This is a genomic window from Planotetraspora sp. GP83 (assembly GCF_041262585.1).
Lineage (GTDB): Bacteria > Actinomycetota > Actinomycetes > Streptosporangiales > Streptosporangiaceae > JAOEGB01.
On record NZ_JBGCBZ010000011.1, the window covers coordinates 169055 to 226725 of the forward strand.

The following is a 57671-nucleotide window of genomic DNA, read 5'->3' on the forward strand; positions in this document are numbered from 1 at the left end:
AAGGAGGAGAAGGCCGCCGTCCAGGCTCGCCTGCGGAAATGAAAGGCCGCTGATGCCGAGCGGGCGTCACGGACCAGCGGACCAGACGCCCGATGCGCCCGGCGGGCTCGTGATCCTGAATGACGCGGACGGCCACACCATCCTGCCCCGTTGAACGGCGCAGGACGGCGTGGCCACGCGCTTCTCAGACGCGGCTGTCAGACGCGGTCACCATTAGTGAGCGCCGTGGCCGTCGCCCGGCCGGCCCCAGGGACCCGTGATCGCGAGCACGTAGCCCGGCGTCTGGATGTTGGCGAACAGGATCTTGCCGTCCCCGTTGAAGGTCGGACCGGTGAACTCGCTGTCGTTGAGCTCGTTGCGGGCCATCGGGTAGGCCGTGCCGTGCTTTGTGACGCCGACCAGGTGGGACAGGCCCTCGCCGTCCTCGGCCAGGATGATCCCGCCGTACGGTGAGACCGTGATGTTGTCCGGCCCGTCGTAGTTGGTGTCCTGCTCGGGGTCCGGGTTGACTCCGAAAATCGTCTTCAGGGTGATGGTCTCCGACTTCGGGTCGTAGAACCACACCTGACCGTCGTGCTCGTTGACGCTGCCGTCGCTGGTGCGGGCGTAGCTGGACACGAAGTAGGCGCCGCCGTCGGCCCACCAGGCGCCCTCCAGCTTGCGGGCCCGGGTCACCTGGTCGTTGGTGAGCTGGTTGCGCACGGAGACGGTCGCGGCGCCGCGGTCCGGCACGTCGACCCACGTCACCTTGTACTTCGTGCCTGCCTGGGTGGCCTCCGACAGGTCGGCGATGTGCCGGGTGCCCTTGGAGCAGCTCATGGCCTGCAGGGTGCCGGCGGTGTCGCCCCCCTGGCTGAGCGCGAGCGCGCGCAGCGCCCCCTTGCAGCCCCGGAAGTTCTTCGGCGGGGTCCAGCGGAAGTAGAGCCCGTGCGGGGCGCTGGCGTCCTCGGTCTCGTAGATGGCCGAGGTGCGCGGGTCGACCGCGACGGCCTCGTGGGAGAACCGGCCGAGGAACTTCAGCGGGACCGGGTCGATGTTGGCCTTGCGGTCGAACGGGTCCACCTCGAAGACGTACCCGTGGTTCTTCTGGAAGGCGCCGCCGGCCCGCTGCTCGGTCTCCTCGCAGGTCAGCCACGTGCCCCACGGCGTGATGCCACCGGCGCAGTTGTTGTGGGTGCCCGCCACGCTGACGTACTCGCGGATGCGGTTCCCGTGCCTGTCCACGTCGATGGTGGTGGTTCCGCCGTGCGCGCCCGGGTCGTAGGTCAGGCCGGGCAGGGCTGGCACGCCGTAGGGCTCGCCGCCGCCGATCTCGTGGTTGTTGACCAGGGCGAAGCCGTCGCGGCTCTGGAAGAAGCCGGTGCCGTCGGCGTCGCTCGGAGTCGGCTCCCCGGTCTCCAGCAGCGTCTTGCCGGCCTGAGCAACGATCTTGTAGGAGAAGCCCTTGGGGAGGGCGAGCAGGCCGGCCGGGTCCGAGACGAGCGGGCCGTACCCCACGGCCTTGAGACCGGCCTGCGCGGTCTGAGCAGCGGCGGGGCCGGCGATCGCGTCGATGCTGCCGATGATGGCGATGCCCAAGCCGCCCGCTGCACCGGAACGCAGGAGGTCACGGCGAGAGATGGAGGAAGTCACAGGAGTACCTTTTCGCTATATATCGGAAGGTATGACTGGACCCAAGCCGCCCGCTGTGAACGGCTCCTCTCCCGATGCGATCACATTAGTGAACGCCCGGCAAACGATCCGCGTCAGCTCCGCGAATGCTGAAGGTAAGCCGCACGCGGCGGCCTAATGCCGGTGAGTCGCGTCGGGATGCCGGGGGTCGGCGGGGTGCTCGAAGCCGGGCATGAGCCGTACGAGAGCGGCGTGCCGCCGGCCCAGCCACGCGCTGAACTCGCGATCCACCGCCGCCTCGCGCAGCTCGGCCTCGATCAGGCCGCCGACCTGTTCGTACGGCTCGACATAGAGATCGCGGTTGCGCTCGTGATAGGCCCGGCATTCCTCCACCGGCACGACGATCTCCTGCCCGATCCGGCGGCGCAGGGCGCGGGCGACCGGCATCGACGCGAGCACGGCCGCCGCGACCCCGCCCATCCGCAACGCCACAGGCAACGTGAGACCCTGCCTGCCTCCGTTTTCCTGCTCCGCCGACACCCCCAGGGCGGCCGCCTCCGTTTCGATCACCGCTTCGTGGGTCATCACCTGCACGACCCACCGCCGCAGGTTCCGCCCGTCAGCGGTTCCCGGCTGCGGGAGCCGCCCCGCGAGCGGCCCTCGCCGTAACGCGTCCACGCGCGCCTCGACGTCCTCGACCAGGATCGGCCGCTCCCCCACATAGGCGGCGGCCGCGGACGGCCCCGCACCGCCGTTCCCCCGATGTTCGTGACCGTTACCGCGATCCGAGCCCATGGTTGAACCGTACGACCTGCGGCCCGGTCAGGAGGCCGGGGGCCGAAGACTCCGACAGCAATCATCCAATCACTTGCCTTCAAGCGCCGCTGTGAGAAACGGTTCTGTCAGCGAGAAACCCGCCTCCAGCCAGCGAGGCGCGGCGCGAGCAGCCCCGCCGCGAGGGCAGCCATGGATCGTACGGCCCGCAGGGACCCGCGCGGACCGCTCCACGGATGGAATGACACATTCCCGCAGATGAACCGGACCATACGGCACCGTGCCGGCTCACCGGCCCGCATGCCCGGCCGCGTCAACTTGCTAGCCGAACTCTCTTGACTTTCGCTAGTAACGGATGGTCTGCTGCTTGATTAAGAAACTTAACTAAAGGTTTCTCACCCCCCACCGCAAGGAGAAATCATGGGATCTCTCTCCCATCCGGCGCGATTGTGCGCGGGCGCGCTCATGGCGGCGCTGCCCCTCGCCACGCTGGTCGCACTCCCCGCGTCGGCCGACCCGGTCGACGGCACCGGCTGGACGTCGTACTCCCCCACCTTCTCCGTCCAGGAGAGAGGGTGTGGCGACGTCAGCGACCTCACCTTCACACTCACCTGCTCCACCTCCAGCGGCGACCAGCGGGCCGAGCGGCGGTACGAGACGTACTCGAGCGGCTCGCGCCAGTTCGAGGGGTACTTCCGCATCACGAGCATGGGCGGCAGCCGGATCAGCCTGAAGCAGACGTTCGCCGGGGGCCCGTTCTTCCTGCTCGGCGTCGAGAAGGGCGGCCGGCTCTACGCCGTGGAGGGGGGCACCACGATCGCGAGCGGCGCGACGGTCGGCACCACGGTCCGCGTCAACACGGTGCACGTGGTCGGCAAGACTCTCCGCGTCTTCATCAACGGGTCGCTGAAGTACAGCAGGTCCAGCCCCAGCGGCAGCTTCTACGACAAGTTCGGGGCCTACCGTACGGCCAGCGGCAAGGGGCCGATCACGGTCCAGTGGAGCAACGTCCAGTTCTGGCGTAAGTAGCCTCGCAGGAGGCACCACCTCTGCGACCGTCCCGGCCGGATTCACCGGCCCGCCGGGGCGGTCGCGTCCCCCTACGCGAGGCTGACATTGAGTGCGAAAGTTCCATCCCTGACGTTGTCGCTTCTCCTGGCCGGGCTGGTCGGCTGCTCCACCGCACCGCCGGAGAAGGCCATGCCGCCGACGGAGGCCCCCGCGTCAGCGGGGAAGGTCACCGCGCCAACGCCGATCCGGCTCACGGCCACGCTCGTCTCGCCGGTCGACATCACCCTGGCCTGGCAGGGGGACGACCCCGAGGCCGTCGGACGCACCGTCGAGTTCGCGACCGAGCCACAGGGCCAATGGACGATCATCGAGTTCTTACAGGCCCGGCAGACGACGTTCACCCACCCGGATCTGATCCCGCAGACGCCCTTCTACTACCGCCTCCGATCGGTCTACGGCCCGGCGTCCCAGGCGATTCAGGTGACCATGCCGAAGGGCGCCCTGACCAAGAAGATCCAGAAGAAGGACCACAGCTGGATGGCTCCCCGGACGGTTCCCGGGGGACCAGTGGCGAAGCAGTCGATCCGGAACACCGGCACCACCGCGGCCGGGGCCCCCACGGACCTGAAGGCCACGGTCATGCACGCCAACGGCGTCAAGTTCACCTGGACGGATCACGCGAGCGACGAGGAGGGATACCTCATCGAGGTCAAGGCGGCGGGTAGCCCGGACTTCCGGGTGGCCGCGGTCCTCGACCCGGACGTCAACTCCTTCGGCCTGATCACGCTGCCGGAGGAGAAGCACGCCTCCTTCCGCGTCCGGGCCTTCTACTACGGGCCGCCGTCCAACGTCGCGCACCAGACGACCGGCGCGGATCCGTCGTCGGACGGCTGAGGATCCCCCGCGGCCCGGCCGTCGTCACGCTCCTCAGTTCTCGCTCGACACGGTCCGGACGCAGTCGAGCGCGAGGAACAGCCGCCGGAGCACGGCACGGACCATGCGGGCCTGGGACGGTTGCAGCACTTCGGCCAGATTGTCCACCTCCAGACCGGCGAGCACCGCGAGGACCAGGCGCGCGTCGGTGTTGGGGCTCTGCGAGCCCAGGCTGGCGAGGACCCGTCTGAGCTGGGTGCGGAGCGAGTTCTGCCAGGCGCTCGAGGTCCGTGCCAGCTCCGGCCTCCGGCTGGATTCGACGAGGAAGGAGTACTCCGCCAGCAGTTGCTCGCGGGCGTCTCCCAACCCCTCGATGACGAAGTCGGCCAGCCTGTCGGCGAGATGCTCCGACGGCAGCCCCTCGCGGAGGTCAGTGATCGTCTTGACGACCCGATCCGTCTCACGCTGGGTGTGCCGGTGGAACGCCTCGGCGATCAGCTCCTGCTTGCCCCGGAAGTAGTAACCCATCGCGCCCAGCGGCATCTGCGCCTCGGCGGCGAGCGCCCGCATCGACAGGCCACCCAGCCCGTCACGGCCGATGATGCGGAGGGCGGCGTCGAGGATCTCGGTCTTGCGGGTGATCCCCCGCTCGCTGGGCGGCATCGTGCCGAGCTCATCGGGCAGGTCGTTGACGGGGGACGTCATGGCCGCTCTCCCTGTTCCGCCCGGAAACCCTTGATCCAGGACCACAGGTTATCGCCCAGGGCGGTCACTGAGTATCCTCCCTCCAGCAGCGCCACAGTAGGCAGTCCGAGGCCCGCGACATGCCGTCCGATCCGGCGATAGTCCGCCGTCGTGAGCGCCGCGTCTCCTGAGACGTCCCCGTCGTAGGTGTCGAACCCGAGGGACACCACGACCGCCTCGAAGCCGCCGTCGAGCACGCGATCGGTGGCCGTTTCCAGCAGATCGAGATAGTCGTCCACTCCCACGCGGGGTGGCAGCGGAAGGTTGACCGTGTACCCCGAGCCTTCACCGGCGCCGGTCTCGTCAGGCCAGCCGGTGAAATAGGGATAGTGACGCGCCGGGTCGCCGTGCAGGCTGGCGTACAGCACATCGGCGCGGTCGTAGAACAGCGCCTGGGTGCCGTTGCCGTGGTGGAAGTCGAGATCGAGGACGGCCACGCGGGACACTCCACCATCGCGGAGCGACTGTGCGGCGATTCCGGCGTTGTTGAGGTAGCACCCTCCGCCGAACAAATCGGGACCGACATGGTGGCCGGGCGGGCGGCACAGTCCCACCGCCAGCGGAGCGCCCCGCCGGGCCAGCTCCGCCGCGGTCAGCGCGGTGTCGGCCGAGGCGGCGGCGGCCGTCCACGTGGACGGCCCGACGCCGGTGATCGTGTCGAAGCAGTAGCGGCCGAGTGCGCCACCGCCGGCGTGGGTCAGCGGCCCCATCCCCTGGCGTAGCCGATCGTGGAGGAAGGTGTCCGCGAAGATCAGATCGATGCCGTCGCCGGGCGGCTCCGCCGACGCCCATGCCGTACGGAGGAACTCGATGAGGCCGAACCCGTGCACGCGCCGGATGGGCTCCAGGCCGTATGAACCCGGCGCTGTCAGCGTGATCTCGGGCCGTCCCGCGAGCGCGGCGAGTATGGCCTCGACGCGGGCGGTGGTGTCGAACGCCGGGATCGCGCGGCCGCACTGGACCTCGACGGACGGGGCATGGCCGGCGTGTGAGGGGCAGGCCACAACCGGGGTCGGGGCGGCCGTGACGGCCTGCGTATCAGGGGTCGTCATGAGGTGGGCTCCAGGGCTGCGAGGTCGACGGTGAACACCCACGGCATCTGGTGCCGCCAGCCGGTCAGGCCGGCCTTGGCCGCGATGGTGTCACGCACGTCCGCGATGTTGATCCAGCACAGGGAGTTCTGGTACTCCCGCGCCGCCTTCGTGTAGAGCTCCTGGGACTCGGCGCGGTCGACCGTCACCCGAGCGGCGTCGGCGAGCTTGTCGGCGGCCGGGACCGAGCATCCGAGGAAGTTCACCGGAGCCTTCGTCGCCTGATAGATCGACATCCACGTGTCGACGTGTGCCGCGTCGGGGTTCATCGCCGCGACGAGGATGTCGGGACGCTGCTTGGGCTCGGCCGGAAGGGCGAACACCTGGGCCGGGCCGTACGGGCGGACGGTCGCGGTCAGTCCGGCCTGCTGGAGCTGGATCTGGAGCATGTTCGCGAGTTGCTGTAGCGAGTTGTCGCCGTAGTAGCCGATCGTGACGCTCTTGCCCTTATTTCCGGACAAGGTGGTGAGTGCCTGAGGGTTGGCCTGCCACATGTCGGGAGCCGCGCCCTTCGGCAGCATGCCTTCCGGGTAGACCTCGGTGGAGGCGGTCGCCCTGTCCCCGTAGATCTGCTTCGTCAGCGCCACCGTGTCGAGCGAGTCCCGGAGCGCCTGCCGGGCGGCGAGCGGGCCGAACACGGCCGAGTCCGGGTTCACCCAGAGCTGCGTCTTGAACAGGGTAGGGAGATACCGCACCTGGAAGCCGGGGTTCTGTTTGATCGCCGCGTAGTCCCGGGTGTTCAGACCGTGCAGCACCATGTCGAGCTGGCCGCCCTGGAGCTCGATGGACTGTGTGGAGAAGTCCGGGACGACGGCGAAGTCGACCTCGGCGAAACGCGGCTTGACGCCCCAGTAGTGAGGGTTGGCGGTGAGCACGTAGCGGGTGGTCTTGACGACACTGGAAAGCTGGTACGGGCCCGTGCCCGCCGTGTGCGCGCCCAGCCATCCCGCCCCGTGGTCGTCGCCCGTGGCGTGGGCCTTCGCCGCCGCCGGGCTGACCGCGACCGGTCCGTACGGCGAGGCGAGGTAGTCCAGGAACGGCGCCACCGGCCTCTTGAGACGGACGACGAAGGTCGCGGGATCCGGGGCGTCCGTGGACTCGACCTCGGCCAGCGTGTAGGCGGGACCACCGGCGAGCGCGACGCGCCGCTCGAAGCTCGCCTTCATCGCGGCGGCGTCGAAGGCCGTGCCGTCGCTGAACTTGACGTCCGTCCGCAGGGCGAAGGTGTAGGTCTTCCCGTCGGAGGACACCTTCCAGCTCTTGGCGAGCAGGCCGGTGATCTCCGCCGAGTCCGGCTTGTACGTCAGCAGGCCCTGGTAGGCCGCGGTGGTGATCTGCAGGCCCTCGGCCTCGTAGTAGGTGTCCGGATCGAGTGGCGCCGGGTCGGCGCTCAGCGCCAGGCGCAGCGTGGTGGAGGTGGAGGTCGATGGGGCCGACGGGCTGTTCCCGGAGCAGGCCGTCAGGCCTGCGCCGAGAGTGAGCGTCAGGACGAGTACCGAGGTGACCGTGCGCATGGTCGTGACCTTTGATGGGGGATTAGCGGGCGAGTCGTGGGTCGAGGACGGCTTGGGTGATGTCGACGGCGGTGTTCACCGCGACGTACGCGACGGCGAGCAGCAGTGTGGTGCCCGCGATGGCGGGGAAGTCGGAGGTGGGGATGCTCTGGGAGATGTACAGCCCGAGCCCCGGCCAGGCGAAGACGGTCTCGACGACCACGAGGCTCGCGAAGACGCTGCCGAGTTGGAGCCCCGCCATCGACAGCGGGGTGGTCGCCGAGTTGCGCAGCCCGTGGTGCAGCAGGATCGCCCGTCGCGAGAGACCCTTGGCCTTCGCGGTGCGGATGTGGTCGGACTCCAGTGCCGCCGTGAGGCTGGAGCGCAGCGTACGACCGACCGCGATCGCGGGCAGCAGTGCCACGCAGACCGCGGGCATGACCAGGTGGCGGAGGGCGTCGAGCGTGACGTCGGGGCGGCCGGTGAGCAGCCCGTCGACGGTCAGCAGTCCCGTCGGACCGCCGGGAAGATCGGCGATCGACGTGCGCCCGGTGGGGGGCAGCCAGCCCAGGTTCCGGTAGAACACCATGATGCCGAGCAGCGTCAGCAGGAAGGCGGGCGCGGAGGCGATCGCCAGGAGCACGGTGTTCAGCGGGGCCGCGCCACGCCAGCGGCCGGCCGTACCGATCCCGAGCACGAGGGCCAGGACGGCGGCGATCAGGCAGGAGAACAGGGCCAGTTCGAGGCTCGCGGGAAGGAACTGCGCGATGTCGGTCGCCACGGGCCTGTGGGTGCGCAGCGACGTCTGGAGGTCCCCCGTGGCGGCGCCCGTCACGTAGCCCCACCACTGCGCGTACAGCGGGAGGTCATAGCCCAACTGGTGGCGCACGGCCTCGACCTGCGCCGTGGAGGCCGACGGGCCGACCAGCACGCGCACGGGATCGGTCGCCGACAGATGCTGGAGGACGAAGAGAACGACCGTCAAGCCGAGGCAGATGGCGACCGCCCCGGCGAGCCTGCGACCGGCCAGTGCGAGCATCAGATCCTCCCTGACTGGGCTTGCAGCCGGTCACCGGACAGGTTGGCCGCGAGGGTGAGGACGGCCACGCCGATTCCCGGAAAGACGGGAATCCACCATGCCGTGAGGATCGAGGACAGGCCCTGGGTCGCCATGGCCCCCAGCTCCGGCGCGGGCGGCGGCGCTCCGAGTCCGAGGAAGGACAGGCCCGCGAGTGTGAGCACCACATATCCGAGGTCGAGGCTCGCCGCAACCACGAGCGAGGACCAGGTGCCCGGCAGGACATGGTGCGTGGCGACCCTGAGCCGCCCGATCCCGCTGAGCCGCGCGGCCTCGACGTGCGGCCGCGAACGGATGGCGCGCACCTCGCCGCGGACGATCCTCGCGTAGTAGGGCCACCACACGACGCTGACTCCGATGAGCGTGTGTTCGAGCGACGGCCCGATCGCGGCGACCACGGCGATCGCGACGAGGGCGCCGGGCATGGCCAGGAACCCGTCGGTGATCCGCATCAGCAGCTCGTCGAGCCAGCGCGGCCCGAGGCCCGCGAGGACGCCGGCGACCAGGCCGATCAGCATGCCGACGACGACCACGGCGAGAGCCGACAGCCAGCTCAGGCGCAGGCCGTACAGCACGCGGGAGAACACGTCGTGGCCCACGTCGTCGGTGCCGAACAGCGCCGAAGCGCCCGGCGGGGTGAACGGAACCCCCGCCGCCTCGGTGGCGGTGTGCGGCGCGACGAGGGGGCCGAGCACGGCCAGCAGCGTGATGACCGCCACGGCGACGAGCCCGCCGTTCAGCCTGGACAGCCTGGACAGCCTGCCCGCGAGCCGGCTGGATGCGCGTCTGGGGGTGAGGATGGCGCTCATGACGCGGCCGACCCGGCGGTGGCGCGCTCCTCGTACAGGAGGCAGTCGACCAGATGGCCCGCGTCGAGCCGGACCGGCGCGGGCGCGCGCGACGCGCACTCGGCGCGGACGGCCGGGCAGCGGGTGCGGAACCGGCAGCCGCTGGGCGGCCGCAGCGGGTCCGGCGCCTCCCCCGCCGGGGCCGCGATGGCCCGCCCCGGTTCGGGAATCGCCGAGACCAGGGCCTGGGTGTAGGGGTGCGCGGGTGATCCCACGACGACGTCCGCCGGCCCGATCTCGACGACGCGACCGAGGTACATGACCGCGATCCGGTCGGCGACGACACGGGCCGCGCCCAGATCATGGGTGACGAAGAGGACGGTCATGCCCAGCTCGCGGCGCAACTCGCCGATCTGGTTGAGCACCCCCGCCGCGCGGGACGCGTCCAGCGCGCTGGTGGGCTCGTCGCACAGCAGGAGCTCGGGGGGATCGATGATGGCTCGTGCCATCGCCACCCGCTGCCGCTGGCCGCCGGACAGGGCGCCCGGCTTGGCGTGCAGCACGTCGTCACCCAGCCCGACCAGTGTCAGCGTGCGAGCGATGCGCCGTCGTGTCTCCGCCTTCGACAGACGCAGCCGGGAGAGGCGCTCGCCGAGCAGCGTCGCGACGGACAGCCACGGTGTCAGCGACGCGCCCGCGTCCTGGAACACGATCTGCGGCCGCGCGTCGCCGTCGAGGTCGATCGCTCCGGAGCTGACCGGGGTGAGCCCGGCGACCGCGCGAAGCAGTGTCGACTTGCCGGAGCCGCTCTCCCCGACGATCGCGACGCTCTCTCCCGCCTCCACCGTGAGATCCACTCCGCTGAGGGCCGAGAGGCGTACGTGGCGGCCCTGCCCGCGGACCCGGAAACGCTGGTGAACGTTTCTAAGAGTCAGCAGCGGACCTCGTCCCGACACCGCGTTGGGCGGCCACGACGCCGAGCCGGGTGCGGCGGGACGATCGGCCAGTTCGTCGAGGCGCAGGCACGCGCTGAGGCGTCCGGGCTCGCCGGGAACCGGCCGCGGCTCGGGCGGCGCCTTCTCACAGTCGTCCGTCCGCAGATCGCAGCGGGGGGCGAAGGCACACCCGGGCAGCGGCCGGGTCGGCCGGGGCGGCTCCCCCGGCATGGTGGGCAGCGGCCGGGCCACGTCGGAGGTGAGGCTGATCCGGCTTCTCAGCAGGCTCGCGGTGTAGGGGTGGCGGGGCTCGGACAGCATCAGCGCGGTCGGGCCGGTCTCCGCGAGCCGGCCTCCGTACAGGACGACCAGGCGGTCGCACACCTGCGACGCGACACCGAGGTCATGGGTGATCAGCAGGACGGAGCAGCCGAAGTCGTCGCGCAGCCGCCGCAGGAGCCGCAGGATCTGGGCCTGCACGGTCACGTCGAGCGCCGTGGTCGGCTCGTCGGCGACGATCAGCGCCGGATTGCCGGCCACCGCCATCGCGATCATGACGCGCTGCCTGAGCCCGCCGGACAGCTCGTGCGGATAGACGCGCATCCGGCTTTCCGCGTCCGGGATGCCGGCCGCGGTGAGCAGCCGCACCGCTTCCTCGACCGACCCGGCGGCCTCGACGACCTGCCTGCCGACACGCATGGTCGGATCGAGGGAGCTCATCGGGTCCTGGAAGACGGATCCGAGATCCAGCCTGCGCACGGCCCGGCGGCGCGTCTCAGGGCTGGTGAGCATGTCGGCGCCCTTGACGAGAACTCTGCCGGTGACGGCCGGCGCCGGATGCTCGGGCAGCAGACCCAGCACGCAGGAGGCGAGCACGCTCTTGCCGGATCCCGACTCGCCGACGAGCCCGACGATCTCGCCGCGCCCGATCGTGAGGTCGACCCCTCGCAGCGCGTACGCGTCAGGCCGTCTCGGGCAGCGGAAGGTCACGTGGAGGTCCTGAACGGTCAGGATCGCGGAATCGGGGCCGGTCGACGGCGACCGTGCGGGGTCACGGCGGTCCTCTGGGGGCAATGCGGACGCCTCCTAGGTGCAACTCCAGCGTATTAGGTCGAACGTTCAACTCTTCGGATGCGTCCGAATGAGGTGCGAGGCAATGACGGTGACATACCTCTAGGTCAGACTGCAAGAGGTTGACAGGAGTGCCCTGGAGGACGGTATAGATGAGCTCCGAGTGGGACGAACGTTCAACTTGTCTGGAGCGCGATTGATGACCGAACGGAAACAATCCGGTAATCCCGGGGGCCTACCCTCCGGTCTCCTGGCGCAACTGGAGGCGGAGTCCTACATTGGGCCGGCGACCTTCGGCAAGCAGTTGTTCCTTACCGAGCCCGAGCAGCTGGACCAGTGGTCGCCGGACGTCGCGGTCGTCGGGGCTCCGTGGGACGCGAGCACGACCTACCGGCCGGGAGCCCGCTTCGGGCCTCGTGCGCTCCGCGCGCTGACCCACGTCAACGGGAGCTACCACCTGGACCTGGGCATCGAGATCTTCGACTACCTGCGGGTCGTGGACTACGGCGACGCCCTGATCAGGCACGGGCTCTGGGAGCCGTCGGCGGCGGCCATCAGGGAGCGGGTCGGGGAGATCGCCTCCCGAGGCATCATGCCGGTCGTGCTCGGCGGCGATCACTCGATCACGTGGCCCTCCGCCACGGCGGTCGCTGACGCCCGCGGGCACGGCTCGTTCGGCGTCATCCACTTCGACGCGCACGCCGACACCGCCGACGAGATCGACGGCAACCTGGCGAGCCACGGCACACCCATGCGACGACTGATCGAGTCAGGCGCCGTGCGCGGATCGAACTTCGTCCAGGTCGGCCTGCGCGGATACTGGCCCCCCGCGGAGACGGTCCAGTGGATGCGTGAGCAGGGAATGCGCACCCACTTCATGCACGAGATCTGGGAACGCGGCGCGAACGCCGTGCTCGACGACGTCATCGCCGAGGCGCTCGACGGGCCGGACGCCGTCTACCTCTCGGTGGACATCGACGTGCTCGACCCCGGATTCGCGCCGGGCACGGGAACCCCTGAACCCGGCGGCCTGGCTCCCGTGGACCTGCTGCGGATGGTCAGGCGCATCGCGATGGAGACCAACGTGATCGCGATGGACGTCGTCGAGGTGAGCCCGCCGTACGACGTCTCGGATCTGACCGTCAACAACGCCCACCGCCTGGTCTGGGAAGTCCTCGCCGGCCTCGCCCACAAGCGGCGTGCCACAGGCGGGGGACCCGAAGGAGAGACAACGACATGATCGACCGTAGCAATCTCAGGGCGCTCATGGAGCGCGAGCAGGCGGAGTTCACCGCGCGGAACCCGGCCTCGCGGCGGGCCTTCGAGCAAGCCGAGCACCTGTTCGGCCGGGTGCCGATGACCTGGATGAACAAACGGGCCGGCGCCTTCCCCCTGTACCTCGCGACCGCGCACGGCGCGCGGGTCACCGACATCGACGGGCACGACTACGTCGACCTCGCGCTCGGCGACACCGCGGCCATGGCGGGCCACTCGCCCAGGGCGACCGTCGAGGCGGTGTCGCGCCGGTTCCGCGATCTGGGCGGCGCGAGCGCGATGATGCCGACCGAGGACGCCGAATGGGTCGGGGCCGAGCTGAGCAGGCGGTTCGGCCTGGCCAAGTGGAGTTACTCGCTGACCGCCACCGACGCCAACCGCTGGGCCATCAGGATCGTCCGCGCGATCACCGGGCGGCCGAAGATCCTTTTCAACAGCTACTGCTACCACGGCAGCGTGGACGAGGCGCTCATCGTGACCGGACCCGACGGGGAAGGCGTCAGCCGCGAGGGCAACGTCGGCGCGCCCGTCGACGTCACGATGACCAGCCGGGTCGCGGAGTACAACGACCTGGAGGGGCTGGAGCGCCAGCTCGCCCATGGCGACGTGGCCGCCGTGCTCATGGAACCGGCGCTGACGAACATCGGCATCGTCCTGCCCCAGCCGGGATACCTGGAGCGGGTGCGCGAGCTGACCCGCGCGTACGGAACTCTGCTGATCAACGACGAGACCCACACGTTCTCCGCCGGGCCCGGAGGATGCACCGCCCTCTGGGGCCTGGAACCGGACATGCTCACCATCGGCAAGGCGATCGGCGGCGGCATCCCCGCGGGCGCCTACGGCATGTCGGCCGAATTCGCCGAACAGGTGCTCTCCCGCACCGATCTGGACCTGGTCGACATGGGCGGCGTCGGCGGCACGCTCGCGGGCAACGCCCTGTCGGTCGCGGCGATGCGCGCCACCCTGGAGCACGTGCTCACCGACACCGCGTTCGCGGGTATGACCGCGCTTTCCGAACGGTTCACCGCCGACGTGAACGCGGTCATCTCCGAGTTCGGCCTGCCCTGGAGCATCCAGCAGTTCGGGGCGCGGGCCGAGTACCGGTTCGCCTCCCCCGCTCCGGTGAACGGAACGGAGTCGCGGGCGGCCCTCGACCTTGAGCTCGACGACTACCTGCACCTCTACCTGGCCAACCGGGGGATCCTGCTCACGCCGTTCCACAACATGGCGCTCATGTGCCCGGACACGACGATCGAGGACGTGGCGCTCCACGGCAGGCTGTTCCGCGACGCGGTCAAGGAGCTGGTGGGCCGATGACGAACTCTCACGGGGTCGCCATCTCTCACGGGGTCGCCATCGTGACCGGCGCCGGCAGCGCCGACGGCATCGGATTCGCGTGCGCGCGGCGGCTCGCCTCCGACGGGATGCGGGTGGTGCTCTCCTCCACGACCGACCGCATCCAGGAGCGCGTGGCGCGGCTGCGGGAGGAGGGCGCCGACGCGGTGGGCGTCGCGGCGGACCTCACCGATCCGGCCGCGGCGGAGGAACTCGTCCGCGTCGCCATGGAGCGGTTCGGCCGGTTGGACGTGCTGGTCAACAACGCCGGCATGACCTCCGTCAGCGACCCCGACGACCCCGACGACCCCGCCGACATCGGCCGGCTCTCCGACGACCAGTGGAGACGGTCGATCGCCCGCAACCTCGACACCGTGTTCTTCATGACCCGGGCGGCTCTGGACCCCATGCTCGCCGCCGGCTACGGCCGCATCGTCAACATGGCGTCGGTGTCCGGCGCGGTCCTCGCCTACCGGGGCGACAGCGCCTACCACGCCGCCAAGGCCGGGATCGTCGGCCTCACCCGGGCCGTGGCGATCGAGGTCGCGCACCGGGGGGTGACCGTCAACTCGGTGGCTCCTGGCTGGATCGCGACGGGTTCCTCAACGGAACGAGAGCGGGCTATGGGGGCGGCCACACCAGTGGGCCGGCCGGGGACCGCCGACGAGGTTGCCGGCCTCGTCGCCTTCCTCGCGTCGCCGAGTTCGAGCTACGTGACCGGCCAGGTCCTCGTCGTCGACGGCGGGAACTCCATCCAGGAGGAGGGGGGCGTCCTGCTTCCCACCGCAGGTCAGCGGTAGGGACGTGCGGGCAGTAAACGATCCGGACGCACGCTCTTCACGCGGCATTGGTTGTCCCAACGCGGGCCGTACACCCAGGATATCGGCCATGAGCGAGGCCGAATCGGATCACGACCACCAGCACCAGCACGGACACCTCAGAGGCATCGCCGAGCGGATCAGCGAGCATCACGAGCGCGCCGTCCAGCGGCGCGAGGAGGACGAGCTGGTCAGCGCGGCCAATCAGGCCGGCTTCGACCTCGGCGCCGACATCGGCCACCCGACCGTGCGGCACACCGCGACCACCTACGACGTCGAGACCGACATCGGGTTCGAGAACGAGCCGCCGGAGCTGCGCGACTAGACAAGACCACCAGACGACGCCACCGCCGTACCGGTCCCGGAAACACGGGAGCCGATACGGCGGGGCGGTCGCGAGCGCGGGGTCAGTCTGCGGTTGACGTGCCCGTTGACCTCCAGCCGGCGGTGCTCGCCCTGGAAGAACAGGGCCCAGAACAGGCCCAGAACAGGCTCAGAACACCTGCCGGCCGCGCCGCCAGACCCTGGCGACCAGGGGGACGCCGGGGCGGTAGGCGAGATGGACATGCGAGGGCGCGTCCAGCAGGACCAGGTCGGCCCGCGCCCCCTCGGAGATCCGCCCCACGTCGGTGCGGCGCAGCGCCCGCGCGCCGCCGAGCGTGGCCGACCAGACCGCCTCGTCGGGGGTCATCCCCATCTCCCGCACCGCCACGGCGACGCAGAACGGCATGCTGGTGGTGAAGCTCGACCCCGGGTTGCAGTCGGTGGACAGCGCCACCGTGACCCCCGCGTCCAGCAGGCGGCGGGCGTCCGGGTAGGGCGCCCTGGTGGAGAACTCGGCCCCCGGCAGCAGCGTGGCCACGGTGGTCCCGGAGGCCAGCGCGTCCACGTCGGCGTCCGTGAGATGCGTGCAGTGGTCGGCGGAGGCGGCGCCCAGCTCGACCGCGAGCTGGACGCCCGGCCCGTGGCCGAGCTGGTTGGCGTGGATCCGGGGAGCCAGGCCGCGGTTGACGCCGCTCTCCAGCACGGCCCGCGCCTGGTCGCCGTCGAACGCTCCCCGCTCGCAGAAGACGTCCACCCAGCGGGCGTACGGCGCGCAGGCGTCGAGCATCGCCCCGGTCACCAGCTCCACGTACGCCTCGGGGGTGTGCTCGTCCGGGACGACGTGCGCGCCGAGGTAGGTCACCTCGTCGGTGTGCGCGGCGGCGATGCGGAGCGCGCGGGCCTCGTCCTCGACCGTGAGCCCGTAGCCGGACTTGCACTCGATGACCGTGGTGCCCTGCCGCAGCGCCTCGGCCACCAGGCGGGCCACGCCCGCCGACAGCTCCTCGTCGCTCGCCGCCCGGGTGGCCGCCACCGTCGTGCGGATCCCGCCCGCCGTGTACGGCAGGCCGGACATGCGCGCGTTGAACTCGGCCGTCCGGTCGCCCGCGAAGACGAGATGGGCGTGGGAGTCGACGAAGCCGGGGATCACGGCCCGGCCACCGGCGTCGTACGCGTCGTCGGCGGCCGGGGCGCGCGACGCCGGTCCGGCCCAGGCGACCTCCTCGCCCGAGACGACGACGGCGGCGTCCCTCACGATGCCGAGCGGGCCTTCCCCGAGCGACGGGTCGTTGGTGACCAGGCTCCCGATGCCCGTGATCAACAGCGAGGCCATCATGCCCCCAGCCCCGCGATGGCCTCCCGGAGCGCGCGGGGCACGTCCGGAACGAGCTGGTGGACGCCGTGCCGTACGATCACGCGGCCTCCGGCGACGACGTCGGTGACATCGGCGGCGGTGGCGGCGAAGACCGCGGTCTCCAAGCCGTGCGACAGGCCGTGCGACAGGCCGTGTGACAGGGCCTGCGACGGACCGGCGGTGCGGACGGAGTCGAGCGACACGGTGACGAGGTCCGCGAGCGCGCCGACCTCCAGCCTGCCCGCCTCCGGCCAGCCGAGCGACGCGTGACCGTCGGTGGTGGCCGCCCGCAGTAGGGCGGCTGCGGTCCAGTGGCCCCGGCGGCGGGTGCGCAACCGTTCGTCCAGCTCCATCGCGCGGGCCTCCTCGAACAGGTCGATGACGGCCTGGCTGTCGCTGCCGAGGGAGAGCGGCGACCCGGCCTCCTGGACCTCGCGAGCGGGCCCGATCCCGTCGGCGAGGTCCCGCTCGGTGGTGGGGCACATGCACACGGTCGTGGCGGAGCCTCCGAGCAGCGCGACGTCCTCGGTGGTGAGGTGGGTCGCGTGCACGGCTGTGGCGCGCGGGCCCAGCACCCCATGGTCGGCCAGAAGGCGGGTGGGCGTCACGCCGTACGCCGCGAGGCAGCCCTCGTTCTCGGCGGGCTGCTCCGACACGTGCGCGTGGATCGGAGCCTGCCGCTCCCCGGCCCACCGGGCGACGACGCCGAGGCCGGCGGCGGGCACGGCGCGGACCGAGTGCACCGCCGCGCCGATTCGGGCGTGGTCCCGGTCCTTCAGCGCGGAGACCCGCTCCGCCCACGCGTCCGCGGAGCCGTCACTGAACCTGAGCTGGGTCTCGTCGGGCGGGAGGCCGAACCCCGACGACAGGTAGCACGCGTCGAGGAGGGTGATCCTGATCCCGGCCTGGGCGGCCGCCTCGATCAGCGCCTCGCCCATCGCGTTCGGGTCGTCGTAGGCCGCGCCACCCGGAGCGTGGTGGAGGTAGTGGAACTCGCCGACGCAGGTGATCCCCGCCAGAGCCATCTCGGCGTAGACGGCCCGCGCGAGCCGGAGATAGCTCTCGGGCGTGAGGGCCGCCGCCACGCGGTACATGATCTCCCGCCAGGTCCAGAACGTGCCGCCGCCGGACTGGGTGGCCCCGCGCAGCGCCCGGTGGAAGGCGTGGGAGTGGGCGTTGGCGAGCCCCGGGAGGACCAGGCCGTCCAGGATGACGGCGTCGCCGGGAGCGGCCGACGCCCGGATCTCACTGATCCTCCCGTCGGAGACCTCGATGAGGACGTCGCTGAGGACGTCGCTGGGGACATCGTTGGGGACATCGTTGGGGACATCGTTGGGGACATCGCGTTCCAGCGTGCCGGTCCAGGCATGCCTGGCCCAGAAACGGCCGTTCACGCGGTCTCCCGCAGCAGGTCTTCGAGGACGTGGGCCAGCGCGGCGACCCCGGCGAGGCAGTCGGCCTCCTCGGCGTGCTCGTCCGGGCAGTGGGACGCGCCGGTCGGGTTGCGCACGAACAGCATGGCGGTCGGGACGGCCGAGGCGAGGATGCCGGCGTCGTGCCCCGCGCCCGTCGGCAGCACGGGAGCCCCACCTGACAAACCGCCGAGCAGCCCGGCCAGGCGATCCCTGAGCTTCCCGTCGAACTCGACGAGCGGCGTGTAGGACTCGCAGGTCACCGTCGCCCCGGCCTCGTGGGTGAGCTCCTTCACGAGCATGTCGAGCGTGCCGGACTCGGGGGCGCGGGAGTCGAGCCACGCGGTGACCCGGGAGGGGATGGCGTTCGTGCCGTTGGGTTCGACGGAGATTTTGCCGAACGTGGCGAGGGCCCCGGCGCGCTCCGCCCCCGCACGGGCGTGGAGAACGGCGGCGGCGAAGGCCAGCATCGGATCGCGGCGGTCCTCCAGGCGGGTGGTCCCCGCGTGGTTGGCCTCACCCCCGAAGTCGAACCGCCACCGGCCGTGCGGCCAGATCGCCGACGCCACCCCGACCGGGGCCTCGCCCAGGTTCCTGCCCTGCTCGACGTGAAGCTCGACGAAGGCGGCGACCCTCGCGAGCCGCTCGTCGTCGCGGCCGATCGCGCCCGGGTCGTAACCTGCCCGCTCCATGGCGGCGGCGAGCGTCACGCCGTCGTCGTCCCGGAGGTCCCGCGCGTGGGCGGGGTCGAGGACACCGGTCATGAGCCGCGACCCGACGCACGCCACGCCGAACCTCGCGCCCTCCTCGTCGCCGAAGTTGACGATCGCGAGCGGGCGGCCTCCCCGCACGCCGCGCTCCCTCAGCGCGTCCCGTTCCCTCAGCGCGTCCCGTTCCCTCAGCGCGTCGAGGGCGGCGAAGGCCGAGACGACGCCGAGCGGCCCGTCGTACGCCCCGCCGTCGGGCACCGAGTCGAGGTGGGAGCCGGTGACGACGGCGTCGCCCCCCGTCGGGTCGCCCCACCAGGCCCACTGGTTGCCGTTCCGGTCGATCTCGTAGGCCAGGCCACGCCGCAGCGCCTGCTCCTCGAACCACGCGCGGCATTCGGCGTCGGCGGACGTCCACGCGTGCCGGCGGTAGCCGCCCGTCGAGCCGTGCCGGCCCACCGGCAGGAGCTCGCGCCACATCACGCGGAAGCCGTCCTCGACCTGCCCGGCCTCCACCTGCCCGGCCTCCACCTGCCCGGCCGCCGCTTGTCCGGGGTCGATCACGCCTCCTCGCCCTCGCGCATCGGGATCCGCACGCCGCGCTCCTCGGCGACCTCGGCCGCGTGGTCATAGCCCGCGTCGACGTGCCGGATGACGCCCATGCCCGGGTCGTTGGTCAGCACGCGGCGGATCTTCTCGCCCGCGAGAGCCGTGCCGTCCGCGACGGTGACCTGGCCCGCGTGGATGGAGCGGCCGATGCCGACGCCGCCGCCGTGGTGGATCGAGACCCACGACGCGCCGGAGGCGACGTTCACCATCGCGTTGAGCAGCGGCCAGTCGGCGATCGCGTCGGAGCCGTCGAGCATCGCCTCGGTCTCCCGGTACGGCGAGGCCACGGACCCGGCGTCGAGGTGGTCGCGGCCGATGACAATGGGAGCCTGGAGCTCGCCCGAGGCCACCATGTCGTTGAACCGCTCCCCGGCCTTGTCGCGCTCGCCGTACCCGAGCCAGCAGATCCGCGCGGGCAGGCCCTGGAAGTGGACGCGCTCCCCGGCCATCCGGATCCAGCGGGCCAGCGACTCGTTCTCCGGGAACAGCTCCAGGATCGCCCGGTCGGTGGCGGCGATGTCCTTCGGGTCGCCCGACAGCGCGGCCCAGCGGAACGGGCCCTTGCCCTCGCAGAACAGCGGCCGGATGTAGGCGGGCACGAAGCCGGGGAAGTCGAACGCCCTGCCGTACCCGGCGAGCTGGGCCTCGCCACGGATCGAGTTGCCGTAGTCGAAGACCTCGGCCCCGGCGTCCTGGAAGCCCACCATGGCCTCGACGTGCCTGGCCATCGACTCGCGCGCCCTGGTCGTGAAGCCCTCGGGATCCTTGGCCGCCTCGGCGGCCATGTCGTCGAACGCCACCCCGATCGGCAGGTAGGCCAGCGGATCGTGCGCCGACGTCTGGTCGGTGACGATGTCGATCTCCGCACCCCGCGCGAGCAGGTCGGGCACGGCTTCCGCCGCGTTGGCCTCGACGCCGATCGAGAGCGGCCTGCGCTGGTCGCGGGCCTCGTAGGCGAGGCGGAGGGCCTCGTCGAGGTCGGCGGCCCGCACGTCGAGGTAGCGGTGCTCGATGCGCCGGTCGATCGACCGGGGGTCGCAGTCGATGCAGATCGCCACACCGTCGTTCATGGTGACGGCGAGCGGCTGGGCGCCGCCCATGCCGCCCAGGCCGGCCGTCAAGGTGATCGTCCCGGCCAGCGACCCGCCGAACTTCTTGGCCGCCACGGCGGCGAAGGTCTCGTAGGTGCCCTGGAGGATGCCCTGGGTGCCGATGTAGATCCACGACCCGGCGGTCATCTGGCCGTACATCGTGAGGCCGAGTTGCTCCAGCCGGCGGAACTCCGGCCAGGTGGCCCAGTCGCCCACCAGGTTGGAGTTGGCCAGGAGCACGCGGGGCGCCCACTCGTGCGTCGTCATCACGCCCACCGGGCGGCCGGACTGCACGAGCAGCGTCTCGTCGGCCTTGAGCGTGGCCAGCGTGCGGGTGATCGCGTCGAAGGAGCGCCAGTCGCGCGCGGCCTTGCCGGTGCCTCCGTAGACGACCAGCTTGTCGGGATGCTCGGCCACCTCGGGGTCGAGGTTGTTCATCAGCATGCGAAGGGCGGCCTCCTGCTGCCAGCCCCGCGTGTTCAGCGTCGTGCCGCGCGGCGCCCGGACTGGACGCGGACCGCTGCTCTGCATGTTGGACCTCCCCGCCGGCCACTGCCGGACCAGTCTAAGACATTCATTCACATCTAAGGAGAATGAATAGATTCAGTCAATAGCAGGCCGCGGCTAATCGGTGAAGAGACCCCGGGCCGCGGCCGAGTGCTCGAACGCCTCCAGCCGGGCCTCGGCCCCCGGGATCTCGTCGACCATCGACTCCAGCAGCACCCGGCCGAGCATCATGGGCGCGCAGGCGGTGTCGAAGACGAGCTGGGTGCCCACCGCCGCCGGCAGCAGGACGTCCGACAGGGTCGCGGCCGGCGCGAAGGCGCTGTCGGCGATGGTCACCACGCTGAGCCCGGCCTTGCGCGCGATGGACAGGGCGTCCATCAGCTCGGCGGGGTAGCGCGGCAGCGCGAAGCAGAGCAGGGCGCTCGCTCCGGCTCCCACCGCCTGCTCGATCCGGTCCGCGAGCATGGACCCGCCCTCGTTGATCAGCCGGACGTCGGGGTGGACCTTGCCCGCGAAGTAGGCGAAGCCGGCGGCCTGGGCGGCGGCCGCGCGCAGGCCGAGCACCAGCAGCGGCCTCGACGGCGCCAGCAGACGGGCCGCCCGCACGACCGGCCCCATGTCGGCCAGCAGCCCCGCGAGGTGCTGCAGGTTGGCGATCTCCGCCAGCACCGCCCGCTGCGGCTCGCTCAGCGACGTGTCCGCGCCCTTCTCGCCGGCGGCCGGGGAGTCGGACACGCCGAGCCCCCGGATCTCCTTGCGCAGCGCCGGGTAGCCGTCGAACCCGAGCGTCATGGCGAACCGGGTCACCGACGGCTGGCTCACCCCCGCCAGCTCGGCGATCTCCACACTGGACAGGAAGGCCGCCTGCGCGGCGTGCTGCACCAGGCAGTGCGCGATGCGCCGCTGCGCCGGGGTCAGCCGGTGCCCTTCGAACAGGCGCAGCAGGCGCGCCTCCGGCGCGGCGTCGTCCGGGTTCATGGCTCTCCAAGGGGGGTGCGTCCGTTACAGCTCGGCCAGGGCGCCGAGGAGGCCCGCCGCCGCCGCCACGTCCGCTGTGAGGGGGCGGTCCTCCATCGACGGATCAAGTGTGGCGTCCGCCAGCGCGTACGCCCGCCCCGCCGGGAGAGAAAGGTCGCTCCACTCCGCCTTCTTCACGTCGTCGCGCTGGCGCAGCGCCCGCACGGCGGCGACCAGCTCACAGCCGAGGACCAGCCGGTACGCCTCGACCATGCGCAGCGCCTGGCGGGACGCCTGCGAGGCGAAGCTCGCCGCCTCCTCCACGCTCCGGGACAGTACGGCGTGGCCGAGCGAGGCCGGGGCGGCGGCGTTGCGCATCTCGGCGATGGCGGCGTTCGCGCTGTATTCGAGGATGAGCATGCCGGAGCCCGCCGACACCTCGTCGGCGAGGAACGGCCGGAGGCCGGTGATGGCCGGTTCGGCGAGGGCCGACAGCCGCGCGGCCGACAGCCGGGCGGTCGGCAGCGTGGCCAGGGAGAGCTGGTCGAGGGCCAGCGCCAGGTGCGCCGAGTAGAAGCCGCCGTGGTGGTAGGCGGCGGGCCCGTCGGGGCCGTCCGCGCTGATCAGCGGGTTCTCCGCGCCGGCGTTCAGCTCGATCGCGAGCACGCGCTCCAGCGCCTCGGACGCCTCCAGCGCAGGCCCGTGGATCTGCGGGAAGCAGCGGAAGGCGTACGGGTCCTGGATGCGGCCGGTCGGCGGGCCCGGCCGGTCGGGCCCGCCCACCACCCGCCGGACCTCCGCCGCGGCGCGGACGTTGCCAGGATGGGGCCGGGCGGCGTGGACCGGCTCGGCGTACGCCTCCAGCGAGCCGCCGACGGCGAGCAGCGAGAGCCCGGCCACGACGTGCGAGGCCCGGAGCAGCCCCTCCACGGCGCTGCGCGCCAGCGCCGCCTGCCCGAGGGTGAGCGCGTTGCTGCTGATCAGGGCGAGCGCGTCGCTCGTTTCGAGGCTGATCGGGAGCGGCGGGGTGGAACGGCGGCCCGCGCCGCCGTCTCCACCGTCGCCACGCTCGCCAGCGTCGGCGGCCACGAGCCAGGGGTGCTCTCCGGCGAGGGCGAGCCCGAGCTGGGACAGCGCGGACAGGTCGCCGGTGCCGACCGCGCCGTACTCGTTGACGAGCGGATGCACCCCCGCCTCCACCGCCGCGGCGAGTGCCTCGACCACCTCGACGCGGAGCCCGGCGCCGCCCGCGAGAAGCTGGTTGAACCGTACGGCCAGCATCGCGCGAACCTGCCTGCCCGGCAGCGGATCGCCGATCCCGCCCGCGTGGCTGCGAAGCAGCCGCAGGCCGTGCAGCCCGAGGTCGCCGGGCGCGACGTCGAGGGTGCGGTTCGCGCCGACGCCGGTGCTGCGCCCGTAGACGCGCCTGGTGGCGACCAGCTCATCCGCCATGCGCCAGGAACTCGCGACGACGTCGAGAGCCCCGGGAGCCGGCTTCACCCGCGCCCCGCCGTCGGCGATGAGCGCCACCGTGTCGCTGTCCAAGCCGCGTCCGTTCAGCTCGATCAGCGGGATGTTCATGTCTGCATTACGAGACGACATCACGCCCACCCCCCTCCTGATCTGCGCAAACGCGAGTAATCAAGACTTAACATTCAACTATTGACATATCTTCATTCATCCAAGAGTCTGCATGACTACATGCAGAACGGCAAGGTGGTGTCAATGATCCGATTCGACTCCGTGACCAAGCGGTTCCCCAACGGCACGACGGCGGTTGACGACCTCTCGGTGGAGTTCTCCGAGGGCGGCATCACCGTGCTCGTGGGGTCCTCCGGCTGCGGCAAGACCACCACGCTCCGGATGGTCAACCGGCTGGTCGACCCCACGACGGGGACCATCACCCTGGGCGGGCGCGACGTCCGCGACCTGCCCGCCGCCCGGCTGCGGAGGGGCATCGGATACGTCATCCAGCAGGCGGGCCTGTTCCCGCACCGCACGGTGCTGGACAACATCGCCACCGTGCCGACGTTGCTCGGCTGGGGGCGGCGCAAGGCGAGGGCCCGCGCCGCCGAGTTGCTGGAGGTCGTCGGCCTGCCCGCCGACGCCGGCAAGCGCTACCCGAACCAGCTCTCCGGAGGCCAGCAGCAGCGCGTCGGCGTCGCCCGGGCGCTCGCCGCCGACCCGCCCGTCCTCCTCATGGACGAGCCCTTCGGCGCCGTGGACCCCGTCGTCCGCGCCCTCCTCCAGGACGAGCTCATCCGGCTCCAGGGCGAGCTGCGCAAGACCATCGTCTTCGTCACCCACGACATCGACGAGGCCGTACGGCTGGGCGACCAGATCGCGATCTTCCGTACCGGCGGCCACATGGTGCAGTGCGCCCCGCCCGCCGAGCTCCTCGCCCGGCCGGCCGACGACTTCGTGGCCGGGTTCCTCGGGTCCGAGCGCGGGCTCAAGCTGCTCTCCCTCGTCACGCTGGCCGGCGTGCCGTACGAGCCGGTCGGGTCCGTACGGAGCACCGCCACCGTGAAGGAGGCGCGCGACGTGGCGGCGGGGCGGTGGCTGCTGGTGGTCTCCCCCGACGGCGGACCGGCGGGCTGGCTCGACACCGACGCGCTCGACGGGCTGCCGGGCGCCTCCGCCGTGAGCGGCCTGGCGCTCGTCCCCGCACGCGGGCTCCGCGACTCCGACTCGCTGCTGTCGGCGCTCAACGAGACGGTCTCCTCTCCCACCGGAGTGGCGGTGCGGGTGGACGCCGCTGGCGTGGTCACCGGCGTCACCGGGCAGGACGTCCTGCACGCCCGCCAGCGGAGCCTGACGTGACCATCGAATGGCAGTGGCTGTCCACGCACACCGATGATCTGTGGGCGCTCACGCTCGACCATCTCGCGACCGCGATTCCGGCCGTGCTGCTCGGCCTGCTGATCGCACTGCCGCTGGCCGTGGTCGCGCATCGCATCCGGCCGCTCCGGGGAGTCCTGCTCGGGCTCTCCAACATCATGTTCACCGTGCCGTCGCTGGCGCTCTTCGTCATCCTGCTGCCGATCACCGGGCTGACCAGGACGACCGCGATCACGGGTCTCACCATCTACACCCTGGTGGTCCTGCTGCGGAACACCGTCGAGGGACTCGACAGCGTGCCCGCCAAGGTGCGGGAGGCGTCGCTGGCGATGGGCAGAGGACGGGTCGGCACCCTTCTTACGGTCGAGCTGCCGCTGGCCCTGCCCGTGATCATGGCGGGGGTCCGGGTGGCCAGCGTCATGACGATCTCCCTGGTGAGCGTGGCCAGCTACATCGGGTACGGCGGGATCGGCCAGCTCTTCACCGACGGCTTCCAGCGGAACTTCCCGACGCCCGTCATCGCCGGAGTCGTCCTCACGCTGCTGCTTGCGCTGGCCGCCGACGCGGTGCTCGTCCTCGTGCAGTGGCTCTGCACCCCGTGGATCCGGAAGGGAGCACACGCGTGATCGACCTGTTGTCGCAGCTGGCGGCCTGGCTGACCTCCTCCGGCCAGTGGGCCGGCCCGGAGGGCATCGCCCAGCGCCTCCTGGAGCACGTCCAGTACTCCCTCCTGTCCACCGTCGTGGCCGCGCTCATCGCCCTGCCCATCGGCCTGTTCATCGGGCATACCGGCCGGGGCGCGTTCTTCGCCATCAACATCTCCGGGTTCGGGCGCGCCCTTCCGACCGTCGGGGTCGTCACGCTCGTCTTCCTCGCCAGCGGGCTCAGCATGACCCCGGTGTACATCTCCCTCATCGCCCTCGCCATCCCGGTGATCGTGACGAACACCTACGCGGGCATGGTCGCGATCGAGGCCGACACCAAGGACGCCGCCCGCGGCATGGGGATGACCGGCCTGCAGTCCCTGTGGCGGGTGGAGATCCCGCTGGCCGCCCCTCTGATCATGACGGGGCTGCGGCTGGCGGCCGTACAGGTCATCTCGACCGCCACGATCGCCGCGTACGTCAGCTTCGGCGGCCTCGGCCGCTACATCTTCGACGGGCTCGCCCAGCGCGACCTCACCCAGGTCCTGGGCGGGGCCGTGCTCGTCGCCGGCCTCGCCGTGACCGTCGACCTCATCCTCGCCGGGCTCAACCGCGTCCTGTTCCGCCATCGCCTCACCTAGTCCCCCGCCTTGTAACCCCCCGCCTAGTCACCCCTCAGTTTGGGAGCCTCCATGAACCGCAGGAACTTCGTGGCCGGCGCGCTCGCGCTCGCCGTGCTGCCCGTGCTCGCCGCCTGTTCCGGGGGCGCCACCACCCTCGACACGCCGGCGTCCGCGCCGGGCTCCGCCGCCGCCGGCGACTCCGCGATCGTGATCGGCACGGCCAACTTCTCCGAAAACCAGATCCTCGGCTACCTCTACGCCGACGTCCTCAAGGGCGCCGGGCTCACGGTGACCGTCAAGCCCAACCTCGGCTCGCGGGAGATCGTGGTGCCCGCTCTGCAGCACGGGGACATCGACCTCCTGCCGGAATATCAGGGCAGCCTCCTGCTCTACTTGGACCCGAAGGCCACCGAGAGCGACTCCGACGCCCTGCAGCAGGCGCTCACCGCCAAGCTCCCGCAGGGGCTGTCCGTCCTGCCGCCGTCGGCGGCCGAGGACGCGGACGTCTTCACCGTCACCAAGGAGAGCGCCGCGAAATACGGCCTGAGCACGCTCGCCGACCTGGCCAAGCACAACGGCAAGCTCGTCTTCGGCGGACCGGCCGAGGACAAGACCCGCCAGATCGGCCTGGTCGGCCTCAAGGACGTCTACGGCGTCGAGTTCAAGGCGTTCAAGTCACTCGACGCCAGCGGGCCGCTGGTCAAGGGGGCTCTCAAGAGCGGCGACGTGGACGTGGCCAACCTCTTCAGCACCGACGCCGACATCGTGAAGAACGGCTGGGTCATGCTGGCCGACCCCAAGCACCTCATCCCGGCCCAGCGGATCGTGCCGCTGATCCGCACCGGCAAGGCCACCGAGACGGTCAAGACGGCCCTCGCCAAGCTCAACACCGCGCTGACCACCGAGGAGCTGAGCAAGCTCGACGCCCTCGTGGACGTCGAGCACCAGGACCCGGACACCGTGGCCGCCGAGTGGTCCAAGGCCCACGGCCTGTCCGGCTGACAAATCAGGTGCCCGGCGACCGGGGGTGGGAGTTCGACGGCAACCGTACGGTGCGCAGGAACGCGGGCAGCAGCCAGGGCCGCGGACCATGGACGATCACCTTGCCGGTGAGCGCGGCCCGCGCCTTGCTGATGCGGCCGAACAGCATCAGGTGGAGCGTCACCGGATCGAAGGACAGCCGCACATCCGCGCCGGGGCCCGGCTCTTCGACGGACACCCGGCCGTCGCGCAGCACCATCGTCACGGGGACGGTGTGCCTGGAGCGGAACTCGACCGCGATGCGACGGGCGTTCGGGGGGGCCGTGTTGTCGTCCAGCAGATGCCCGTATTCGTGGCTGATCATCCCGATGAGGAAGAGATCGAAGAACAGCGCGGCGTCCGCCGGCGGCATCGGCCAGCGCGCGCCCGTGGCGCGGGCGATGTCCCACCCATGGATCAGCAGCTCGTTGATCAGATGAGCGACCACCCCCGCCACGGGCACCCGGGCGCTGCCGAGCCACGTCACCGGCATCCCGGGGTCGAGGTCTTCGCTCGCCCGGAGGATGTCGTCGATGTCGGCGCGCAGCCGCTGGGCGAGGACCCGCGGATCCCGCTCGGTGTAGTGGCCCAGAACCATGTCGTTGAGCTGGGCGACGGTGTCCACCGTGGCGGCCAGGATGTCCCGCTCGATGGTGGGGAACGGGTGCGGGGTCGTGTCCGGCCGCAGGATCGCGGGATACCAGGAGGCGATGGTGCCCACATGCGCGGCGGTCTCGGCCACCGACCACTCCGCGGTCACCTTGGCATGGGGATCGCGCGTCGCGCACACCATGTCCGCGAACCGCTCGCCGGTCTCTCTGAGGGAGCTACGTGCCGCCTCCCACTGACTGTGCGTGATTTCCCCGGCCACGTTTCCGCCCTCCAGAGCTCTCTGGACCGTGCTCTCTGGACCGTGCTCTCTGGACCGTGCTCTCTGGACCGTGCTCTCTGGACGGGGTCAGGCTACCAAGCGGCCGGCGGGCCGCCGTTATCCTCGCGTGCGCTTAAGCTCGCGTGGCGATCCGGAACGGCATGGAGGCAGACCGATGAGCGACTCGACATCTTCCGCGCGGAGCACACGGACGGCGGAGGCCGCGTTGCACGAGGTCGCCCCCGGCGTACATGCCTGGATCCAGCCCGACGGCTCGTGGTGGGTCAACAACGCGGGCGCCGTCATCGGCGACGACGGCGACGGGGGCGACGGGGGCGACGGGGGCGTGGTGCTGATCGACACGTGCGCCACGGCGGCGCGGACCCGGCGGTTCCTCGGGGCGGTCGACGCCGTCTCCGGTGGAGCGCCGGTGCGGCTGGCCGTGAACACGCACCTGCATGGCGACCACACGCACGGCAACGCGCTGCTCCCCGAGTCGGCCGTCATCGTCGGCCACCAGGCGACCCGGGACGGGATCCTGGCCGACACCCTCCTCGCGCACACGCCGCCGGTGTGGTCGCCGTCACCCGACTGGGGGATCGCCGCCCACCGCCCGCCCACCGTCGTCCTGCGGGACGAGCTGACGCTCTACGCCGGGGACCGGCGGATCGAGCTGTCGCATCCGGGATATGCGGCGCACACCCAGGGCGACGTCGTGGCGTGGCTTCCCGGCGAGCGCGTGCTGTTCACCGGCGACCTGATCTTCCACCAGGTCACTCCGCTGGTCTTCATGGGGAGCCTGGAGGGAGCGCTCGACTCGCTCCGCTGGCTGGAGCGGTTCCCGGCGGAGCTCGTGGTGCCGGGTCACGGCCCGCTGATCGACGGGGACGGCTTCGCGGACGTCCTGGAGACGCACGCCCGGTATTACCGCTTCGTCCTGGACACCGCCCGGCGGGGCCGTTCCGAGGGTCTCACCCCGCTTCAGGCGGCCGAGCGCTGCGACCTGGGCGAGTTCGCGGCGTGGCCGGACAGGGAGCGCATCGTCCTCAACCTGCACCTCGCCTACGCCACCGCCGACGGCGCAGCGGTCGATCTCTTCGCCGCCTTCGACGACGCCATCACGTTCAACGGCGGCCCCCTCCACTGCGCTCTTTAGGCTCTTCAGGGCCTCTCAGGCTCTCTTCAGGCTGTCAAAGCCGCTGGGCGCCACGCCCCGGCCTGTGGGCCGGACGGCGTGACGCCCAGAGTTCGCGCTCGCGGGGTCAGGCGGCCTGTCCGGCGCGGAGGGCCTTCAGCGCTCCGCCCCAGGCGACGACCTGGTCCAGCGTGGCATTGAGCGTGTCCTCCTGGTGCGCCCCGGGGGCGAAGACGCTGAAGTTCTCGAAGTCGGTGAACAGGGACAGCGCCACCTGAGAACGCACATCGGCGACCTGCAACTCGCCCATGATGAGCCGGAGGTGCTCAACGGCGCGCGTCCCGCCCACGCTGCCGTAGCTCACGAAGCCCGCCGCCTTGTTGTTCCACTCCGCGTACAGGAAGTCGATGGCGTTCTTCAGCGCGCCGGAGGTGGAGTGGTTGTACTCGGGCGTGACGAACACGAAGGCGTCGAACGAGGCGATCTTCTCGGCCCACGCCTTCGTGTGCGGCTGGCTGTACTGGCCCAGAGAGGGCGGGAGCGCCTCGTCGAGGTGGGGGAGGTTGTAGTCCTTGAGGTCGACGAGCTCGTACTCGGCGTCATCCCGCTTCGACGCGATGTCGAACACCCAGTTGGCCACGGCCTCGCCGTTCCGGCCCGGCCGGGTGCTGCCCAGGATGATGGCTACCTTGGTCATTGTCCTACTCTTTCCCTCGATTAAAAATCTGTCAGGCCGATCATCTGGTTGATCGATCAACCATATCGCACCACAAACCCGCATGACACGTCAACCATTCCGCCGTATTCTTGACACATGAGTGAGGTCCGATGGCTCGACGATCGGGAGCAGCTCGTCTGGCGGGGGTTCCTCTCCATGCAGTCGCGCCTGTTCAGCCGGCTGGAACGCCAACTCCAGCGCGAGACCGGGCTGTCAGGCGCCGACTACGCCGTGCTGGTCAGCCTCTCCGACTCGCCCGACGGCAGCCTCAGGCCCTTCGAGCTCGGAGCGGAGGTCGACTGGGAGAAGAGCCGCCTGTCCCATCACCTGCGGCGCATGGCCGACCGCGGCCTGGTGAAACGCCACACCTGCGACACCGACGGCCGCGGCGCCGTCATCCTCATCACCGACGCGGGCCGCGAGGCGATCGAGAAGGCCGCGCCGTACCACGTGGAGGAGGTCAGGCGCTGGTTCATCGACCTGCTGACTCCCGAGCAGCTCCAGACCCTCGCGCAGATCTCCCAGACCGTGATCGAACGGCTCGCCGCCGAAGACCCCGGCCCCTGACTGCGCGGGCCGGGGCGGCGCAGGATGGGTGCGTTTCCGCCTCTGGCAGCACCGACGGAGGGTCATGTACCTTCGCCCACTTTCTCGTCCTTGACGAGCGATGGCCAACGACGGGCAAAGCTGCCCGAGCAGGGCGGCGATCCAGGGCGCGGGCCCGCGTATGCGGTTTAGGCTAGTTTCGGCTGGTTCGTCCACATGCCAGTAAGTACCGGCGGATTCCCCCACTCCGGCAGCGGTTCGAGGGAAGGAAGTTGGACATGACGCTGATTGGGTGCGTCCACGAGCTGGAGAAGCTGGAAGAGAGCGTCACCGGCCTGCGATCGCAGCTTGACCGGGCGATCGACCGGCAGCGGCGCTTCGCCGCCGACGTCTCGCACGAGCTCCGCACACCCGTCGCCGGTCTTCGGGCACAGCTCGAGGAGGCACAGCTTAACCCCGGCGAAACGGACCTGAACGGCCTGATCGATCGCGCCCTGCGCGATGTCGACCGGCTGCAGGCGATCATCACCGACCTGCACCTGCTGGCACAGCTGGAGGCGTCCACCACGCCGTCGCCCCGGGAACGGGTGGACCTCGCCGAGCTGGTCCAGTCGGTGGTCTCCCGGCGGGTGGACATACGCCAGGTCAAGCTGCAGCTCGAGCGCGGTGTCGTGGTGAGCGCCGTCCCAGCCAAGATCAGCCGTGCGCTCATCGAGCTGCTCGACAACGCCCAGCGGCATGCCAAGCGAACCGTCCAGGTGTGGGTCCGCCGCATCGACGACACGGCCGAGATGGCGGTCGCCGACGACGGCGAGGGAATCACGTTGCCCGACCGGGAGCGAATCTTCGAACGGTTCGCCCGGCTCGACGAGGCGCGCTGCCGCGACCGCGGCGGCACAGGTCTCGGCCTGCCCATCGTCCGCGCCGTCGCCACCGCCCACCAAGGCACGGTCGGGGTCGAGGACTCACCTATCGGCGGCGCGGCCTTCGTGATCCACCTTCCGCTGGCCGACGTCTCGGCGCCGGCGTCGCCCACTCCCGTCCCCGGGGGGTATGACGCCACCAGCTTCACGCCCAGCTCCTGAAGTCCTTTCGCCGGAGCGAAAGGTCGCTGTCCACAATCGGCCACTACCGATGGTTAGCAAATACTCGCAATCCGCTGCCAGGCGGTACATCAACGGCGATAGTCGGAGGGTTCAGGTTTTCCCGAGACCGAAAGGCCACGATGAAATCCTCCGCCCGGCACGCCTTATCCCGGCACGCCTTAGCCCGATACGCGCTGGCCCTCCTGCTGGGAGCCGCGACAGTCGCCCTGTCCCCGCTCCTCGCCACGCCGGCATCCGCGACCCCGCCAGAGGTGGCGTTGTCGCTGTCGTCCGCACAGGTCAACACCGGCGACTCGGTGACGGTCACGGCGACCGTCACCAACATCCACGGCTTCACCGTCCTCAACGCCACCGCGCGAGTGTTCAGCAGCCCGGCGAGGCTGCCGTCGTTCGCCACGCTGACCGGGTGTGAGGGCGCGATCGGCCCCTGCACCACCCTGTCGGACGGCGGCGGCCCCATCGGCTTCGAGGCGCCGGTCGGAGCCCTTTCGGGCGGAGCGTCGGCGACCGTCGTCTTCACTCTGTCGATCGCGCAGGACGCGGAGGACGGCGACCAGACCATCCGTGGCCAGCTCGGCGGCTCCAACTACGCGTCGGACGTGGCGGACGGGCCGGTGCTGACCATCCTCGGCCAGGCGGACGCCGCCGTCGGCCTCACGGCACAGCCCAAGCTCGCACTGCTGGTACCGAAGATCGAGTTCACCGTGCGGGTGACCGACAACGGGCCGGCCGCGCTGCGCGGTTCGACTGTCACGACCCCGCTGCCGGCGGGTCTCACCGCCGTGTCGAGCGACTGCGGCACCACCTCGGGGACCGTCACGTGCACCACCGGGCCGGTGGCGCCGGGATCGTCGGTGACGAGGAAGTTCTCCGTGCCCGTGGGGCTGCTGTCCATCGGCGTGCCGTACACCTTCACGGCGACGCGAACGGCGTCGGCGCCGCTCGATCCGGTCAGCGGGAACGACTCCGCCCAGGTCCAGTGCACCGTGGTGTCCGTCGTGCTGGTGACCTGCCACTAGGGCCCCTTAGTAAGCCGGCCAGGCAACCCGTCGCCGTGATCACGCAGGGTTGCCCGGGAAGCTCGGGGACGTGCCCCTCCCCGTCCGGCGCCCGGGGAGGGGGCGCGACGGGTGGGCGGGGAGTGCGGTCAGGAACCGGCCCCGCAGGTCAGGCTGGGCTCCGGTGTGTAGACGGTGTGGAACTTCTGCTTGCGGACGACCTCTCCGTCCTTGCGGAAGATCCGCCACACGTCGATGGCGAAGCCCTCGACGCCGGTCATGGGGATGCAGCGGGGGCCGGAGTCGGTCAGCGTGGCGAAGCCCTTCACGTTGTAGCGGGCCGAGCTCTGCGACTCGATGTCGAAGCGCTTGGTGCTCCAGAACTGCACCGTGAGAGAGGTGCTGGTGTACGACGTCTTGATCAGCACGCCGTACGGCGAATCATTGCGCCAGCGGAAGTCGGGCTGTGGGTAGGACACCGTCGACTCCCGCCCGGCCGGGTAGCGCGAGATGTAGAACGAGTGCGGCGTGTGCTGCACGTCCTGGAAGCCGCCGAAGAACACGGCGTTGAACATCGTCGTGGCGAACTGCGAGACGCCGCCGCCCACGGCGTTGACGTACCTGCCGTTGAGGATCATCGGCGCTTCCACGAATCCCCGCGCCTTGTCGCGCTCGCCCACCACGCCGTTGAGGGAGAAGGTCTCTCCGGGCATGACGACGTGGCCGTCCACGATGTCCGCGATGCGGTGGATGTTGGTGACGCGTGGCGCGCAGCAGGGATGGGCGGTCGTGAACGAGCCGACCTTCTCGGCAACCCCCAGCCCGCGCGCCTGCTCGGTGGTCAGCCGCGGCTTCCCCCGCGTGACAGGGACCACGACGGTACGGCTGCCGCCGCCGGTGACGGCGTCGGCGACGGATCTGCCGAGCGCGGCCGCGTCGATCCCCCTGCCTTCACGGGCGGGGACCACGCGCGGCTTGCCGTTCACGATGGTGAAACCGGCGTCCTTCGGCGCGAGATCCGCACCGATGAGGTCGTCCTGGAGCTCCACTGCGACCGAGGCCGCGTCGAAGGAAGGCCGCATCGCGCCGTCGCCGTCCGAGGCGAAACGCAGGTGGGCGGCGAGTTGTCCGGGCGTGAGCGTGGCCTGCCGCGACCCGTTCGTCAGCTTGACGGGAGCCGCGACAGCCGTACGGGCCGTGGTGTCCGCGACGCGACCCACCTCGCTCGCCGGGACCTTCGGACGGACGACGCCGATCGGGAGCGGGACGGGGCCGTCCGGCTGGAGATAGGCCGCGCGCAGCGTCCTCGCCGCCTCTGCCTGGTCGAGAGCCCGCCCGGCCCTCGGGAGTACGGCCTGCGGTTCGAGGCCCCGGTAGCTCACGCGGCCCTCCCGCGCCGGCTTGTCGACGGTCGTGGCCAGCTCGGCGACGGCCACCGTGAGCCGCTCCTCGTCGACGTCCACCCGAGGCGCGAGCTCTCTCGTGCCGAGCAGCGCCCGCACCACACCGGCCGGGCTCGGCCATCCTCCGCCCGCCGCGGCGACCGTGCCCGGATAGTCGACCGACAGGCCGATCGCGTCCGGCGAGAGCCGCACCCGCTTTCCGGCGACCTCCGCGGTCACGGGACGGGCGGCGGTCGCGGCCATCTCCCGCCGCAGCCTGCTCTCCGCCGCCGCCGGGGAGAGACCGCCGATGCCGACTCCCGCGACCCGGGTGCCGGGCGGGACCTTCCCGGACAGAGCCGCCGCAGCCACGACGTAGCCCACGACCGCGAGCGCCAGGACGGCCGTGACCCCGAGGATCGCCGCCTTGCGCCGCCGGCGACCGCTGGGGGCCGAGCCGGGCTCGCCAGGATCGATGGAGGACATGCGGGGCGTCAGTTCACCGGCTCGCCGGGGAGCCGTCGCCGGCTGGCAAACCACGCTGGGGAGAAACGCCGCATATCACACGGACACGGTATCCATGAGGACAGAACACGCGGACGCCGGGTCCGTTATGGGCACTGGACCGAGGTCCGTTATGGGCGCCTGGCCGCGGGCTAAAGTGCGTCCATGGAGATCAGCCAGTCGCACAAGCTCGCCAACGTCTGTTACGACATTCGCGGTCCAGTGCTGAAACGAGCGGCCCAGCTGGAAGCCGAAGGCCATCACATCCTGAAGCTGCACATCGGCAATCCTGCGCCGTTCGGGTTCGAGGCTCCCGAGGAGATCGTCCAGGACATGATCCGGAATCTCCCGCACTCCCATGGCTACGGCGACTCCAAGGGCATCTTGTCCGCGCGGAGGGCCGTCGTCCAGCACTACGAGGAGCGCGGCCTCGCGGGGCTGACCGTCGAGGACGTCTATCTCGGCAACGGCGTGTCCGAGCTCATCGTGATGGCGTTGCAGGCGCTGCTCAACAATGGCGACGAGGTGCTGATCCCCGCGCCCGACTATCCGTTGTGGACCGCGGCGGTGTCGCTGAGTGGCGGCACCCCGGTGCACTACATCTGCGACGAGCAGGCCGGCTGGTTTCCGGACCTCGACGACATCGAAGCGAGAATCACCGACCGCACCAAGGCGATCGTCATCATCAACCCGAACAATCCGACGGGGGCGGTCTACCCGCGTGAGCTCCTGGAGCGTCTCGCCGGCCTCGCCCGGCGGCGCGGGCTCGTCGTGTTCGCCGACGAGATCTACGACCGCATCCTCTACGACGGCGCGGTCCACACCTCGATCGCGACACTGGCGCCCGACCTGCTCTGCCTGACCTTCTCCGGCCTGTCGAAGACCTACCGGGTGTGCGGATACCGCTCCGGATGGATGGCCATCTCCGGAGCGAAGGACCGGGCGGAGTCGTACATCGAGGGCCTGGACATCCTCGCCAACATGCGCCTGTGCCCCAACGTGCCCGGCCAGCACGCGATCCAGGCCGCGCTCGGCGGCCGGCAGACGATCAACGACCTGGTCAGGCCCGGCGGCCGGCTGTACGAGCAGCGTGAGCGGGCGTGGAAGCTGCTCAACGAGATCCCCGGCGTGAGCTGCGTCAAGCCGGAGGGCGCCCTGTACGTCTTCCCCCGGCTGGACCCCGAGATGTACCCGATCTCCGATGACGTGCGCTTCGCCCTCGACCTGCTGGAGAAGCAGCGGATCCTCGTGGTGCAGGGCACCGGCTTCAACTGGCCCCGGCCCGACCATCTCCGCATCGTCACCCTGCAGCACGCCGACGACCTGGAAGAGGCGATCGGCCGCTTCGGCGCCCTGCTGGCCACCTACCGGCAGTGACACGTGAGAGAGGCGGCTTTCCGATGACGACAGGCTGGGTTCCCGTCCCTGAGGGCTCGCACTTCCCCATCCACAACCTGCCCTACGGGATCTTCTCGCCGCGCGGGGAGCGGGCGCGGGCCGGAGTGGCCATCGGCGAGCAGGTGCTCGACCTCGCGGCCGCGCTCGGCGACGAGGTGTTCGCGGGCGGCTCGCTCAACGCGTTCCTGGCCCAGGGCCCCGGCCGGTGGGCCGCCGTCCGGAGGCTGATCACCGAGCTGCTCACCGACGAGAGCCGCCGCGCTGAGGTGGAGCGCGCTCTGCACCGCCTCAGCGACGTGACACTCCACCTGCCGTTCGAGGTCGCGGACTACGTCGACTTCTACGCCAGCGAGCATCACGCGGCCAACCTGGGCCGGATGTTCCGCCCCGGATCCGAGCCGCTCACGCCGAACTGGAAGCACCTGCCCATCGGCTACCACGGGCGCGCGGGCACCGTCGTCGTCTCGGGCACCCCGGTCGTACGGCCGCGCGGGCAGCGCAAGACGCCCGGCGAGGACGCGCCGACATTCGGGCCGACGCTGCGGCTGGACATCGAGGCGGAGGTCGGCTTCGTCGTCGGCGTGCCCAGCCCCCTCGGCACGCCGGTGCCGACGACGGACTTCTCCCGGCATGTGTTCGGCGTGGTGCTCGTCAACGACTGGTCCGCCCGTGACATCCAGTCGTGGGAGTACGTGCCGCTCGGCCCGTTCCTCGGCAAGTCATTCGCCACCTCGGTCTCGCCGTGGGTCGTGCCGCTGGAGGCCCTGGCCGCCGCCAGGGTGCCGGGCCCCGTCCAGGAGCCGCCGCCCCTGCCGTACCTCGGCGTGGCGGAGCCGTGGGGGCTCGACCTGACGCTCGAAGTGCGGCTGAACGGGCACACGGTGTCCCGGCCGCCCTACTCGTCGATGTACTGGACCCCCGACCAGATGCTCGCGCACATGACCGCGGGCGGCGCCTCGTTGCGCACCGGCGACCTGTTCGCCTCCGGCACCGTCTCCGGGCCGGATCGCGGCCGGCGGGGCTCCCTCATCGAGCTCTCCTGGTCCGGCGCCGAGCCCCTCACCCTCCCCGACGGATCGGTCCGCTCGTTCCTGGAGGACGGTGACACGGTCACCATCACCGCCACGGCTCCCGGCCCGTACGGCACGCGCATCGGCTTCGGCGAAGTCACCGGACGCGTCCTCCCCGCCGTCGACGCCCCCTGACTCGTAGGTGTCCGCGTAGACGGCAGCCGGCAACCGGCAACCGGCACACGTACCGGGCCAGTGGGTGGTCGCCGGGCGGCCGGCCAGCAGCCCCGCCGCGGCGTACACCAGCGACCCGGTGCACACGCTCGTCATCAGCGGCACCCGTTCCCGCTGGTCGCGCACCCACGTCAGGTGGTCGGCGTCCTTCAGCTGCGGACGGGTTCCGGCCCCGCCCGGATGGACGAGCATGTCCAGCGGCCCCACGTCGGCGAACCCGCGGTCGGCGTGCAGGGTCAGCCCCTTGGCTGCGCGCACCGGCCCCGCCTCCCTGGCGAACGCCACCAGCTCGGCCTCGCCGGGACACGCCCGCGCCCATATTCCGAACACTTCCCACGGCCCGACCGCGTCCAGCTCTTCGACCTGGTCGAACAGCAAGATTCCGATTCGCGTCACGCCGCCAGTCTGCCATCCGAGCGTCCGCCCTGCCCTGGGCGTGTCAGCGTAGGAGAAGGTTCAGCAGCACGGTGAGCACGATGGAGGCGATGATCGAGCAAGCGATCATGGTCAGGCATCCCGCGGCACCGCCCACCGGGCGAACTCTGAAGTTACGCGCCATGCTGCCGCCCTACCCCCGGACGACCCTGTGAACCTCCGGCATTCCGGCCGTCCTCATCGGTTAACCAGGCGATTCGCGGGTAGGCGACCGCCCCGCCGAAAGGCCGGTCCGCACCCGGCGCGGAAGTTGACCATGGCAATAGTGCTGGTATTCCGGCCCTTGGACAGCACTGACGTCATGATCGATTCCTTGCGCCGGTCACAAGGCTCCGTGTCGCTTACGCGGTTTCCTGCTGTACGGCTGCCGCCGCGCCGACGAGGCCGGTGTCGGAACCCAGGGCGGCCGGGAGGATCTCGATGCCATGGGTGAACGTCAAGGTCGCGTGGGCGCGCACCGCCTGGCGGAGAGGGTCGAGCAGGACGGCCCCCGCCTGGGCGACGCCCCCGCCGACGACCACCACCCGGATGTCGGTCACCGCCGCGGTGGCGGCGACGGCGACGGCGAGGGCGTCGGCCGCCCGCTGGAACACGGCGACGGCGACGGGATCTCCTCGCATGGCCGACGCCGCGACCCCGGCCGCGGTGGGAACCACGTCGGTTGATGTGCCGGTTCCGTCGGCGGAGGGGCTCCAGCCGTTCCGCAGCGCCCAGCGGGTGATGGCCGGTCCGCTGGCGATGGTCTCGACGCAGCCGCGGGCACCGCACGGGCAGGGCTCCCCGGTGGGGTCCACGACGATGTGCCCAACATGACCGGCGTTTCCGCTCGGGCCCTGATGCACCCGGCCACCGAGGACGAGCCCGCCTCCGATGCCGGTGGAGACCGTGACGCAGAGCGCGTCCGGCCGGCCGCGCGCCGCGCCGTACCGGTGCTCGGCGGCGGCGATCGCGACGCCGTCCCCGATGAGCCGCACCGGGAGCGGGCCGGCGAGTGCGGCCACCCGGTCGAGGAGGGGGAAGTCCCGCCACGCCGGCACGTTGACCGGGCTCACCGTTCCGCTGTGGACGTCCACCGGACCCGCGCTGCCGATGCCGACCGCCTCGACGGAGCGCCACTCCGGCAGGCCCATGAGGTCGGCGAGCGCGCCGGCGACCGCGCCCATGACCGTCTCGGCGGGCTCATCGGCGGGAGTGGGGCGGACCGCACGCCGCAGCACCGTGCCGTCCGCCGCCACGATTCCGGCCGCGATCTTCGTGCCGCCGAAGTCGATCGCGGCGACGAGCCGTCCGTCAAACGCCATCGGCGGCCTGCTCCCTTCCTCTTCCCTGGGCCCGAGGGTCCGCGACCTCAGGCGTACGTCTCCACCTGGGCTTCGCCGCCGGGGGTCAGGCCGTCCAGTGCGAGCAGCCTGGTCACGGCCTGCTGCGCGGTCACGATGTCCTCCAGCGCCCCCGGCACACCCGTGAGTGGCGGGACGCCGGTGGTCACCATAGCGTGAAAGGCCGCGAGCTCCCGCTCGAAGGACGGGGTGACGTCACCGAACGCCAGGCGGCCCTCGGCGCTCACGTCGGTGAGCTCGGTGGACGCGCCCAGCAGATACGGCGTGGGGAAGACCACCTCGAACGTGCCGGTCGCGTGGTGCACGGCCACGGTCTCCCGGTAGGCGGGGTAGTCCTCCAGGTAGTGCCAGTGGATGGCGTAACGGCCACCGGCCCGCAGCGGTCCCGCCATCTCGACCGAGCGCCCGCCCGCTCCCGGCCAGGTCGTCACGTGATCGACGTCGGCGGCCCCGCCCGCGAGCAGGCGCAGCAGCGACAGGTCGTGGCAGATGCTGTTGAGGATGGTCATGTAGAGCCCCCGCGCCTGGGGAGGAGCGTCCCCGATGGCGGCGCGGATCAGCTCGTCCTCCCCCGTCCGCAGCCTGCCGATCACCTCGGCGGGCACGTCGGCGGGGGGCGGGGGGAGCCGCGCGAAGGCGAGTTGCGAGCTGTCGCTCGGGTGCAGGACGGTCACCTGGATGGCGCGCACGTCGGCGGGCCGTCCGGCGACCCGCTGGACGGCGGGGTCGTACTGCTTCATGTACCCGACCATCAGCCGGGGCCGCTCGGGATCCTCCAGTTCGGCGATCTCGGCCGCCTCGGCGCGCGTGTACGCCAGGGGCTTCTCGCACAGCACGGCGTAGCCCCGGCGGAGCGCGTCCACGACCACGCGGCCGTGCGAGCCGGAGGTCAGCACCACCACGGCGTCGAAGCCGCCCGCGTCGAGCATCTCCGTCACGTCGGTGTAGCGCCCGGCCACGCCGTACCTGTCGGCCATCCGCGCGGTGAGCGACGCCGACAGGTCGCAGAGGGCGACCACCTCGAACAGGTCGCCGCGCCGCTCCAGCAGGGGCAGGTGGACCGTCTGCGCGATGACGCCGAGCCCGGCCACCGCGACCTTGAGCCTCACAGGCCCACACCCCTCAGGAACTCGCGGTTGGCCCGCTGGTCGGCGAGGATCGCGTCGAGGTCCTGGCCGGTCGCCGGAGCGTCCTGCTCGATCACGATCCAGCCCTCGTAGCCGACCTCGCGGAGGGCGTCGGCGAACCCGGCGATGTCCACCTCGCCCTGTCCCAGCGCGGGGAAGCAGCCGTTGGCCACCGCCGTGGTCAGGTCGCCGCCCTGGGCGAGGACCGTACGGCTGGCGTCCTTGATGTGGACCTGGGTCACCCGGTCCGACCAGGCCTTGAGCGCGGCGACGGGGTCGCCTCCGGCGAGCCAGAGGTGGCCGGTGTCGAGGCAGATCCCGACGTCGGTGAGCTCAAGGAGCTTCTCGACGTCGGCCGCGGTCTCCACGTCGGTGCCGAGGTGGTAGTGGAAGGCCGGTTCGAGACCCGCCTGGCGGCACACGTTGGCCGCGATCTGCACCCGGGCGGCGAACTCCGGCCACGCCTCGCCGGGGATCCCGGGAGCCACACCGCCGGGCTTGGCGAACCTGGCGACGTTGCTCGGGCACGCCAGCGTCGGCCTGGGGGCGAAACGCGGGTCGTCCACGGGCACGCTCGTGAACACCTCAAGCGCCGCCCGCAGCCCGGCGAGGTCGGCCTCGAACCCGTCGGCGTCGCCGTACCGGAGGTCGACCCAACCGCCCGCCAGCCCGAGCCCTGCCCGCACGAGGTCATCCGAGTGCAGGTAGCCGATCGGGCCGGAGTCGACGCCGTCGTAACCGGCCTCGGCCATTCCGGCGAGCAGTTCGCCCGCCCCGATCAGGTCGGTATTGCGGCTGTAGATCCCGAAGTTCACGGGGGCGCTGGCCACCCGTGTCGCCGTGACTGCCAAGAGACTTCTCCGATTCACGTGAAGGACAGGACCCAGGACCAGGTATAGGTGCCGGGACCGACGAGATACGGCGGCAGCGCGTCGGGCCCGCAGGAGGCCGTGCCCAGGCCGCGGTGGGCCGCGTCGATGTGGACGACGCACCGCGTCAGGGGAACCAGCTCGTCATGGTGCGAGGCCGCCGCGAGGTCCTCGTCGCGGTGGCGGGTGACGCTCACCTGGCGCGGCTCGTCGAGGTCGACGGCGAGGCGGCCCGCGCCACCGGTCAGCGCGAACCGGCGCACGGCGTGCCTGCCGCCGCTCTCCTGCGGCCGGACGTACGGCGTGAAGAGCTCTTCCACCCCGGCACGGTACGCGCCGACCGGGCCGCCCGTGCGGCGGTCGGGATAGGTCTCCCAGGGGCCCTGCCCGAACCATTCGAACGCGTCGAACCCGGACACCGTCTCCCAGACCGAGCCGACCCGGGCCACGTCGGCGAGCGCGTCCGGCAGCACGGCGGTCTCCTGAATGAGAATGCCGCCGGCGAGGGGCGTGAGCGCCTGCTCGTGCGCGATGGACACGCCTCGCGCCCCGACGTACTCGGCCCGGACGACGATCCGGCCGTCCTGCCGTACGACATCGAGGGGTTCGCGGGTCAGCGCGTGGAGGCCCTGCTCCTCCCAGCGGGCGGCGATCCCGCCGATGCGGTCGTTGTCGGTCGGGGCACGCCACAGGCTCAAGGTGGGCGGGCTCGCCAGCAGCGGGTGGACGAGCAGCCCCTCGCCGTCGACCTCGACCGGCCACGACGCGTCGACCTCGGCCGGCCACGGCCCGGAGATCGCTCCCGCGCGGGCGAGCAGGTCACGGCCCTCGTCGCGCAGCCGGACCTGGGGCAGGCAGACCGTGGTTCCGGCGGGCGCCCACGGCAGGTCGTGCCGGGTGGTCACCCGCAGGGTCAGCCACGCCTCGCTCAGCCCGGCCGGCTCGCTCAGCCCGGCCAGCAGCTCGGACGGCGCTTCGACCGTCGCGGAGCCGCCCGCCGGGATCGGGGGCAGTTCGGCCGGGGCTGTCCGGAGCGGACCGCCGGGCGCGGCGAGTTCCCACTCGGCGGTCAGCCACGAGAGGTCCCGGAAGTGCTGCCGGTTGTGCACCACCACCCGGACCGAGCCCGCACCGGAACCCGAGTCGTCGAGCGTGATCCGCACGGGGGCGGCGATCTCGCGGTGCTCGAACATGACGGGCTTGGGGGTGCGGTCGGGGAAGACCACGCCGTCGATGCAGAAGTTGCCGTCGTTGGGGTGGTCGCCGAAGTCGCCGCCGTAGGCCCACCGGTAGCCGGGCTCGGTGACTCCCGCCTCGTAGCCGCCGCCGGGCGCGGGGCGGCCGTCTGCAGCCCGCTGGAGCAGGCCGTGGTCCCAGAACTCCCAGATGAAGCCGCCCTGCAGACCGGGGGTGGACTCGATGGCCGCCCAGTAGTCCGAGAGCGAGCCGTTGCTGTTGCCCATCGCGTGGGAGAACTCGCACAGGATGAGCGGCCTGGTCTGCCTGCCGGAGCGGGCATATCCCACGATCTCGTCGATGGAGGCGTACATCGGGCAGGCGATGTCGCTGGCGACCTTGCCGTGCTCGTAGTCGTACTTGATCGCGCCCTCGTACTGCAGCGGGCGCGTCGGGTCGTAGCTCCGCAGCCACCCGGCCGCGGCGTCGTGGTTGACGCCGTAGTCGCTCTCGTTTCCGAGCGACCAGATGATCACGCTCGGGTGGTTCTTGTCCCTGCGGACCATCCGCGACACCCGGTCGAGGAAAGCGGGCAGGTACGCCGGGTCGTCGGCGATCTCCGTGCCGTTGGCGTGGCTCTCGATGTTCGCCTCGTCGACGACGTAGAGGCCCAGCTCGTCGGCCAGGTCGAGGAGCGCGGGGTCGTTCGGGTAGTGCGAGGTCCGGACGGCGTTGAAGCCGAACTGCTTGATCGTCACGAGGTCGGCGCGCATGTCCTCGACCGAGACCACGCGGCCGGTCCGCGGGTGGAAGTCGTGCCGGTTGACGCCCCGGATGTAGACGCGGACGCCGTTGACCAGCAGGTCCCTGCCGACGATCTCCACGTTCCGGAACCCGGCCCGGTGCCGCGTCTCGTCGGCCACCGTGCCGTCGGGGCGGAAGAGGCGCACGGTCAGGCCGTACAGCTCCGGCGTCTCGGCGCTCCACGCCCGTACGGCGGGCACGGTGGCCCGGAACCGGACGCGGCCGAGCCAGCGGGAGTTCTGCTCCCGCTCCACGAGCAGCGCGGCGTGGTCCCCGTCGACCTCCAGCTCTCCAACAGCCTCGCCGGCCTCGCCGTCCAGCGACGCGGCGACACGCCAGCCCTCGGGCAGCGGGCCGTCGGCCGACTTCACCTGGACGTCGACGGTCAGGTCTCCGGCTCCGCCGTCGGCGAGGGCCGCCCTGATGTGGACGTCGTCGACGAACAGCCGGTCGGTAGCGTAGAGGAGCACGGGGCGGGTCACGCCGCCGTGCCACCACTGGTCCTGGTCCTCGACGAAGGTGGCGTCGGACCACTTGACCACCGTGAGCCCGATCGTGTTGGGCTCGCCGGGCCGTACGGCATGGGTCACGTCGAACTCACCGGCGAGGTGGGAGTCCTTCCCCATGCCGACGTCTGTGCCGTTCACCCGGACCAGGACGACGCTCTCCGCGGCTCCGACGTGCAGGACGACGCGACGGCCCGCCCACTCGGCGGGCACGTCTACCTCCCGCTCGTAGACGCCCGTCGGGTTGGCCGACGGCGGGCGCGGCGGGAGGTCCGGCCAGGGCATCTGGAAGTTCGTGTACTGCGGCCGGTCGGCCACGCCGTGGATGTCGTCGAAGTCCTGCATCGTCCAGCAGCCGGGGACGTCGATCTCCGTCCACCGGCCGGCGAGGGACGCGTCAGGCCGCGGCAGGAGCTGGAACCGCCACCGGCCGTCCAGCGTGATCCCCCGGTGTCGTACGGCGTGCGCGGGCAGGCGGCGCCATCCGGTGATCTCGGGCGCTTCCCATACGGGCAGGTCAGCCACGCAGGGCTCCCTTCACGGCGTCGGCGACGAAGCCGCGGGCGAACAGGGCGAACACCACGACCAGCGGCGCGACGGCGAGCAGCGCGCCGGCCATGACCATGCTGTAGTCCGTGTTGTGCGCCGTGTTGAGCTGCGACAGCGCCACCTGGAGGGTCAGGTTCGACGGGTCGGTCATGACGATCAGCGGCCAGGCGTAGTCGTTCCACGAGCCGATGAAGGTGAAGATGCCCAGGAACGCCAGGCCGGGGCGGATGATCGGCAGCGCGACGTTCCAGTACTGCCGGAAGAACCCGGCCCCGTCGAGGCGCGCGGCGGCGATCAGGTCGTCCGGGACGGCGCCCATGATGTACTGCCGCATCCAGAAGATGCCGAAGGCGTTGGCGGCGGCCGGGACGATGAGCGCCTTGACCGTGCCGACCCAGCCGATGTTCACCATGATGACGAACTGCGGGATGAGCGAGAGCTGCGCCGGGAGCATGAACATCAGGAGGAGGGCGCCGAACAGGTACTTCCGCCCGGGGAACTCGTACTTCGCGAAGGTGAAGGCCGCGAGCGAGTCGAAGAAGAGGACCAGCACGGTCGTGGAGCACGCCACGATCAGCGTGTTGAGGAACGACCCGGTGAAGTCGATGCTCTCGAACACCCGGCTGATGTTGTTGAACAGCTCGGGCCCGAAGACGAGCTTCGGGGGCACCCGGTACACGTCCTGCGTGGTGTTGCTCGCCATGACGGCGGTCCAGTAGAACGGGAACAGCGAGACGACGACGCCCGTCGCGAGCACGAGGTGGAGGACGAGCCTCCCCAGCGGCACCGGCTTCTTGTTCGTCCGTGTCGCGGCCACTACGCCGCCTCCTTCTCGCGGCGCTGCACCAGGCGCCAGTTGATGGCCGTGAACAGCAGGATCACCAGGAAGACGGCCCAGGCGATGGCCGCGCCGTACCCGTAGTCGTTGTTGCCGAAGGCCTCGCGGTAGAAGTACAGGATCGCGGTGAGACCCGCCTGGCCCGGCCCGCCCGAGTCGGGGTTGATGGAGGCGTTGCCGCCGAACAGGACCTGCGGCTCGGTGAAGGTCTGCATGCCGTTGATCGTCGAGACGACCACGGTGAACAGGATGATCGGCCGGAGCTGCGGGATCGTGATCTTGAAGAAGGTCTGCACCGGCCCCGCGCCGTCGATCTTGGCGGCCTCGTACATCTCGGTGGGGATCGCCTGCAGACCGGCCAGATAGATGATCGCGTTGTAGCCCGTCCACTGCCAGGTGATGAGGAAGGCGATGACGAGCTTGATCGTCCACTCGTTCGTCAGCCACGGCACCGCGCCGATGTGCAGCCAGCCCAGGATGATGTTGACCAGGCCGACGTTGCTGCTGAAGACTGCGCCGAAGAACAGCGCGATCGCCACGATCGACGTGACGTTGGGGATGAAGTACGCGATCCGGTAGAACGACGTGAACCGCACGCTCGAGTTGAGCAGGACCGCGATCACCAGCGCCAACAGCAGCATCGGGACCGTGGACAGGATCCAGATGACGAAGGTGTTGTACAGCGCCAGCCAGAACGTCGAGTCCTTGATCAGGAACTGGAAGTTCCGCAGGCCCACGAAGGTCATGTCTCCGACGCCGTCCCAGCGCTGGAACGCCAGGTACAGCGAGAACAGCACCGGCACCAGCATGAACACCGTGAACAGCAGGTAGAACGGCGAGATCGCGAGGTACTGCGGCCAGTACGTCCTCAGCGCCCCCTTCCTCCGGCCCGCCGGCGCGCGGCGGGCCTTCGGAGCGACCGTGGTGCGGGTGGCCGTCACCTCAGTTCCCACCCTGGCGATCAGCGATCTCCTTGGCCTTGCTGACCGCGTCGGACCAGGCGCTGTCAGCGTTCTTGCCCTTCGTCCAGACGTTCAGCAGCTCGTTGATGAAGGGCGCGGACACCGCCGCGTCGATGGGCGACTCGTACTGGACCGGGATCTTCTGGGCGGCGTCGCCGAAGACCTCGATGGTCTTCTGGCCGCCGAAGAACGGGTCCGGCGCGATCAGCGCGGGGAGCGAGTAGGCCGCCGGGCTGGACGGGAAGAGGGCGGCGTCGGTGAAGCCGCGGGCCTGGTTCTCGGGGCTCAGCAGCCACGTGATGACCTGGAACGCGAGCTGCGGGTTGCGGCTCTCCTTGGGGATCGCCAGGAATGAGCCGCCGTAGTTGGCCGGGCCGCTCGGCATGGCGACCACCCGCCACTTGCCCTCGTTGTCGGGCATGTTCGCCTTCATGTCCAGCGCGCGCCACGCGGCGCCCATGATGGACGGCACGGTGCCCTTGGCGGCGACCGCGAACAGGTCCCGGTCGTTCGCGGCGTACGGCGCGGCGATCCCCATCTGGATGGGCTTGACCGAGAGGTCCCACGCCCGGCGGACGTGGTCCTGGTCGCCGATGAACTTGCCGCTCTCGTCGATGAAGCGCTTGGACCCTTGGCCGATCACGAACTGGAAGATCCCCGTGGGGTCCTGGACCATGAAGGTCCCGGGGACGGCGGTCTTCAGCTTCTGCCCGGCGGCGTAGTAGTCATCCCAGGTGGACATGGCCGCCGCCACGTCCTCCGGCTTCTCGGGCAGCCCGCCCTTGGCGAAGACGTCCGGGCGGTAGAACATCGCGGTCGGGCCGATGTCGATCGGGAAGCCGATGAGCTTGCCGTCCTTGGTCGAGCCCTGCTTCCACTTCCACGTCACGAACTGCGACGCGAGCTTGTCCGCCCCCAGCGTGTTCAGGTCGGTGAACCGGTTGGCCTGGACCAGCAGGGACGAGATGTCCTCGCCCTTGATGCCGGTGATGTCCGGGACGAACCGGCGGCCGGTCAGCGTGGTCACCAGCTTCTGCTTGAAGTCACCGCCGATCAGCGACGGCTTCAGCTTCGTCTGCGTGAAGTGCTTCACCGCGTCCGCGACGACCTTGTCGCTGAGGCCCCCACCCCAGTACCAGAGCGTCAGCTCCTTGGCGTCGGCCCCCGAACCGGAGCCCGAGCCGCACGCGGCCAGCGCGGCGGAACCGGCGGACAGGAGGGCGGCCTGCAGAAGCCTTCTCCGGGAGAGTTCCATATCAGGGCCTTTCACTGAGGGATGACATCCGAGAGGAATGCGTAGTCGCGGCGGAGATCCGGGTCGGTGACGTCCTGCCACCAGCGGGCGATCCCGGTCCAGCCGGGGGCCGCCATGGATCCCCCGATGCCCTGCACGGAGAGCGCGGCGGACAGGTTGGCGAACCGCAGCCGGTCGGCGAGCGGCCACCCGGCCAGCGTGGCGGCGACCAGGCTCGCCCCGAACACGTCGCCGGCCCCGGTCGGGTCGATCGCGTCCACGGCGAGCCCCGGGACTCGGGCGGACTCGCCCGTGGTGGCGTCGACGGCGAGCACGCCCTCGACTCCGCAGGTCACGACCGCCAGCGGCACCAGCTCGCCCAGCTTCGCCAGCGCCGCCTCGGGGGTGTCGGTGCGGGTGTAGCTCATCGCCTCGTACGCGTTGGGCATGAAGGCGTGGCACCCGGCGAGCTGGTCCAGCACGTCGGGCGACCATTCCTGCGACGGGTCCCAGCCGAGGTCGGCGAAGATCAGACCGCTGGCCTGGACGGGTCCCGCCTCCAGGTGGACGATCGACGCGCGGGCCGTCGGAGGCTCGCCGAGCAGATCCTCCGGGGTCCCCGGCGGCTCCGCGCCGTGGGTCACCAGCGCCCGGTCTCCCTGGTAGGCCAGCGAGACGGTCACCGGCGTGTTCCAGCCGGTCAGACGCCGCGACGGGGACAGGTCCACGCCTTCGGACTCAAGGGTGTCCCAGCAGTGGCGACCATAGGAGTCGTCTCCGAAAGCGGCCGCCAGCGATGTGCGCAGTCCGAGCCGTCCGAGTGTGACGGCGAAGTTGGCGATGCCGCCGGGTCCCGACGCCATGCCACCGGTCCACGTCTCGGTGCCCAGCTTGGGCGCGTCCTCCAACCCGGTGAAGACCAGGTCGTAGAACAGCAGCCCTGACAGGAACACGTCAACGTCTGCGCTCATGCGGCTTTACCCACCTTATGAGAATAATGAACTGATTTGGCCGGATCGAACCAACCGAGTACGCAGGATCGTGCACCCATGAGCAGTCCTTTAGCAAGAGGCTGACCGAAAATGCTCGGATCGACCTATAGCGGTGAGCGACTTTGCGCGCTATGGTCGCTGACATGCTCAGGGACCGACGGCACGAGTTGATATTGCGCATCCTCCGCTCCGACGGCCCGGCCACCGTCGAGCTGCTCGCGGAACGGCTGGGCGCCAGCCACGCCACCATCCGGCGCGACCTCGTGCAGCTCGGCGAGGAAGGGCTGCTCAGGCGCGTGCACGGCGGCGCGATGCCGATCGACGACAGGGACGACCCCTTCATGGACGTCGCCGAGATCAGGTCCGAGGAGAAGGACGCGATCGCGCGGCGCTGCGCGGAGCTCATCAAGGACGGCGAAACCGTCCTGCTCGACGTGGGGACGACCACGCACCGGGTGGCACGGCAGCTCAAGGGCCGTTCCCTCACGGTGATCACGAGCAGCCTCGCCGTGCTGGACGAGCTCCAGGACGAGGAGAGCATCCAGGTGATGCTCCTCGGCGGGATGCTGCGGCGTGACTACCGGTCGCTGGTGGGCTACCTGACGGAGGACAACCTGCGGCAGGTGCATGCCGACCGGCTGATCCTCGGCACCAGCGGGGTCCGCCCCGGCGGGCAGGTCATGGACACCACCGTGGTGGAGGTCCCGGTCAAGCGGGCCATGATCGCGGCCAGTGACCGCGTGGTGCTGGTGGCCGACGTCGGGAAGTTCCCCGGGACGGGCATGGCCAAGGTCTGTGAGCCAGGTGATCTGAACATCGTGGTGACTAACGCGCCCGTGGAGCCGGTGACCGGCGCCGCGCTGCGCGAAGCGGGGGTAGAGGTGATCGAGGTATGAGGCTGACCATTCTCGGCGGCGGGGGCTTCCGGGTCCCGCTGGTCTATCGAGCGCTCCTGGAGGACCGGGGGAAGGGCCGGGTGACCCACGTCACCCTGCACGACCTGGACGCCTCCCGGATCGCGACGATCGGCCGGGTGCTCGCCGAGCAGGCCGAGGGCGTCCCCGACGCCCCGGAGGTGCGTGTCACCACCGACCTCGACGAGGCCCTCGCCGGAGCCGACTTCGTGTTCTCGGCGATCCGCGTCGGCGGGCTGGAAGGCCGCGCCGTCGACGAGCGGGTCGCGCTCCAGGAGGGCGTGCTCGGCCAGGAGACGGTGGGGGCCGGCGGCATCGCCTACGGCCTGCGCACGCTGCCGGTGGCCGACCACATCGCCCGCAGGGTCGCCGCGGTCGCCCCCGACGCCTGGGTCATCAACTTCACCAACCCCGCCGGCACGGTCACCGAGGCGATGTCCCGCCACCTCGGCGACCGGGTCATCGGCATCTGCGACTCCCCCGTCGGGCTCGGCCGCCGTGTCGCCCACGCGCTGGGGGTGGATCCGGCCGCCGTCTGGCTCGACTACGCCGGCCTCAACCACCTCGGCTGGCTCCGCGCCGTACGCGTCGGAGGCCGTGACCTGCTGCCGGGCCTGCTCCAGGACGAGGACGCCCTGACCTCGTTCGAGGAGGGCAAGCTCTTCGGCGGCGAGTGGCTGCGGACGATCGGCGCCATCCCGAACGAGTATCTGCACTACTACTACTTCAACCGCGACGCGGTCGAGGCCGCGCGGGCGGCCCGGCAGACCCGGGGCGCGGTGCTCATCGACCAGCAGCGGCGCTTCTACTCGGACACCTCGGGCTCCGCGCTGGACCTGTGGGAGAACACCCGGCTGGAGCGCGAGACCACCTACATGGCGGAGAACCGCGAGGCGGTCGGCGCCGGGGAGCGCGAGTCCTGCGACCTGGAGTCCGGCGGCTACGAGCAGGTGGCCCTCGCCCTCATGCGGGCGATCGCGCTGGACGAGCGCACGACGCTCATCCTCAACGTGCGCAACCGCGGCTCCATCAGCGCCCTCGACGGCGACGCCGTCGTAGAGGTGCCCTGCTTCGTGGACGCCAACGGCCCCCGGCCGGTGGCCGTCGACCCGCTTCCCGACCACGCCCAGGGCCTGGTCACCAGCGTCAAGGCGGTCGAGCGGGCGGTCATCGAGGCGGCCACCACCGGCTCCCGTCAGGCCGCCCTGCGCGCCCTGGCCGTCCACCCGCTCATCGACTCGGTCACACTGGCCGGACGGCTGCTGGAACGTTACGAACAAGAGCTTCCCCAGCTCGGCTACCTCCGCGGAAGGAACTGAACACCGATGCACGATGACCGCGAGTTGGTCGAGGGGCGGATCGACCGGGTGCTGCGGCAGCGGGTCATCCCCGCGATCTATGCCGAGCGTGTTCCCCTGCGGTTGGCCGCCTGGCATGTTCCGGATGAGCCGGTGCCGGTGGCGGACGCCCTGGCCGCGGACTATGAGCCGTTCGAGGCGGGGACCCGGTGGGGCCGGCCGTGGTCGACCACGTGGCTGCGCGCGACCGGGACGGTGCCGGCCGAGTGGGCCGGGCGGCGGGTCGAGGCCGTGTTCGACCTGGGCTTCGTCGGCGACTGGCCCGGCAACCAGGCCGAGGCGCTGGTCTACGACCTGGACGGCCGGCCCGTCAAGGGCATCGAGCCGATGAACCAGTACGTCCCCGTCGCCAACCCCAGCCAGGGCGGGGAGCAGGTCGGCCTGCTGCTGGAGATGGCCGCCAACCCCGACATCCTGGCCAACGACTTCCTGCCGACGCCGCTGGGCGACAAGGCCACCGCCGGGGACGAGCCGCTCTACCGGCTGGCCCACGCCGACCTGGCCGTCCTCGACGAGAACGTGTGGCACCTGCGCCTGGACATCGAGGTGCTGAAGGAGCTGATGGCCGAACTGCCCGTCGACAGCCCGCGCCGGCACGAGATCCTCCGCGCGCTGGAGCGGTGCATGGACGCCATCGACATCCAGGACGTGGCCGGCACCGCCGAGCGGGCGCGGGCGCGCCTCGCCGGCGTGCTGTCCTCCCCCGCACACGCCAGCGCCCACACCGTCTCCGCGACCGGGCACGCGCACATCGACAGCGCGTGGCTGTGGCCGATCCGGGAGACCAAGCGCAAGACGTCGCGGACGTTCTCCAACGTCACCGCGCTGGCCAAGGACTACCCGGAGTTCGTGTTCTCCGGGCCGCAGGCCCAGCAGTACGCCTGGGTGAAGGAGCGCTACCCGGAGATCTTCGAGCGGATCCGGGAGGCGATCAAGGCCGGGCAGTGGATCCCGGTGGGCGGCATGTGGGTGGAGGCCGACGGCAACCTGCCCGGCGGGGAGGCCCTGGCCCGCCAGCTCGTGCACGGCAAGCGGTTCTTCATGGACGAGTTCGGTGTCGAGCCGCGCGGGGTCTGGCTGCCCGACTCCTTCGGCTACACCGCCGCCTACCCCCAGATCGCCCGCCTGGCCGGGATGGACTGGTTCCTCACCCAGAAGATCTCCTGGAACCAGACCAACAAGTTCCCCCACCACACCTTCTGGTGGGAGGGCATCGACGGGACCCGGATCTTCACCCACTTCCCGCCCGCCGACACCTACAACGGCACGTTCGAGGGCAAAGAGCTGGCCCATGCCGTCCGGAACTACGCCGAGAAGGGCGCGGGTGTGCGGTCGTTGCTGCCGTTCGGGCACGGCGACGGCGGTGGCGGCCCCACCCGCGAGATGCTGGAAAAGGCCCGCCGCCTGCGCGACCTCGAAGGCTCCCCCCGCGTCGTGATCGAGGACCCCAACGCGTTCTTCGCCGCCGCCCGCGCCGACCAGCCCGACGCCGCCGTCTGGTCCGGCGAGCTGTACCTGGAACTGCACCGCGCCACCTACACCAGCCAAGCCAGGACCAAAGCCGGTAACCGGCGCAGCGAGCACCTGCTCCGCGAGGCGGAACTGTGGTGCGCGACCGCCGCCGTCCACACCGGATTCGCCTACCCGCATGAGGAACTGGACCGGCTCTGGAAGATCGTGCTGCTGCACCAGTTCCACGACATCCTGCCCGGCAGCTCCATCGCGTGGGTGCACCGCGAAGCCGAAGCCACCTACGCCCAAGTCCGCGCCGACCTCGAAACCATCACCGCGACGGCCGCCGCCGCGCTCGCCGGGACCGGCCAGTCCGCCTGGGTGCTCAACACCAGCCCGGAGACCCGCGCCGAGGTCGTGACCGTCCCCGCCGACCTCGCAGCCGCCCTGGCAAGTGAGCCGACGGGCGGGCTGGCGGGCGACACCGGCCAGACCCTCACGGACGGCTCGGCCGCCGTCTACGCCGAGGTCCCCGGCTCCGGCACGGCACGGCTCAGCGCGTCCGTGACGCCGCCCGCGCCGGTCACCGTCACCGAGACTCAGGTAACGACGATCGACAACGGCGTGATCCGGTTGGAGATCGACGAGGCGGGGCTGTTCACCTCGGTCAGGGACCTGGTCGCCGGCCGCGAGGTGCTCGCCCCCGGCTCCCGCGGCAACCTGCTCCAACTCCACACCGACTACCCCAACTACTGGGACGCCTGGGACATCGACCGCCACTACAAGCGGCAACACCTCGACCTCACCCAGGCCGACTCGGTCACCGTGACCGAGCGCGGGCCGCTCCTCGCCGCCGTCCGGATCGAACGCTCCTTCGGCGCCTCCCGGATCGTCCAGACGGTCCGGGTGACGGCCGGCAGCCCCCGCATCGAGATCGAAACCGACATCGACTGGCACGAACGGGAGAAGATCCTCAAGGCCGCCTTCCCCCTCGACGTGCACGCCGACCGCGAAGCCTCCGAGATCCAATACGGCCACATCTTCCGCCCCACCCACACCAACACCAGCTGGGACATCGCCCGCTTCGAGGTCTCCAACCACCGCTGGATCCACCTCACCGAACCCGGCTACGGCATCGCCATCGCCAACGACTCCACCTACGGCCACGACGTCGGCCGCACCACCCGCCCCGACGGAGGCACCACCACCACCGCCCGCCTCAGCCTCGTCCGAGCCCCCCGCGTCCCCGACCCCGAAGCCGACCAAGGCAAACACCACCTCACCTACGCCCTCGTCCCCGGCGCCACCGTCGCCGACGCCGTCGCGTCCGGCTACGCGGTCAACCTGCCGCTCCGGGTCACGGCGGGCGGCACCGGCGACGCCCCCGCGCCGCTGGTCACCGCGGAGGGCCGCGCCGTACGCATCGAGGCCGTCAAACTCGCCGACGACCGCTCCGGCGACGTGATCGTCCGGGTGTACGAGTCGCTCGGCGGCCGGGGTACGACCCGCCTGCTACCCTCCTTCCCCGTGAGTTCGGTGGAGGTCGCCGACCTGCTGGAGCGCCCGCTCGGCGAGACGCCGGTCTCCGTGGAGGCCGACGGCGGCATCCCGGTCAGCCTGCGGCCGTTCCAGGTGCTGACGCTGCGGCTGCGCCGCGAGAATTCGTAAGGAGTCGTCATGCGTGTGGGTTTGCTCGGCCTCGGCCGAATCGGCGAGTTTCACGCCGCCACCCTCTCCTCCCTCGTGGACGAGCTCGTCGTCTCCGACGCCGACGCGGCACGGGTCGCGGCCGTCGCGGAGAAGTACGGCGCCACGACCGGTGACCCATTCGACGCGGACGCGGTGGTGATCGCGACGCCGACCTCCACCCACGCGGAGCTGCTGATCCGCGCCTGCGACAAGGGCGTGCCGGCGTTCTGTGAGAAGCCGGCCGCCCCCACCGTCGGGGAGACGCTGGAGGTCGTCGACGCCGTCGAGCGCAGCGGCACCATGGTGCACATCGGCTTCCAGCGGCGCTTCGACGCGGGCTACACCGCCGCCAGGCAGGCGCTGCTCGACGGCGAGCTGGGTGACCTCCATCGGGTGCACATGCTCACCGGGGATCCGGCGCCGCCTCCGGCCGGATACGTGGCGCAGTCCGGCGGGATCTTCCGCGACTGTCACATCCACGATTTCGACATTCTGCGCTGGGTCACCGGCCGCGAGGTGGAGACGGTCTACGCCATCGGGTCTAATCGGGGCGCGGACTTCTTCGCGGCGGCGGGCGACGTGGACAACAGCGCCGCCGTTCTCACCCTGGACGACGGCACCCTCGTCACGATGCAGGGGTCGCGCTACAACGGGAACGGCTACGACGTCCGCATGGAGCTGGCCGGGACGCGGGCGACCTGGGCGGTCGGGCTGAGCGCCCGGTCGCCGCTGCACTCGGCCGACGGCCTCACCCCGCACGGCGACCCGTGGCCGGACTTCCAGACGAGGTTCGAGGACGCCTACGTGGCGGAGATGGGCGCCTTCCTGGCCGCCGCCCGGGGTGAGCGCGAGAGCCCGTGCACCGCGCGGGACGCCCTCGCCGCCCTCTACCTCGCCGAAGCCGCCGACCTGTCCCACCGCGAGGGACGGCCGGTCGCCCTCCGCGAGGTGACCGCTTGACGATCGCCGAGGCGGCCGCCGTGGACACGGCCGCGTCCCTGACGCGCGTGCCACTCGGGAGGAGGGCATGAGGCCGACGGTGCGGCTGACGGTCGCGCAGGCGCTGGTCAGGTTCCTGTCGCAGCAGTGGAGCGAGCGGGATGGAGTCGAGCGGCGGCTCATCGAGGGCTGCTTCGGCATCTTCGGCCACGGCAACGTGGCGGGCATCGGCCAGGCGCTCGCCGAGCAGGGCGCGGGCACCAAGTCGGCCCTGCCGTACTATCTGGCCCGCAACGAGCAGGCGATGGTGCACACCGCGGTGGGGTACGCGCGGGCGACCGGCAGACGGTCGACGTTCGCCTGCACGACCTCGATCGGGCCGGGAGCGACCAACCTGGTCACCGGCGCGGCGCTGGCGACGATCAACCGGCTGCCCGTGCTGCTGCTGCCTGGCGACATCTTCGCGACCCGCGTCGCGAGCCCGGTGCTGCAGGAGCTCGAAGACCCCCGATCGTACGACGTCAGCGTGAACGACTCCCTCAGGCCGGTGAGTCGCTTCTTCGACCGGATCAACCGGCCCGAGCAGCTCCCCTCGGCGCTGCTCGCGGCGATGCGCGTGCTGACCGACCCGGCCGACACGGGCGCCGTGACCCTCGCCCTGCCCCAGGACGTCCAGGCCGAGGCGTACGACTGGCCGGAGGAGCTGTTCGAGCGCCGCGTCTGGCACATCGCCAGGCCCGTGCCGGAGCCGGCCGCCGTGGCGAGAGCCGTACAGGCGTTGAGCGGCTCGAAGAGGCCGCTGATCGTCGCCGGGGGCGGGGTCAAGTACAGCGAGGCGTGGGACGAGCTGCGGGAGTTCGCCGAGCGGTACGGCGTCCCGGTCGCCGAGACGCAGGCGGGCAAGGGCGCGCTGCCGTACGACCATCCGCAGGCCGTGGGCGCGATCGGGCACACCGGCACGGCCGCCGCGAACGCGCTGGCCCGAGAGGCCGACCTGGTGATCGGGGTCGGCACCCGGTACAGCGACTTCACCACCGCCTCGCGGACCCTCTTCGGCGAGGCCAGGTTCCTCAACGTCAACGTGATGGCGTTCGACGCGGCCAAGCATTCGGGCGTGTCGCTCGTCGCCGACGCCCGAGAGGGACTGAGGTCGCTCGATGTGAATGGCTGGCGGGCCGACCGCGAATGGACCGCGCGGGCCACGACCCTGTCCCAGGACTGGCAGGCCGAGGTCACCAAGGCGTACGGCGGGCCGACGCTGACCCAACCGGTGCTGCTCGGCGTCCTCAACGAGGTCGCCGAGGGCGGCGTGGTCGTCAACGCGGCCGGGTCGATGCCCGGCGACCTGCACCGGCTGTGGCGGCCGTCGGACCCCGGGCAGTATCACGTCGAGTACGGATACTCCTGCATGGGCTACGAGATCGCCGGTGGACTCGGGGTCAAGCTCGCCCGGCCCGAGCGCGAGGTGTTCGTGCTCGTGGGCGACGGGTCCTACCTGATGATGGCCCAGGAGATCGCCACCGCCGTGCAGGAGGGCGTCAAGCTCGTCGTCGTGCTCGTGGACAACGACGGTTTCGCCTCGATCGGCAACCTCAGCGAGTCGGTCGGCGCGCAACGGCTGGGCACCTCCTACCGGATGCGGGGCGCCACTGGGGATCTCGACGGCGGACGTCTGCCCGTGGACCTGGCCGCCAACGCGGCCAGCCTCGGGGCAGACGTCCTGACCGCCGACGACCCCGCTTCGCTGCGGGCGGCGCTGGACCGTGCCGTCGCGTCGTCCCGGACCACGGTCGTCTACGCCAGGGCCGCCCCGGCCCCCGGTCCCGACTCCCAGGCCTGGTGGGACGTCCCCGTCGCCGAGGTGTCCGAGCTCGCCGAGGTCCGGCAGGCCCGGAGCCGCTACGAGAAGGCCAAGCGCGGCCAGCGCCCCTACCTGTGACGATCACCTGACGACTACCTGAGATCACCTGCCGACAACCGCCGCGCCGTACGGCCCGCTTTGACGCGGAACCGTACGGCGCGGCCGCGCGTCACCCCGCCCGGGTGTCAGGCCGGGCTCGTGTCAGGCCGGGCTCGTGTCAGGCCGTCCGGGCGCATCGCGTCGTCGGGCTGAAAATCCAGCAGTTCCTGAGGTCTTGGGTCACGTTCCCGGCGGAGACGCTGGGGGCGGACTGCGCGGTCACGGCGATCTTGGCGACGGGCGGAGCGAACACCCAGCTCGGGGCGGCGGGCGAGGCCGCCTGCGCCAGGGCCGCCTGTGGTCTCCCGAACAGGTCGATCGTCCGCCCACGCCACGGTGCGAGGCTCCAGGTCGAGGCCGTGGATCCCGCCAATGGCGGCAGAGGAAGGACGCCGTTCGGGACTCCACCCGGAAGTCCACCGGGAAGGCCGCCCGGAAGACCGCTCGGCACGCCGCCGTAGATGCCGTTGGGAACACCCGCCGGAAGGCCGCCCGGGAGACCGTTCGGGACACCATTGGGGACGCCGTTGGGGAAACCGCCGTAGATGCCGTTCGAAACCCCGCCCGGCAGGCCGCTCGGGAGGCCGCCGTAGATGCCGTTGGGAACGCCGCTCGGGAGGCCGAACGACGGCGAAGGCAGGACGGCCGGGGAAGCGACAGGGGTCGGTGTGATCACCGCGGACGGCGTCACCGTGGGGGTCGGGCTTGCCGCGGGCGGATCCGTCTTCTTGTCCCCCTTTGGAGCGTCCGGCTTCTGATCGGGGGCCTTCGAGGTCGGCTTGGAGGACGGTTTCGACGGTTTCGACGTCGGCTTCGACGAATGCTTCGGGGTTGGAGACGGGCTGGGCGACGCGGTGGGCGTAGGCGTGGGCGACGCCGCAGGCGTGGCGGTCGGCGTCGCAGTGGGTGTCGCAGTGGGTGTCGCGGCGGGTGTCGCGTCCGGAGTCGCCGTGGCGGACGCCGTAGGCGTGGCGGCCGGGGTGGAGGTCGGCGTATCGGTGTCGGTCGGTCTGGCGGAGTGCGTCGGCTGTGACGTCCGCGCGTCCGGGTCCGCCGACTTCGCCGCCGGCGGTTCCGAGTGCGGCGGCTCCGAGTGCGGCGGTTGCGACGCCGCCGGTTCGGAACGGGGCGGCTGCGAGGACGACGGGTCCGCGGTGCGAGTCGCATCGCCCGCGGAGCTCGGCTCAGGATTCGACGGAGCGTCTCTGTTCTGAGACGGCTCGGGCTCGTGGGCCGAGGTCGGCCCGGCCGTGGCTGTCGGGCCGGCGGGCGGGTCCAGGGTCACGGTGGCGGTCGGCTCGGGCGCCCCGGGGACGACGTCGTCCCGGGGCGGGGGGATATCCACGCTGGGGTCCGCCATGGCGGCCCAGGGCTGGGCGATGATCGCGCCGGTCGTCGCGGACACCGCGGCCAGTAGGAGGCCGGAGACGAGAGTGGCGCGCCGGGAGGAGATGCGTGGGGTCATGGATGGCTCTTCCTCGATCTAAGGGGTGGGCCGTGGACCGGTGAGGGGCTTCCAGCCCGCCGCGGCGAACTCGGGCGTTCCGGGGAGAGCGGCGGCGGGCACGGCGGGAGGCGTGGGATCGGGGATGTTGACCCAGTCCCCCTGGTTCGTGCCGCGCATGTGGGGGAGCCACTT

Annotated in this window: 51 protein-coding genes and 1 pseudogene (2 of these 52 running past the window's edge); 24 read left to right on the forward strand and 28 right to left on the reverse strand. The window is 71.1% G+C overall.

Translation table 11 applies throughout. The features are described 5' to 3' along the window. Positions 1–42 carry the end of a hypothetical protein gene (locus ABH927_RS17690; protein ID WP_370022826.1) on the forward strand. It extends 642 nt beyond the left edge of the window, so only the last 42 of its 684 coding nucleotides appear in the window; its start codon lies beyond the left edge, outside the window; the stop codon is at positions 40–42. A gap of 171 nt (positions 43–213) precedes the next feature. Here the strand turns inward: ABH927_RS17690 and ABH927_RS17695 are convergent, their stop codons facing one another. After that, positions 214–1632: an alkaline phosphatase PhoX gene (locus ABH927_RS17695; RefSeq protein ID WP_370022827.1), complete on the reverse strand. Its 1419-nt coding sequence runs from the start codon at positions 1630–1632 to the stop codon at positions 214–216. A gap of 153 nt (positions 1633–1785) precedes the next feature. After that, entirely contained in the window at positions 1786–2406 is a 621-nt protein-coding gene (locus ABH927_RS17700) for a hypothetical protein (RefSeq protein ID WP_370022829.1), read from the reverse strand. A 399-nt stretch (positions 2407–2805) separates the two neighbouring features. Here ABH927_RS17700 and ABH927_RS17705 point away from each other — a divergent pair, with 399 nt between their 5' ends. Further along, positions 2806–3414 (forward strand): hypothetical protein, encoded by a 609-nt coding sequence (locus ABH927_RS17705; RefSeq protein ID WP_370022831.1) that lies wholly within the window; start codon positions 2806–2808, stop codon positions 3412–3414. A 114-nt stretch (positions 3415–3528) separates the two neighbouring features. Beyond that, the gene (locus ABH927_RS17710; protein WP_370022832.1) at positions 3529–4290 is read left to right on the forward strand and encodes a hypothetical protein; all 762 of its coding nucleotides are present in this window, start codon (positions 3529–3531) and stop codon (positions 4288–4290) included. Positions 4291–4323: 33 nt separating this feature from the next. Here ABH927_RS17710 and ABH927_RS17715 read toward each other — a convergent pair whose 3' ends face one another. From ABH927_RS17715 to ABH927_RS17740, 6 genes are read right to left on the reverse strand one after another with little or no spacing between them, the layout of a single operon-like run. Next, positions 4324–4974, reverse strand: a complete 651-nt coding sequence (locus ABH927_RS17715; protein ID WP_370022834.1) for a TetR/AcrR family transcriptional regulator — start codon at positions 4972–4974, stop codon at positions 4324–4326. Further along, the gene (locus tag ABH927_RS17720) at positions 4971–6065 is read right to left on the reverse strand and encodes a histone deacetylase family protein (protein ID WP_370022836.1); all 1095 of its coding nucleotides are present in this window, start codon (positions 6063–6065) and stop codon (positions 4971–4973) included. The genes ABH927_RS17715 and ABH927_RS17720 overlap by 4 nt, the downstream gene beginning before the upstream one ends. Further along, positions 6062–7618 (reverse strand): ABC transporter substrate-binding protein, encoded by a 1557-nt coding sequence (locus tag ABH927_RS17725; protein WP_370022838.1) that lies wholly within the window; start codon positions 7616–7618, stop codon positions 6062–6064. The genes ABH927_RS17720 and ABH927_RS17725 overlap by 4 nt, the downstream gene beginning before the upstream one ends. Before the next feature lie 22 nt (positions 7619–7640). Then, the gene (locus tag ABH927_RS17730) at positions 7641–8636 is read right to left on the reverse strand and encodes an ABC transporter permease (RefSeq protein ID WP_370022840.1); all 996 of its coding nucleotides are present in this window, start codon (positions 8634–8636) and stop codon (positions 7641–7643) included. After that, positions 8636–9484, reverse strand: coding sequence for an ABC transporter permease (locus tag ABH927_RS17735; protein ID WP_370022842.1), 849 nt, complete (start codon positions 9482–9484; stop codon positions 8636–8638). Before ABH927_RS17735 ends, ABH927_RS17730 begins: the two co-directional genes overlap by 1 nt. Beyond that, on the reverse strand, positions 9481–11472 hold the full coding sequence (locus ABH927_RS17740; protein WP_370022844.1) for a dipeptide ABC transporter ATP-binding protein: 1992 nt from the start codon (positions 11470–11472) through the stop codon (positions 9481–9483). Before ABH927_RS17740 ends, ABH927_RS17735 begins: the two co-directional genes overlap by 4 nt. A gap of 196 nt (positions 11473–11668) precedes the next feature. Between ABH927_RS17740 and speB the strand changes: the two genes are divergently transcribed. The 4 genes from speB (at position 11669) to ABH927_RS17760 (ending at position 15222) form a co-directional block, all read left to right on the forward strand. After that, positions 11669–12709 carry an agmatinase gene (speB, locus tag ABH927_RS17745; protein WP_370022845.1) on the forward strand — a complete coding sequence of 347 codons (1041 nt, stop codon included), beginning with the start codon at positions 11669–11671 and terminating at the stop codon, positions 12707–12709. Continuing rightward, entirely contained in the window at positions 12706–14061 is a 1356-nt protein-coding gene (locus tag ABH927_RS17750; protein WP_370022847.1) for a transaminase, read from the forward strand. The genes speB and ABH927_RS17750 overlap by 4 nt, the downstream gene beginning before the upstream one ends. Further along, a complete protein-coding gene (locus tag ABH927_RS17755; RefSeq protein ID WP_370022849.1) occupies positions 14058–14879 on the forward strand; it encodes an SDR family NAD(P)-dependent oxidoreductase in 822 nt (273 codons plus the stop codon). The genes ABH927_RS17750 and ABH927_RS17755 overlap by 4 nt, the downstream gene beginning before the upstream one ends. An 88-nt stretch (positions 14880–14967) precedes the next feature. Then, a complete protein-coding gene (locus ABH927_RS17760; protein ID WP_370022851.1) occupies positions 14968–15222 on the forward strand; it encodes a hypothetical protein in 255 nt (84 codons plus the stop codon). 168 nt (positions 15223–15390) lie between these two features. On the opposite strand, the gene hutI is transcribed toward ABH927_RS17760, so the two are convergent. From hutI to ABH927_RS17790, 6 genes are all read right to left on the reverse strand, one after another. Beyond that, a complete protein-coding gene (gene hutI, locus ABH927_RS17765; RefSeq protein ID WP_370022853.1) occupies positions 15391–16557 on the reverse strand; it encodes an imidazolonepropionase in 1167 nt (388 codons plus the stop codon). After that, complete coding sequence (locus tag ABH927_RS17770) at positions 16554–17969, reverse strand: formimidoylglutamate deiminase (protein WP_370022854.1); 1416 nt, start codon at positions 17967–17969, stop codon at positions 16554–16556. Before ABH927_RS17770 ends, hutI begins: the two co-directional genes overlap by 4 nt. Further along, on the reverse strand, positions 17966–19174 hold the full coding sequence (locus ABH927_RS17775) for an allantoate amidohydrolase (RefSeq protein ID WP_370022955.1): 1209 nt from the start codon (positions 19172–19174) through the stop codon (positions 17966–17968). Before ABH927_RS17775 ends, ABH927_RS17770 begins: the two co-directional genes overlap by 4 nt. An 80-nt stretch (positions 19175–19254) precedes the next feature. Next, entirely contained in the window at positions 19255–20925 is a 1671-nt protein-coding gene (gene hutU, locus ABH927_RS17780) for a urocanate hydratase (protein ID WP_370022855.1), read from the reverse strand. 93 nt (positions 20926–21018) lie between these two features. Next, on the reverse strand, positions 21019–21879 hold the full coding sequence (locus tag ABH927_RS17785; RefSeq protein ID WP_370022857.1) for a MurR/RpiR family transcriptional regulator: 861 nt from the start codon (positions 21877–21879) through the stop codon (positions 21019–21021). A 24-nt stretch (positions 21880–21903) separates the two neighbouring features. Continuing rightward, a complete protein-coding gene (locus ABH927_RS17790; protein ID WP_370022859.1) occupies positions 21904–23439 on the reverse strand; it encodes an aromatic amino acid lyase in 1536 nt (511 codons plus the stop codon). Between the two features lie 144 nt (positions 23440–23583). Here ABH927_RS17790 and ABH927_RS17795 point away from each other — a divergent pair, with 144 nt between their 5' ends. The 4 genes from ABH927_RS17795 to ABH927_RS17810 are packed head-to-tail and all read left to right on the forward strand — an operon-like array spanning position 23584 to position 26968. After that, positions 23584–24681, forward strand: a complete 1098-nt coding sequence (locus tag ABH927_RS17795; protein ID WP_370022860.1) for an ABC transporter ATP-binding protein — start codon at positions 23584–23586, stop codon at positions 24679–24681. Next, positions 24678–25325, forward strand: coding sequence for an ABC transporter permease (locus ABH927_RS17800; protein WP_370022862.1), 648 nt, complete (start codon positions 24678–24680; stop codon positions 25323–25325). Before ABH927_RS17795 ends, ABH927_RS17800 begins: the two co-directional genes overlap by 4 nt. Continuing rightward, positions 25322–25984, forward strand: a complete 663-nt coding sequence (locus ABH927_RS17805) for an ABC transporter permease (protein WP_370022863.1) — start codon at positions 25322–25324, stop codon at positions 25982–25984. Before ABH927_RS17800 ends, ABH927_RS17805 begins: the two co-directional genes overlap by 4 nt. Before the next feature lie 51 nt (positions 25985–26035). Further along, positions 26036–26968: an ABC transporter substrate-binding protein gene (locus ABH927_RS17810; protein ID WP_370022864.1), complete on the forward strand. Its 933-nt coding sequence runs from the start codon at positions 26036–26038 to the stop codon at positions 26966–26968. A 4-nt stretch (positions 26969–26972) separates the two neighbouring features. Here ABH927_RS17810 and ABH927_RS17815 read toward each other — a convergent pair whose 3' ends face one another. Beyond that, positions 26973–27857, reverse strand: coding sequence for a maleylpyruvate isomerase family mycothiol-dependent enzyme (locus tag ABH927_RS17815; RefSeq protein WP_370022866.1), 885 nt, complete (start codon positions 27855–27857; stop codon positions 26973–26975). 175 nt (positions 27858–28032) lie between these two features. Here ABH927_RS17815 and ABH927_RS17820 point away from each other — a divergent pair, with 175 nt between their 5' ends. Then, a complete protein-coding gene (locus ABH927_RS17820) occupies positions 28033–29013 on the forward strand; it encodes an MBL fold metallo-hydrolase (RefSeq protein WP_370022868.1) in 981 nt (326 codons plus the stop codon). A 106-nt stretch (positions 29014–29119) separates the two neighbouring features. Here the strand turns inward: ABH927_RS17820 and ABH927_RS17825 are convergent, their stop codons facing one another. Further along, complete coding sequence (locus ABH927_RS17825; protein ID WP_370022870.1) at positions 29120–29689, reverse strand: NADPH-dependent FMN reductase; 570 nt, start codon at positions 29687–29689, stop codon at positions 29120–29122. A 117-nt stretch (positions 29690–29806) separates the two neighbouring features. Between ABH927_RS17825 and ABH927_RS17830 the strand changes: the two genes are divergently transcribed. The 3 genes from ABH927_RS17830 (at position 29807) to ABH927_RS17840 (ending at position 32381) form a co-directional block, all read left to right on the forward strand. Beyond that, positions 29807–30277: a MarR family winged helix-turn-helix transcriptional regulator gene (locus ABH927_RS17830; protein WP_370022872.1), complete on the forward strand. Its 471-nt coding sequence runs from the start codon at positions 29807–29809 to the stop codon at positions 30275–30277. 257 nt (positions 30278–30534) lie between these two features. Continuing rightward, positions 30535–31341, forward strand: a complete 807-nt coding sequence (locus ABH927_RS17835; protein WP_370022873.1) for a sensor histidine kinase — start codon at positions 30535–30537, stop codon at positions 31339–31341. A gap of 140 nt (positions 31342–31481) precedes the next feature. After that, positions 31482–32381 (forward strand): hypothetical protein, encoded by a 900-nt coding sequence (locus ABH927_RS17840; RefSeq protein ID WP_370022875.1) that lies wholly within the window; start codon positions 31482–31484, stop codon positions 32379–32381. 128 nt (positions 32382–32509) lie between these two features. Here the strand turns inward: ABH927_RS17840 and ABH927_RS17845 are convergent, their stop codons facing one another. Continuing rightward, positions 32510–34228 (reverse strand): VanW family protein, encoded by a 1719-nt coding sequence (locus ABH927_RS17845; protein ID WP_370022876.1) that lies wholly within the window; start codon positions 34226–34228, stop codon positions 32510–32512. A 183-nt stretch (positions 34229–34411) separates the two neighbouring features. Between ABH927_RS17845 and ABH927_RS17850 the strand changes: the two genes are divergently transcribed. After that, positions 34412–35623 carry a pyridoxal phosphate-dependent aminotransferase gene (locus ABH927_RS17850; RefSeq protein WP_370022878.1) on the forward strand — a complete coding sequence of 404 codons (1212 nt, stop codon included), beginning with the start codon at positions 34412–34414 and terminating at the stop codon, positions 35621–35623. A 23-nt stretch (positions 35624–35646) separates the two neighbouring features. Next, complete coding sequence (gene fahA / locus ABH927_RS17855) at positions 35647–36849, forward strand: fumarylacetoacetase (protein ID WP_370022881.1); 1203 nt, start codon at positions 35647–35649, stop codon at positions 36847–36849. A 66-nt stretch (positions 36850–36915) separates the two neighbouring features. On the opposite strand, the pseudogene ABH927_RS17860 reads toward fahA, so the two are convergent. The 9 genes and pseudogenes from ABH927_RS17860 to ABH927_RS17900 all read right to left on the reverse strand — a co-directional run. Beyond that, positions 36916–37284, reverse strand: a pseudogene (locus tag ABH927_RS17860) (DJ-1/PfpI family protein); the annotation flags it as partial. 380 nt (positions 37285–37664) lie between these two features. Then, on the reverse strand, positions 37665–38624 hold the full coding sequence (locus ABH927_RS17865) for an ROK family protein (protein ID WP_370022882.1): 960 nt from the start codon (positions 38622–38624) through the stop codon (positions 37665–37667). A gap of 47 nt (positions 38625–38671) precedes the next feature. Further along, positions 38672–39772, reverse strand: coding sequence for a Gfo/Idh/MocA family protein (locus tag ABH927_RS17870; RefSeq protein WP_370022884.1), 1101 nt, complete (start codon positions 39770–39772; stop codon positions 38672–38674). Beyond that, entirely contained in the window at positions 39769–40641 is an 873-nt protein-coding gene (locus tag ABH927_RS17875; RefSeq protein WP_370022886.1) for a sugar phosphate isomerase/epimerase family protein, read from the reverse strand. Before ABH927_RS17875 ends, ABH927_RS17870 begins: the two co-directional genes overlap by 4 nt. 14 nt (positions 40642–40655) lie before the next feature. Further along, positions 40656–43670 carry a glycoside hydrolase family 2 TIM barrel-domain containing protein gene (locus ABH927_RS17880; protein WP_370022887.1) on the reverse strand — a complete coding sequence of 1005 codons (3015 nt, stop codon included), beginning with the start codon at positions 43668–43670 and terminating at the stop codon, positions 40656–40658. Continuing rightward, positions 43663–44511, reverse strand: coding sequence for a carbohydrate ABC transporter permease (locus ABH927_RS17885; protein ID WP_370022889.1), 849 nt, complete (start codon positions 44509–44511; stop codon positions 43663–43665). Before ABH927_RS17885 ends, ABH927_RS17880 begins: the two co-directional genes overlap by 8 nt. Further along, entirely contained in the window at positions 44511–45473 is a 963-nt protein-coding gene (locus ABH927_RS17890; protein WP_370022891.1) for a carbohydrate ABC transporter permease, read from the reverse strand. The genes ABH927_RS17885 and ABH927_RS17890 overlap by 1 nt, the downstream gene beginning before the upstream one ends. Position 45474: 1 nt before the next feature. Next, positions 45475–46749 (reverse strand): ABC transporter substrate-binding protein, encoded by a 1275-nt coding sequence (locus ABH927_RS17895; protein ID WP_370022893.1) that lies wholly within the window; start codon positions 46747–46749, stop codon positions 45475–45477. Between the two features lie 11 nt (positions 46750–46760). Next, positions 46761–47699, reverse strand: coding sequence for a carbohydrate kinase family protein (locus ABH927_RS17900; protein ID WP_370022894.1), 939 nt, complete (start codon positions 47697–47699; stop codon positions 46761–46763). Positions 47700–47863: 164 nt separating this feature from the next. Here ABH927_RS17900 and ABH927_RS17905 point away from each other — a divergent pair, with 164 nt between their 5' ends. The 5 genes from ABH927_RS17905 (at position 47864) to iolD (ending at position 56011) form a co-directional block, all read left to right on the forward strand. Next, the gene (locus tag ABH927_RS17905; protein WP_370022895.1) at positions 47864–48616 is read left to right on the forward strand and encodes a DeoR/GlpR family DNA-binding transcription regulator; all 753 of its coding nucleotides are present in this window, start codon (positions 47864–47866) and stop codon (positions 48614–48616) included. Continuing rightward, on the forward strand, positions 48613–49953 hold the full coding sequence (locus tag ABH927_RS17910; RefSeq protein WP_370022897.1) for a 6-phospho-beta-glucosidase: 1341 nt from the start codon (positions 48613–48615) through the stop codon (positions 49951–49953). The genes ABH927_RS17905 and ABH927_RS17910 overlap by 4 nt, the downstream gene beginning before the upstream one ends. 6 nt (positions 49954–49959) lie before the next feature. Further along, complete coding sequence (locus ABH927_RS17915; protein ID WP_370022899.1) at positions 49960–53112, forward strand: alpha-mannosidase; 3153 nt, start codon at positions 49960–49962, stop codon at positions 53110–53112. A gap of 9 nt (positions 53113–53121) precedes the next feature. After that, complete coding sequence (locus ABH927_RS17920) at positions 53122–54093, forward strand: Gfo/Idh/MocA family oxidoreductase (protein WP_370022901.1); 972 nt, start codon at positions 53122–53124, stop codon at positions 54091–54093. Positions 54094–54160: 67 nt separating this feature from the next. Next, a complete protein-coding gene (gene iolD, locus ABH927_RS17925) occupies positions 54161–56011 on the forward strand; it encodes a 3D-(3,5/4)-trihydroxycyclohexane-1,2-dione acylhydrolase (decyclizing) (protein WP_370022903.1) in 1851 nt (616 codons plus the stop codon). Positions 56012–56150: 139 nt separating this feature from the next. Here the strand turns inward: iolD and ABH927_RS17930 are convergent, their stop codons facing one another. Then, a complete protein-coding gene (locus tag ABH927_RS17930; protein WP_370022905.1) occupies positions 56151–56708 on the reverse strand; it encodes a hypothetical protein in 558 nt (185 codons plus the stop codon). 103 nt (positions 56709–56811) lie between these two features. On the opposite strand from ABH927_RS17930, the gene ABH927_RS17935 reads away from it, so the two are divergent. Further along, positions 56812–57246, forward strand: coding sequence for a hypothetical protein (locus tag ABH927_RS17935; protein ID WP_370022907.1), 435 nt, complete (start codon positions 56812–56814; stop codon positions 57244–57246). A gap of 36 nt (positions 57247–57282) precedes the next feature. Next, complete coding sequence (locus ABH927_RS17940; protein WP_370022909.1) at positions 57283–57519, forward strand: hypothetical protein; 237 nt, start codon at positions 57283–57285, stop codon at positions 57517–57519. Here the strand turns inward: ABH927_RS17940 and ABH927_RS17945 are convergent. Then, positions 57516–57671, reverse strand: the 3' portion of a protein-coding gene (locus tag ABH927_RS17945) for a hypothetical protein (RefSeq protein ID WP_370022911.1). The gene runs 600 nt beyond the window's last position; the window shows 156 of its 756 coding nt (coding positions 601–756); its start codon lies beyond the right edge, outside the window; it ends in the stop codon at positions 57516–57518. The genes ABH927_RS17940 and ABH927_RS17945 overlap by 4 nt on opposite strands.

Coding starts and splice junctions, on each gene's coding strand:
- ABH927_RS17825 (WP_370022870.1), bottom strand. CDS start 29,689: ATGACCAAGGTAGCCATCATCCTGGGCAGCACCCGGCCGGGCCGGAAC.
- ABH927_RS17755 (WP_370022849.1), top strand. CDS start 14,058: ATGACGAACTCTCACGGGGTCGCCATCTCTCACGGGGTCGCCATCGTG.
- ABH927_RS17830 (WP_370022872.1), top strand. CDS start 29,807: ATGAGTGAGGTCCGATGGCTCGACGATCGGGAGCAGCTCGTCTGGCGG.
- ABH927_RS17920 (WP_370022901.1), top strand. CDS start 53,122: ATGCGTGTGGGTTTGCTCGGCCTCGGCCGAATCGGCGAGTTTCACGCC.
- ABH927_RS17795 (WP_370022860.1), top strand. CDS start 23,584: ATGATCCGATTCGACTCCGTGACCAAGCGGTTCCCCAACGGCACGACG.
- fahA (WP_370022881.1), top strand. CDS start 35,647: ATGACGACAGGCTGGGTTCCCGTCCCTGAGGGCTCGCACTTCCCCATC.
- ABH927_RS17735 (WP_370022842.1), bottom strand. CDS start 9,484: ATGAGCGCCATCCTCACCCCCAGACGCGCATCCAGCCGGCTCGCGGGC.
- hutU (WP_370022855.1), bottom strand. CDS start 20,925: ATGCAGAGCAGCGGTCCGCGTCCAGTCCGGGCGCCGCGCGGCACGACG.
- ABH927_RS17820 (WP_370022868.1), top strand. CDS start 28,033: ATGAGCGACTCGACATCTTCCGCGCGGAGCACACGGACGGCGGAGGCC.
- ABH927_RS17760 (WP_370022851.1), top strand. CDS start 14,968: ATGAGCGAGGCCGAATCGGATCACGACCACCAGCACCAGCACGGACAC.
- ABH927_RS17720 (WP_370022836.1), bottom strand. CDS start 6,065: ATGACGACCCCTGATACGCAGGCCGTCACGGCCGCCCCGACCCCGGTT.
- ABH927_RS17840 (WP_370022875.1), top strand. CDS start 31,482: ATGAAATCCTCCGCCCGGCACGCCTTATCCCGGCACGCCTTAGCCCGA.
- ABH927_RS17715 (WP_370022834.1), bottom strand. CDS start 4,974: ATGACGTCCCCCGTCAACGACCTGCCCGATGAGCTCGGCACGATGCCG.
- ABH927_RS17810 (WP_370022864.1), top strand. CDS start 26,036: ATGAACCGCAGGAACTTCGTGGCCGGCGCGCTCGCGCTCGCCGTGCTG.
- ABH927_RS17730 (WP_370022840.1), bottom strand. CDS start 8,636: ATGCTCGCACTGGCCGGTCGCAGGCTCGCCGGGGCGGTCGCCATCTGC.
- speB (WP_370022845.1), top strand. CDS start 11,669: ATGACCGAACGGAAACAATCCGGTAATCCCGGGGGCCTACCCTCCGGT.
- ABH927_RS17865 (WP_370022882.1), bottom strand. CDS start 38,624: ATGGCGTTTGACGGACGGCTCGTCGCCGCGATCGACTTCGGCGGCACG.
- ABH927_RS17900 (WP_370022894.1), bottom strand. CDS start 47,699: ATGAGCGCAGACGTTGACGTGTTCCTGTCAGGGCTGCTGTTCTACGAC.
- ABH927_RS17700 (WP_370022829.1), bottom strand. CDS start 2,406: ATGGGCTCGGATCGCGGTAACGGTCACGAACATCGGGGGAACGGCGGT.
- ABH927_RS17790 (WP_370022859.1), bottom strand. CDS start 23,439: ATGAACATCCCGCTGATCGAGCTGAACGGACGCGGCTTGGACAGCGAC.
- ABH927_RS17725 (WP_370022838.1), bottom strand. CDS start 7,618: ATGCGCACGGTCACCTCGGTACTCGTCCTGACGCTCACTCTCGGCGCA.
- ABH927_RS17845 (WP_370022876.1), bottom strand. CDS start 34,228: ATGTCCTCCATCGATCCTGGCGAGCCCGGCTCGGCCCCCAGCGGTCGC.
- ABH927_RS17835 (WP_370022873.1), top strand. CDS start 30,535: ATGACGCTGATTGGGTGCGTCCACGAGCTGGAGAAGCTGGAAGAGAGC.
- ABH927_RS17705 (WP_370022831.1), top strand. CDS start 2,806: ATGGGATCTCTCTCCCATCCGGCGCGATTGTGCGCGGGCGCGCTCATG.
- ABH927_RS17895 (WP_370022893.1), bottom strand. CDS start 46,749: ATGGAACTCTCCCGGAGAAGGCTTCTGCAGGCCGCCCTCCTGTCCGCC.
- ABH927_RS17910 (WP_370022897.1), top strand. CDS start 48,613: ATGAGGCTGACCATTCTCGGCGGCGGGGGCTTCCGGGTCCCGCTGGTC.
- ABH927_RS17750 (WP_370022847.1), top strand. CDS start 12,706: ATGATCGACCGTAGCAATCTCAGGGCGCTCATGGAGCGCGAGCAGGCG.
- ABH927_RS17915 (WP_370022899.1), top strand. CDS start 49,960: ATGCACGATGACCGCGAGTTGGTCGAGGGGCGGATCGACCGGGTGCTG.
- hutI (WP_370022853.1), bottom strand. CDS start 16,557: ATGATGGCCTCGCTGTTGATCACGGGCATCGGGAGCCTGGTCACCAAC.
- ABH927_RS17785 (WP_370022857.1), bottom strand. CDS start 21,879: ATGAACCCGGACGACGCCGCGCCGGAGGCGCGCCTGCTGCGCCTGTTC.
- ABH927_RS17850 (WP_370022878.1), top strand. CDS start 34,412: ATGGAGATCAGCCAGTCGCACAAGCTCGCCAACGTCTGTTACGACATT.
- ABH927_RS17905 (WP_370022895.1), top strand. CDS start 47,864: ATGCTCAGGGACCGACGGCACGAGTTGATATTGCGCATCCTCCGCTCC.
- iolD (WP_370022903.1), top strand. CDS start 54,161: ATGAGGCCGACGGTGCGGCTGACGGTCGCGCAGGCGCTGGTCAGGTTC.
- ABH927_RS17775 (WP_370022955.1), bottom strand. CDS start 19,174: ATGTGGCGCGAGCTCCTGCCGGTGGGCCGGCACGGCTCGACGGGCGGC.